The organism is Algoriphagus antarcticus (assembly GCF_002150685.1).
GTDB classification, from domain to species: domain Bacteria; phylum Bacteroidota; class Bacteroidia; order Cytophagales; family Cyclobacteriaceae; genus Algoriphagus; species Algoriphagus antarcticus.
In genome coordinates this window covers 57,254-114,924 of the sequence record NZ_MSSW01000032.1, presented here as the reverse complement: position 1 = coordinate 114,924, position 57,671 = coordinate 57,254, and the positions used below count along the sequence as shown (strand labels likewise).

54 protein-coding genes, 1 tRNA gene and 2 pseudogenes (1 of these 57 cut by a window edge) are annotated in these 57,671 nt (G+C 40.0%); 23 read left to right on the top strand and 34 right to left on the bottom strand.

The annotated features are described in order from the left end of the window. Together BVH04_RS12780 and BVH04_RS12775 are read left to right on the top strand one after the other, a co-directional pair. Positions 1–1,041: the 3' portion of a PSP1 domain-containing protein gene (locus BVH04_RS12780; protein WP_086541861.1), read on the top strand. It extends 366 nt beyond the left edge of the window; only the last 1,041 of its 1,407 coding nucleotides appear in the window; its start codon lies off the left edge, out of view; its stop codon occupies positions 1,039–1,041. Further along, positions 1,034–1,489, top strand: a complete 456-nt coding sequence (locus tag BVH04_RS12775) for a gliding motility lipoprotein GldH (protein ID WP_169714428.1) — start codon at positions 1,034–1,036, stop codon at positions 1,487–1,489. The genes BVH04_RS12780 and BVH04_RS12775 overlap by 8 nt, the downstream gene beginning before the upstream one ends. Positions 1,490–1,715: 226 nt before the next feature. Here BVH04_RS12775 and BVH04_RS12770 read toward each other — a convergent pair whose 3' ends face one another. From BVH04_RS12770 to BVH04_RS12745, 7 genes are all read right to left on the bottom strand, one after another. After that, positions 1,716–2,495, bottom strand: coding sequence for a 2-keto-4-pentenoate hydratase (locus BVH04_RS12770; protein WP_086541859.1), 780 nt, complete (start codon positions 2,493–2,495; stop codon positions 1,716–1,718). A 250-nt stretch (positions 2,496–2,745) separates the two neighbouring features. Further along, on the bottom strand, positions 2,746–3,498 hold the full coding sequence (locus tag BVH04_RS12765; RefSeq protein ID WP_086541858.1) for a CPBP family intramembrane glutamic endopeptidase: 753 nt from the start codon (positions 3,496–3,498) through the stop codon (positions 2,746–2,748). A gap of 123 nt (positions 3,499–3,621) precedes the next feature. After that, the gene (locus BVH04_RS12760; protein ID WP_140160583.1) at positions 3,622–3,927 is read right to left on the bottom strand and encodes a hypothetical protein; all 306 of its coding nucleotides are present in this window, start codon (positions 3,925–3,927) and stop codon (positions 3,622–3,624) included. Positions 3,928–4,185: 258 nt separating this feature from the next. After that, entirely contained in the window at positions 4,186–4,359 is a 174-nt protein-coding gene (locus BVH04_RS25475; protein WP_169714427.1) for a hypothetical protein, read from the bottom strand. Between the two features lie 461 nt (positions 4,360–4,820). Further along, positions 4,821–5,570: a succinate dehydrogenase/fumarate reductase iron-sulfur subunit gene (locus BVH04_RS12755; RefSeq protein WP_086541856.1), complete on the bottom strand. Its 750-nt coding sequence runs from the start codon at positions 5,568–5,570 to the stop codon at positions 4,821–4,823. 158 nt (positions 5,571–5,728) lie between these two features. Continuing rightward, on the bottom strand, positions 5,729–7,663 hold the full coding sequence (locus tag BVH04_RS12750) for a fumarate reductase/succinate dehydrogenase flavoprotein subunit (protein ID WP_086541855.1): 1,935 nt from the start codon (positions 7,661–7,663) through the stop codon (positions 5,729–5,731). Positions 7,664–7,676: 13 nt separating this feature from the next. Next, the gene (locus BVH04_RS12745) at positions 7,677–8,360 is read right to left on the bottom strand and encodes a succinate dehydrogenase cytochrome b subunit (RefSeq protein ID WP_086541854.1); all 684 of its coding nucleotides are present in this window, start codon (positions 8,358–8,360) and stop codon (positions 7,677–7,679) included. A gap of 300 nt (positions 8,361–8,660) precedes the next feature. On the opposite strand from BVH04_RS12745, the gene BVH04_RS12740 reads away from it, so the two are divergent. The 5 genes from BVH04_RS12740 to BVH04_RS12720 all read left to right on the top strand — a co-directional run bounded on the left by BVH04_RS12740 (position 8,661) and on the right by BVH04_RS12720 (position 14,120). Further along, a complete protein-coding gene (locus tag BVH04_RS12740; protein WP_086541888.1) occupies positions 8,661–11,441 on the top strand; it encodes a T9SS type B sorting domain-containing protein in 2,781 nt (926 codons plus the stop codon). After that, complete coding sequence (locus BVH04_RS12735) at positions 11,438–11,881, top strand: thiol-disulfide oxidoreductase DCC family protein (RefSeq protein WP_086541853.1); 444 nt, start codon at positions 11,438–11,440, stop codon at positions 11,879–11,881. Before BVH04_RS12740 ends, BVH04_RS12735 begins: the two co-directional genes overlap by 4 nt. A 66-nt stretch (positions 11,882–11,947) precedes the next feature. Continuing rightward, on the top strand, positions 11,948–12,823 hold the full coding sequence (gene fabD, locus BVH04_RS12730) for an ACP S-malonyltransferase (RefSeq protein WP_086541852.1): 876 nt from the start codon (positions 11,948–11,950) through the stop codon (positions 12,821–12,823). Between the two features lie 532 nt (positions 12,824–13,355). Next, a complete protein-coding gene (locus tag BVH04_RS12725; protein WP_086541851.1) occupies positions 13,356–13,913 on the top strand; it encodes a DUF2975 domain-containing protein in 558 nt (185 codons plus the stop codon). A 3-nt stretch (positions 13,914–13,916) separates the two neighbouring features. Next, positions 13,917–14,120 (top strand): helix-turn-helix domain-containing protein, encoded by a 204-nt coding sequence (locus BVH04_RS12720; RefSeq protein WP_086541850.1) that lies wholly within the window; start codon positions 13,917–13,919, stop codon positions 14,118–14,120. 126 nt (positions 14,121–14,246) lie between these two features. On the opposite strand, the gene folK is transcribed toward BVH04_RS12720, so the two are convergent. Beyond that, positions 14,247–14,768 carry a 2-amino-4-hydroxy-6-hydroxymethyldihydropteridine diphosphokinase gene (gene folK / locus BVH04_RS12715; RefSeq protein ID WP_317045499.1) on the bottom strand — a complete coding sequence of 174 codons (522 nt, stop codon included), beginning with the start codon at positions 14,766–14,768 and terminating at the stop codon, positions 14,247–14,249. 35 nt (positions 14,769–14,803) lie between these two features. On the opposite strand from folK, the gene sppA reads away from it, so the two are divergent. Beyond that, positions 14,804–16,570, top strand: coding sequence for a signal peptide peptidase SppA (sppA, locus tag BVH04_RS12710; protein WP_086541848.1), 1,767 nt, complete (start codon positions 14,804–14,806; stop codon positions 16,568–16,570). Between the two features lie 402 nt (positions 16,571–16,972). Here sppA and BVH04_RS12705 read toward each other — a convergent pair whose 3' ends face one another. Continuing rightward, positions 16,973–17,878: a flavin reductase family protein gene (locus BVH04_RS12705; protein ID WP_086541847.1), complete on the bottom strand. Its 906-nt coding sequence runs from the start codon at positions 17,876–17,878 to the stop codon at positions 16,973–16,975. A 213-nt stretch (positions 17,879–18,091) separates the two neighbouring features. Between BVH04_RS12705 and BVH04_RS12700 the strand changes: the two genes are divergently transcribed. Further along, positions 18,092–18,949: an endonuclease/exonuclease/phosphatase family protein gene (locus BVH04_RS12700; protein ID WP_086541846.1), complete on the top strand. Its 858-nt coding sequence runs from the start codon at positions 18,092–18,094 to the stop codon at positions 18,947–18,949. A 599-nt stretch (positions 18,950–19,548) separates the two neighbouring features. On the opposite strand, the gene BVH04_RS12690 is transcribed toward BVH04_RS12700, so the two are convergent. The 15 genes from BVH04_RS12690 to BVH04_RS12625 all read right to left on the bottom strand — a co-directional run bounded on the left by BVH04_RS12690 (position 19,549) and on the right by BVH04_RS12625 (position 32,212). Next, entirely contained in the window at positions 19,549–19,785 is a 237-nt protein-coding gene (locus BVH04_RS12690; RefSeq protein WP_086541844.1) for a hypothetical protein, read from the bottom strand. Beyond that, positions 19,778–19,939 carry a hypothetical protein gene (locus BVH04_RS25470; protein ID WP_169714426.1) on the bottom strand — a complete coding sequence of 54 codons (162 nt, stop codon included), beginning with the start codon at positions 19,937–19,939 and terminating at the stop codon, positions 19,778–19,780. Before BVH04_RS25470 ends, BVH04_RS12690 begins: the two co-directional genes overlap by 8 nt. Before the next feature lie 521 nt (positions 19,940–20,460). Further along, positions 20,461–21,660, bottom strand: a complete 1,200-nt coding sequence (locus BVH04_RS12685) for a phosphoglycerate kinase (protein ID WP_086541843.1) — start codon at positions 21,658–21,660, stop codon at positions 20,461–20,463. Positions 21,661–21,782: 122 nt separating this feature from the next. Next, the gene (locus BVH04_RS12680; protein WP_086541842.1) at positions 21,783–22,748 is read right to left on the bottom strand and encodes an L-threonylcarbamoyladenylate synthase; all 966 of its coding nucleotides are present in this window, start codon (positions 22,746–22,748) and stop codon (positions 21,783–21,785) included. Between the two features lies 1 nt (position 22,749). Continuing rightward, positions 22,750–23,463 carry a tetratricopeptide repeat protein gene (locus BVH04_RS12675; RefSeq protein ID WP_394335231.1) on the bottom strand — a complete coding sequence of 238 codons (714 nt, stop codon included), beginning with the start codon at positions 23,461–23,463 and terminating at the stop codon, positions 22,750–22,752. 41 nt (positions 23,464–23,504) lie between these two features. Beyond that, positions 23,505–23,942 (bottom strand): acyl-CoA thioesterase, encoded by a 438-nt coding sequence (locus tag BVH04_RS12670; protein ID WP_086541841.1) that lies wholly within the window; start codon positions 23,940–23,942, stop codon positions 23,505–23,507. Then, the gene (locus tag BVH04_RS12665; protein WP_086541840.1) at positions 23,942–24,493 is read right to left on the bottom strand and encodes an NUDIX hydrolase; all 552 of its coding nucleotides are present in this window, start codon (positions 24,491–24,493) and stop codon (positions 23,942–23,944) included. The genes BVH04_RS12670 and BVH04_RS12665 overlap by 1 nt, the downstream gene beginning before the upstream one ends. Then, the gene (locus tag BVH04_RS12660) at positions 24,480–25,088 is read right to left on the bottom strand and encodes a hypothetical protein (RefSeq protein WP_086541839.1); all 609 of its coding nucleotides are present in this window, start codon (positions 25,086–25,088) and stop codon (positions 24,480–24,482) included. The genes BVH04_RS12665 and BVH04_RS12660 overlap by 14 nt, the downstream gene beginning before the upstream one ends. Continuing rightward, entirely contained in the window at positions 25,081–27,003 is a 1,923-nt protein-coding gene (locus BVH04_RS12655; RefSeq protein WP_086541838.1) for a RecQ family ATP-dependent DNA helicase, read from the bottom strand. The genes BVH04_RS12660 and BVH04_RS12655 overlap by 8 nt, the downstream gene beginning before the upstream one ends. After that, on the bottom strand, positions 27,004–27,777 hold the full coding sequence (locus BVH04_RS12650) for an enoyl-CoA hydratase/isomerase family protein (RefSeq protein WP_086541837.1): 774 nt from the start codon (positions 27,775–27,777) through the stop codon (positions 27,004–27,006). A gap of 62 nt (positions 27,778–27,839) precedes the next feature. Beyond that, entirely contained in the window at positions 27,840–29,774 is a 1,935-nt protein-coding gene (locus BVH04_RS12645; RefSeq protein WP_086541836.1) for a ComEC/Rec2 family competence protein, read from the bottom strand. A gap of 89 nt (positions 29,775–29,863) precedes the next feature. Then, entirely contained in the window at positions 29,864–30,103 is a 240-nt protein-coding gene (locus BVH04_RS12640; protein WP_086541835.1) for a hypothetical protein, read from the bottom strand. 105 nt (positions 30,104–30,208) lie between these two features. Beyond that, a complete protein-coding gene (locus BVH04_RS12635; protein ID WP_086541834.1) occupies positions 30,209–30,784 on the bottom strand; it encodes a DUF3575 domain-containing protein in 576 nt (191 codons plus the stop codon). Positions 30,785–30,819: 35 nt separating this feature from the next. After that, positions 30,820–31,254: a GNAT family N-acetyltransferase gene (locus BVH04_RS12630; protein ID WP_086541833.1), complete on the bottom strand. Its 435-nt coding sequence runs from the start codon at positions 31,252–31,254 to the stop codon at positions 30,820–30,822. Further along, on the bottom strand, positions 31,223–32,212 hold the full coding sequence (locus BVH04_RS12625) for a PhoH family protein (RefSeq protein WP_086541832.1): 990 nt from the start codon (positions 32,210–32,212) through the stop codon (positions 31,223–31,225). Before BVH04_RS12625 ends, BVH04_RS12630 begins: the two co-directional genes overlap by 32 nt. A gap of 107 nt (positions 32,213–32,319) precedes the next feature. Between BVH04_RS12625 and BVH04_RS12620 the strand changes: the two genes are divergently transcribed. The 7 genes from BVH04_RS12620 to BVH04_RS12590 all read left to right on the top strand — a co-directional run bounded on the left by BVH04_RS12620 (position 32,320) and on the right by BVH04_RS12590 (position 39,122). Next, on the top strand, positions 32,320–33,090 hold the full coding sequence (locus tag BVH04_RS12620; RefSeq protein WP_086541831.1) for an SAM hydrolase/SAM-dependent halogenase family protein: 771 nt from the start codon (positions 32,320–32,322) through the stop codon (positions 33,088–33,090). Beyond that, on the top strand, positions 33,090–33,377 hold the full coding sequence (locus tag BVH04_RS12615) for a putative quinol monooxygenase (RefSeq protein ID WP_086541830.1): 288 nt from the start codon (positions 33,090–33,092) through the stop codon (positions 33,375–33,377). Before BVH04_RS12620 ends, BVH04_RS12615 begins: the two co-directional genes overlap by 1 nt. A gap of 202 nt (positions 33,378–33,579) precedes the next feature. After that, a tRNA-Leu gene (locus BVH04_RS12610) sits at positions 33,580–33,661 on the top strand. A gap of 614 nt (positions 33,662–34,275) precedes the next feature. Next, complete coding sequence (locus BVH04_RS12605; protein WP_086541829.1) at positions 34,276–34,728, top strand: helix-turn-helix transcriptional regulator; 453 nt, start codon at positions 34,276–34,278, stop codon at positions 34,726–34,728. 102 nt (positions 34,729–34,830) lie between these two features. Beyond that, complete coding sequence (locus BVH04_RS12600; RefSeq protein WP_086541828.1) at positions 34,831–36,648, top strand: hypothetical protein; 1,818 nt, start codon at positions 34,831–34,833, stop codon at positions 36,646–36,648. Continuing rightward, positions 36,645–38,267: a hypothetical protein gene (locus BVH04_RS12595; RefSeq protein WP_086541827.1), complete on the top strand. Its 1,623-nt coding sequence runs from the start codon at positions 36,645–36,647 to the stop codon at positions 38,265–38,267. The genes BVH04_RS12600 and BVH04_RS12595 overlap by 4 nt, the downstream gene beginning before the upstream one ends. A 72-nt stretch (positions 38,268–38,339) precedes the next feature. After that, the gene (locus tag BVH04_RS12590; RefSeq protein WP_086541826.1) at positions 38,340–39,122 is read left to right on the top strand and encodes a hypothetical protein; all 783 of its coding nucleotides are present in this window, start codon (positions 38,340–38,342) and stop codon (positions 39,120–39,122) included. 877 nt (positions 39,123–39,999) lie between these two features. Here BVH04_RS12590 and BVH04_RS12585 read toward each other — a convergent pair. The 3 genes from BVH04_RS12585 to BVH04_RS12575 all read right to left on the bottom strand — a co-directional run bounded on the left by BVH04_RS12585 (position 40,000) and on the right by BVH04_RS12575 (position 44,083). Next, positions 40,000–41,049 (bottom strand): hypothetical protein, encoded by a 1,050-nt coding sequence (locus tag BVH04_RS12585; RefSeq protein ID WP_140160582.1) that lies wholly within the window; start codon positions 41,047–41,049, stop codon positions 40,000–40,002. 266 nt (positions 41,050–41,315) lie between these two features. Next, positions 41,316–43,433, bottom strand: a complete 2,118-nt coding sequence (locus BVH04_RS12580) for a P-loop NTPase family protein (protein ID WP_086541824.1) — start codon at positions 43,431–43,433, stop codon at positions 41,316–41,318. Further along, positions 43,430–44,083: a hypothetical protein gene (locus BVH04_RS12575; RefSeq protein WP_086541823.1), complete on the bottom strand. Its 654-nt coding sequence runs from the start codon at positions 44,081–44,083 to the stop codon at positions 43,430–43,432. The genes BVH04_RS12580 and BVH04_RS12575 overlap by 4 nt, the downstream gene beginning before the upstream one ends. 418 nt (positions 44,084–44,501) lie before the next feature. Between BVH04_RS12575 and BVH04_RS12570 the strand changes: the two genes are divergently transcribed. Beyond that, on the top strand, positions 44,502–45,692 hold the full coding sequence (locus tag BVH04_RS12570; protein ID WP_086541886.1) for an ATP-binding protein: 1,191 nt from the start codon (positions 44,502–44,504) through the stop codon (positions 45,690–45,692). A gap of 221 nt (positions 45,693–45,913) precedes the next feature. On the opposite strand, the gene BVH04_RS12565 is transcribed toward BVH04_RS12570, so the two are convergent. The 3 genes from BVH04_RS12565 to BVH04_RS12560 form a co-directional block, all read right to left on the bottom strand. Further along, positions 45,914–46,276: a helix-turn-helix domain-containing protein gene (locus tag BVH04_RS12565; protein WP_086541822.1), complete on the bottom strand. Its 363-nt coding sequence runs from the start codon at positions 46,274–46,276 to the stop codon at positions 45,914–45,916. Positions 46,277–46,673: 397 nt separating this feature from the next. Further along, a complete protein-coding gene (locus BVH04_RS25465) occupies positions 46,674–46,844 on the bottom strand; it encodes a hypothetical protein (RefSeq protein ID WP_169714425.1) in 171 nt (56 codons plus the stop codon). A gap of 48 nt (positions 46,845–46,892) precedes the next feature. Further along, complete coding sequence (locus BVH04_RS12560; protein WP_086541821.1) at positions 46,893–47,339, bottom strand: hypothetical protein; 447 nt, start codon at positions 47,337–47,339, stop codon at positions 46,893–46,895. A gap of 140 nt (positions 47,340–47,479) precedes the next feature. On the opposite strand from BVH04_RS12560, the gene BVH04_RS12555 reads away from it, so the two are divergent. Next, positions 47,480–47,734: a type II toxin-antitoxin system Phd/YefM family antitoxin gene (locus BVH04_RS12555; RefSeq protein ID WP_086541820.1), complete on the top strand. Its 255-nt coding sequence runs from the start codon at positions 47,480–47,482 to the stop codon at positions 47,732–47,734. Positions 47,735–47,746: 12 nt separating this feature from the next. Further along, positions 47,747–48,001, top strand: coding sequence for a Txe/YoeB family addiction module toxin (locus tag BVH04_RS12550; RefSeq protein WP_086541819.1), 255 nt, complete (start codon positions 47,747–47,749; stop codon positions 47,999–48,001). 9 nt (positions 48,002–48,010) lie between these two features. On the opposite strand, the pseudogene BVH04_RS26645 reads toward BVH04_RS12550, so the two are convergent. Continuing rightward, positions 48,011–48,235, bottom strand: a pseudogene (locus tag BVH04_RS26645) (HepT-like ribonuclease domain-containing protein); the annotation flags it as partial. A gap of 76 nt (positions 48,236–48,311) precedes the next feature. Next, positions 48,312–48,647 (bottom strand): nucleotidyltransferase family protein, encoded by a 336-nt coding sequence (locus BVH04_RS12540; RefSeq protein WP_086541818.1) that lies wholly within the window; start codon positions 48,645–48,647, stop codon positions 48,312–48,314. 50 nt (positions 48,648–48,697) lie between these two features. Here BVH04_RS12540 and BVH04_RS12535 point away from each other — a divergent pair. After that, positions 48,698–48,781, top strand: a pseudogene (locus tag BVH04_RS12535) (type II toxin-antitoxin system YoeB family toxin); the annotation flags it as partial. A gap of 547 nt (positions 48,782–49,328) precedes the next feature. Here the strand turns inward: BVH04_RS12535 and BVH04_RS12530 are convergent. Next, the gene (locus BVH04_RS12530; protein ID WP_086541884.1) at positions 49,329–51,851 is read right to left on the bottom strand and encodes an ABC transporter permease; all 2,523 of its coding nucleotides are present in this window, start codon (positions 51,849–51,851) and stop codon (positions 49,329–49,331) included. Next, on the bottom strand, positions 51,844–52,521 hold the full coding sequence (locus tag BVH04_RS12525) for an ABC transporter ATP-binding protein (RefSeq protein WP_086541817.1): 678 nt from the start codon (positions 52,519–52,521) through the stop codon (positions 51,844–51,846). Before BVH04_RS12525 ends, BVH04_RS12530 begins: the two co-directional genes overlap by 8 nt. Before the next feature lie 277 nt (positions 52,522–52,798). On the opposite strand from BVH04_RS12525, the gene BVH04_RS12520 reads away from it, so the two are divergent. The 3 genes from BVH04_RS12520 (at position 52,799) to BVH04_RS12505 (ending at position 57,598) form a co-directional block, all read left to right on the top strand. Then, on the top strand, positions 52,799–55,243 hold the full coding sequence (locus BVH04_RS12520) for a TonB-dependent receptor (RefSeq protein ID WP_086541816.1): 2,445 nt from the start codon (positions 52,799–52,801) through the stop codon (positions 55,241–55,243). Positions 55,244–55,252: 9 nt separating this feature from the next. Then, positions 55,253–56,578: a PepSY-associated TM helix domain-containing protein gene (locus BVH04_RS12515; protein ID WP_086541815.1), complete on the top strand. Its 1,326-nt coding sequence runs from the start codon at positions 55,253–55,255 to the stop codon at positions 56,576–56,578. Between the two features lie 330 nt (positions 56,579–56,908). Further along, a complete protein-coding gene (locus BVH04_RS12505) occupies positions 56,909–57,598 on the top strand; it encodes an arylesterase (RefSeq protein ID WP_086541813.1) in 690 nt (229 codons plus the stop codon). Positions 57,599–57,671 lie beyond the last annotated feature (73 nt).

The window sequence follows — 57,671 nt, the reverse complement described above, 5'->3', positions numbered from 1 at the left end:
AAAATGTCCGATATAGAATATCAGGCAGACAACTCCAAAGCTACCTTCTATTACTCAGCAGATGACCGAGTAGATTTCCGTGAATTGATCAAAGCGCTCGCGGGAGAATTCAGAATCCGAGTAGAAATGCACCAAATCAGTCTTCGACAGGAAGCTGGAAGACTTGGCGGAATTGGAGTTTGTGGGAGAGAGCTTTGCTGTTCGACCTGGTTGGTTGACTTCAAAAATGTAAGTACCTCTGCGGCGAGGTATCAGAATCTTTCCCTCAATCCCGGGAAACTGAGTGGTCAATGTGGTAGGCTGAAATGCTGCCTAAATTATGAACTGGACACCTACATGGATGCGATCAAAGACATTCCTTCCGTTGAACGTCCACTACTGACAGAATCCGGCCCAGCCAAATTACAGAAGACGGATATATTCCGTAAGCTGATGTGGTTTAGCTACAATAACGACAACGACTGGCACAGCATCACCTGTGAGCGCGTGAAAGAAATCCAGGCGATCAATGAAAAAGGCACCAAAGTCTTTACACTTAAGTACAACGAAGCTTCAGAAATTGAAGATTTAGCAGCTAAGTCAACGAGAGAATTGGAGCTATTGGATAAGAAGTTTGCTAATTCAAGCCCAAAGCGTAAGAAAAAACCACGTCCTCAAAACAAAAATATCGAGGGAAACAGACCCCAGCAAGCATCTAATAACCCTGCTCCAAAACAAAATCCACCGGAGGCGCAGCAAAATGCTCCTCAAAATCAAAGACCCGCAGGTGAGCAGCCGAAAAAGCGCAGAAATAACAAAAACAGAAATAAGCCTAGAAATCCAGAAGGAAATGCTGGACAAGCGCCCGCTCCACAGCAGCCTAACCCACAGAATACGGGGCCAAAAAGGCAAAATGTGCAAAAACCAAAAGGCAACACGGGCAACACAGGCAACTCCGAGAATGCAAATTCAGAAGATCCAAAACCTAAAGGGGAAGGAAAGAAGAAATTTCCACCAAGAAAAAACCAAGGGCCTAATCCTAATAAACCTGGGAATGAATAAGGTAAAACTCTGCCTTTTTGTATTGTTGATTCTCGTAGTTGGAGCCTGTACTGAAGGGCGCATCTACGAGAAATTTCACCCTTTGCCAAATCAAAATTGGGGCGTTACTGATAGTCTTATTTTTGATCTTCAGAATGTGGAGCTTGTAGATTCACCTGACTTGGTAGCTGTGAAGTTCAATGAGGAATACGCCTTTTCCAACTGCTATCTGAGAGTAATTAGCAAAGATTCCTCAGGTACAGTTTTGGACAATAAGCTGGTGAACATCACGCTATTTGACCCGAAATCAGGCGAACCTCTTGGCGAGGGATTTGGGAACTCTTATACACGCTATGACACGCTTCCTTTCTTATTTGATAAGCAGACCAAAAGCATCACGCTCTTGCAGTACATGCGGCAAGATCAATTGCCGGGTATAGAAGCAGTGGGAATCAAGATTCTGAAGTAAAATTATGATTGCCCTCATTCTTGGCATTAGCAAAAGTAAATTTAGAATATAGCGTTGAAGAGGTGGAGCCGAAGTGTTTCGGGGGGGATTATTTATTTCTGAGGTACAACGTCTGCCTAAAAAGCGCTGCCATCCCGTAGGGTGGTTATGAATATTTAGGTGTTTTTATGCAGCGTTTTCTGTTTATGCCAAAAAACATCATAATTATATTTGCAAATTAATTCGGTTATTTTCTTTCAAATTTAACTGTAATACTTCCAACATTATCGATTACAACTTCCAATTCAGTATCCTGATTAATATTCACAAGTTCAACAGGAGAGCCAGGGATTACTAAGCTCCCTTTTTCTAATAACAATCCTTTATCTGTTAGTAAATTCACCAACCATCGTAATGAGTGAAACGGACCACCCATTATCTCTGAACTAGGTGCAGAAGTTATGAGAGATTTGTTTTTGTATACAGTAAATACTTCATCTTTGAATTGTAAATCTACAGGCGAAATCCTTTGGTCTCCTATAATAAGACCTGTATGAATACCACCAGAACAAATTAATTCTTGGATTGTCGGCGGGTTAACCCAAAAATTGTACTCATGAATTTCAACTCCCGGGCTGACGTAGTCTATTGCATCGATAAACTCTTCATCAGAAAGGTTTTTGCCTTCAAGATTTTTTCCAATTTTTATGACCAATTCTGGTTCGATTGCGCAATTAATGTAATCACTCCAGTTAACATTTACTTGGTTATTTCCAACATGGGGATAGAATAATCTTCCATAAATAGGTTCACTTAGACCAAATTGCTTCCGAATTGAATTGCTTGTACAACCTACTTTGAATCCTACAACATGCTCTCCGGACTCGATTCTTCTTTTAGTTACTAAGTCTTGTACTTCATAAGCTTCTTGAATCGAAAGTTTTCTTACTGAATCTTCTTCTCCAATCCATTCTTTTTTATAAAAAGAGTGATAAAAGTCAGTTGCTATTGATTCTAGTGTCTTCATATAATTTGGTTGAGCTACGATTATCGTCAATAGTTTTTAACTTTTATGCTGCATAACGTTTAGTATATGGCAAGTAAGGCAGTAGAAAGCGATAAACGTTCAGGTTTGCTCTTTGCCAAATCTTTTACATTTTGTTTTTACCTTTTCTCTATAAAATCCCAAGCAAAAGATTTGGCGACTATGTAAACACGCTCAAGCCTTTGTTTAAGCACCATTCCGCTATATTTTTTTTACATTGTTAATGGCAATTTTAATACTCGCCGAATGGATAAAATATACAATAAGTCATTCCCAAATTGAAAGCTGAATGACATATTACTGCTCCTAAAATCGAGCCTGAACGTTTTCTGCAAACGTAAAATAAAATACTTAGAATAAACATACTCAATACCCATATTAGAGTTGGTACGAAAAGGAATTTCCATTGTTGATTGTGGAATACGAAGCCAAAATGTGAAATATGAACAATAGCAAATGACGAACTATCAATTAAAGATGCTTTTCTGTTACCTAGGGAATTCGCAAAACTTGAATGGACTATTCCTCTAAAAAAAAGTTCTTCTCCAATCGGGCTAAATGTCATTCCAATCAAAGCTGAAATACCGAACAAAATAAGCTTACTTTGCTCGTCGATTTCTTTCGGAATATTATAAGATTTTCCAATATAGTTGTACCAATTTTCATAAGAGTTACCATAAAACGTTTCTCCTAGGAAGTAAAGCAAAATGCTAAAAACGATGCCAATAATCAACGCAATAATCAGCCAACGATTATTTGTAGGTTTTTTAATTCCAATTTTTTTTCTGCCATACTTACTTAAAAAAACGAACGGTACAGTAGCCATAATTAGCATAATTATTCCTACATATTGCATATTGGCTATTGCATTGCCGTGCAAGACCAAAACAAAACGAGGAATACATATTAGAAGAATTAAAAAAAGTCCAAACTTCCAGTTAAAATTGAAAATCTTACTCCATAAGGGTTTTAATTCATTCTCCATATTTTATTCTAAATTTCCGGTTTTCTCTATTGTTTTTGTCAAAGTGACGCACAACGACCCCGCTATGAAACATGTCCCGAAGGGCATGTTTTTATAGCGATTGTTGGGACACGTTTTTGTTTTTTATTGTCCAAATTTCTTCATTCCAAAATGTTCTTCCATTGTCGGTTCTTTCTCTGGTAATCGTACATACTTTCCTTTTCTCCAATTGTTAAGTATTTTATCAGTCGAAACCATTATGTAGTCCCAGAACATCATTTGCGATCTGTATTTATTCCAAGGGTTGCTATAGGTCGCTTGGCTAAACATTATTGCAACTGAATCCCCATAAATTTCTTTGAATTGGTCTGGGAAGCTATCAGTTTCTATCGCTAAGTCGTAATTGGAATATGGGTTAAACATAAGACGATTGTAAATAGTCCTAGTCATAGTTTCTTTGTCCTTGAGTGCAGCTGCATAAACACCCGTGCCGCAACCATGTCCGCCAAAGGGAATAGTGTCGGCATTTCCGTTTTTATAAATAATGAGGTCTTGTCGAAAACGAGTAAATGGTGCTCCCCAACTCGTGTAGTAGAATTTCTCTCCTGATAAGTTTGTCAGGCTAAGTAAAACTGTATCGAGTTTTTCAAATTGTTTATGGTCGAGCTGCCACTCGCTTGGTCTTTTTTGGTCTACGGATACAATGTCCTAAGGAGAACTGTCGTCTTGGTCGAAAAATGTCTCTGCGATAAATAAATCAAATGAAGGTGGCTGGTCTATCAGACGTTGCTGGTAAACTTGATACCAAACTGTCAATGTCAATATTGGAATCAAAATAATACTTGCAAGTATCCCTATTGATATTTTCGTCCTTTTAGTCATTTTTTAATGTGTGCCTACGTTTGATATCCGCAATTGCGGTTATTTTTCTTATATCAAGATGACCCAGGAATTAATAACTTCTTGAACCCACCTGTCATTGCGATTCCCTAAATATGTAAAAATTTTTCCTGAAAACTCTTTTCAGATCTTCAATAACTAATTCCACTACTTATCTGATAGGATTTCACCTGGATTACACTCCCTTCTATGCGAAATTCCCTCACGGGTTAGATTCGCCAACACAAACTTAACAGTTGCGGTTATATCTGCATAGGGAGGATATGTGCAACAAAAAGTATGATCCGGTTTTTCCCTAAACCCAAAAAAAGCCGACTCAAGCCGGCTTTCATTTATTTAATGTATATCTAACAGGTTACGCTTAAAGCTCGAATCAAAGCCACTTTCGTCATCGGTCTTCGGGCAGGGGAACAAAGCTACGTATCGTTTCAGACGATCATTCCTTACACATTCTCGCTTTTCAATGAAGCTGAGTAGTATTCTCTGTTCATCCGAGCAATATTTGTCAAGCTGATTCCTTTTGGACACTCTGCTTCGCAGGCACCCGTGTTGGTACAAGCTCCGAAACCTTCCTCATCCATCTGAGCTACCATTTTCTCTGCTCTGGACATTCGCTCCACTTGACCTTGTGGAAGCATTGCCAGCTGAGAGATTTTCGCAGAGGTGAAAAGCATCGCAGAAGCATTCTTGCACGCCGCTACACAGGCTCCACATCCGATACAAGTAGCCGAATCAAATGCTTCATCAGCGACTCTTTTTGGGATAGGAATCTCATTGGCATCAGGTACACCACCAGTATTCACCGATACATAACCACCTGCTTGGATAATCCTATCAAATGCGCTACGATTCACCACCAAATCCTTCACTACTGGAAAAGCCTTCGCTCTCCAAGGCTCGATAGTGATCGTATCTCCATCAGAGAACGAACGCATATGAAGTTGGCAAGTGGTAGTTTGCTTGGGACCGTGTGGATGCCCATTAATATAAAGTGAGCAGCTTCCACAGATACCTTCGCGGCAATCGTGGTCAAAGTGCACAGGGTCTTCTCCTTTGATAGTAAGTTCCTCATTCAAGACATCCATCATCTCTAGGAATGACATGTCAGAGGAAATTCCATCTATTGGATAGGTGACAAAACCGCCTTTATCGCTGGCGTTTTTCTGTCTCCATATTTTTAATGTCAGTTTCATATGATTATAATTTGTCTTTTAAAGGCCATATAGCCTGTCCCGAACTGAATTCGGGAGAATCTCGCTTGACATCCCGATAGCTATCGGGACATCCCAATGTGCGTTGCTTGCGTCATGCTCGATTTCATACTATATGGTTATGAATTAAAGTCTTGAAATTATTTGTAAGATCTCTGAGTCAGCTTCACGTTCTCGAAAACCAACGGCTCTTTGTGCAATTCCTCTGGGGAATTCTCAGCCATAAACTTCCAGGCTGCCACGTAAGCAAAGTTCTCATCATCTCTGAGCGCTTCTCCTTCTGGAGTTTGAGATTCTAGTCTAAAGTGTCCACCGCATGACTCAGTTCTGTCCAGCGCGTCGTCCACCATCAATTCTCCAAGCTCCAAGAAATCAGCAACTCTGCTTGCTTTCTCCAGCGTCTGATTCAGTTCTTCGTTTGCACCAAGTACTTTCACATCTCTCCAAAACTCTTTTCTAAGCTCCTGAATCATGCCCTTAGCCTTAGTCAAACCCTCAGCATCTCTGGCCATTCCACAGTAGTTCCACATGATATGTCCAAGTGCTTTATGGAAGTGATCTACTGTTTTGGTTCCGTTGATGCTCAACAACTTTTGAATACCATCCTTCACTCCTTTTTCTGCTTTCGCAAATTCCGGGTGATTGGCATCTATTGGACTCGGACCTATTTGTGCCAAATAATCTCCAATAGTATAAGGCGCCACAAAGTATCCATCTGCCAAACCTTGCATCAAAGCGGAAGCTCCCAGTCTGTTAGCTCCGTGATCTGAGAAGTTTGCCTCTCCCAGAGAATAAAGACCAGGAACAGTGGTAGATAAGTTGTAATCAACCCAAAGGCCACCCATGGTATAGTGAACGGCTGGATAAATCATCATAGGAGTCTGGTAAGGATTCTCACCAGTGATCTGCTGATACATGTCAAACAGGTTGCCGTACCTCGCGCGGATAGCATCTTCGCTATCACGATTGATGGCATCACGGAAATCAAGGAAAACAGCTTCTCCCGTTTCGTTTACACCGCGACCTTCGTCACAAACTTCTTTCGCATTTCTAGAAGCCACATCACGAGGAACTAGGTTGCCAAATGAAGGGTACTTTCTCTCCAAGAAATAATCTCTTTCCCCCTCCTTAATATCTTTGGCCTTGATTTCTCCTTTGCGAAGTTTTTCCGCCATTTCTTTAGTTCCTGGAACCCAAACTCTACCGTCGTTTCTCAAAGACTCAGACATCAACGTCAACTTAGACTGATGATCTCCTGACACTGGGATACATGTCGGGTGAATCTGCGTGAAGCAAGGATTAGCGAAATAAGCACCTTTCTTATGTGCTCTCCAAGCTGCAGTCACATTCGATCCCATTGCATTGGTAGAGAGGAAAAACACGTTGCCGTAACCGCCAGAACAAAGCAAAACCGCATGAGCAGCGTGAGTTTCGATGGCGCCTGTAATCAGGTTTCTAGTCACAATTCCTCTTGCATGACCGTCGATAGTTACTACATCCATCATTTCGGTACGAGGATAAAGTTTCACTTTCCCATTTGCCACCTGACGACTCAATGCAGAATATGCTCCCAAAAGCAACTGCTGTCCAGTTTGGCCTCTGGCGTAGAAAGTCCTGGATACCTGCGCCCCTCCAAAGGAACGGTTGGCAAGCAATCCACCATATTCTCTGGCAAAAGGAACACCTTGCGCCACGCACTGATCGATGATATTTACAGAAACTTCAGCAAGACGGTAAACATTGGACTCACGGGAACGGTAATCACCACCTTTGATGGTATCGTAGAAAAGTCTGTAAACCGAGTCACCGTCATTTTGGTAATTTTTGGCAGCATTGATCCCGCCTTGAGCTGCAATAGAATGTGCACGGCGAGGACTATCCTGAAAGCAAAACGCTTTTACTTTATAACCCAATTCTGCAAGTGAAGCAGCAGCAGAAGCACCGGCAAGACCAGTACCCACTACGATCACTTCGTATTTTCTTTTGTTCGCCGGGTTCACCAGCTTACTGTTAAACTTATGTTTAGTCCACTTTTCGGCTAAAGGGCCTATTGGGGATTTTGAATCTAGTATCATAGGGGACTATTGATTAGCTCTGTGATGTGAAATAGATGTAAACTGGCATACTGGCGAATAGAATCGGAACCAGGATGCAATAGATTTTCCCGATCAACAAAATGGCTGGAGAGTATTTCTGGTGATTCAATCCCAACGTCTGGAATGCACTGGCAAATCCATGAGAAAGGTGAAATGCCAATAAAACCATAGCTACTACGTACCCAATGACCATCAGTTCATTTTGGAAAGTAAAGCTCACGATGCTAAACAAATCTTTGTATTGCTCGCCCTCATAAGTGACTACAGGAAGATCTCCCCAGTGCATTTGAGCCCAAAAGGTCTGCATGTGTACTACAATGAAAATCAGAATAAAGGTTCCTAATATCCCCATGTTACGGGAAGAGAAAGTAGTCGATGGCGGAGTAGATACGCCATACCCAACAGGACGTGCAGTTTTATTTCTTTTGGTAAGCCAAATAGAAAAGATTACGTGACCGATGATGGAGATATACGTCACGTAAGAAAGCAATTTTACTGCTGGATTGGTGGTCATGAATTTGGCATAAATATTAAATGCCTCACCACCGTCTCCCTTAAACAACAATAAATTACCCGATACGTGACCTGTCAAAAACAGGATCAGGAAAAGCCCGGTCAAAGCCATGATCAATTTCCTGCCTATTGTGCTACTCAAGGTTTTTGTAACCCAGCTCATACAATTTTTGCGATTAGATTAAAACGAAATCTTTGATTAATAGTGCCAAATTTACATGTGGAACAACTAGCAAACAATCCATTCAAAAACACTTCTGTTATTTCAATCAGTTCTAAATAGATATCAACGCTTTAAGATTTCACTATTCTTTTAACCTAATGAACAGATTTAATGTTTGATTTTACGGGGATTTTCTCCTTTCTTCCCTTTATTTCGTACTAAGAAAAGAATGTAAGCTAAAACCTTAAAAGAGGATAAATTCGTACATTCTATTTCTCCTTATAAATGAACCTGATCACTATGAAGCTGAAAATCACCCTCGGACTTTTTCTAATATTCCTAATTGCGGGAATTTCTGAAACTTGGGCAACACACATTAGAGCTGGTGAAATCATCGCTGAACGAGTTTCCGTTCAAAATCTGACTTACAAAATCACAGTCGTAGGTTATACCGATACGCGATCAAATGTGATTTTCGGACCTGGGGAAATCAATTTTGGGGATGGCAGGATCGTAGATGGTCTAAATACAGAAAGTGATTTCAGCCTGGTAGAAGATCTAGGAAATCAAATCGAGAAAAACACTTTTGTAATTACTCATACTTTTCAAGGTCCTGGCACCTACACCATTCGGTTTAGAGAATTCAACCGAAATGACCGAACACTTAATATGGACAATTCGGTTGATACGCCATTTTATGTAGAGACAAAGATTACCATTGATCCATTTATAGGAGTAAATAATTCTCCTGTACTCACAATTCCGCCAGTTGACAATGGTGCAGTGAACGTAAGATACATTCATAACCCAGGCGCTTATGATCCTGATGGTGATAGCTTAGCCTACAAATTGGATGTACCAAAGCAATTTTTTCAAAGACCAGTCAATAACTATAGAAGTCCTGCGTCTCCAGAATTCAGTTTCAGCCAAGAAGATGGAACGACTCCAGCATTCCTGACTATAGATGAACAGAATGGAGATTTGATATGGGATGCTCCCGGCACTGCGGGTCAGTTCAACGTGGCCTTTAAAATTCGAGAATTTCGGAAATTAAATGGAGAATGGGTTGAGATAGGATATGTGATTCGGGATATGCAGATTATAATCGAGAACTCAAACAATCGAAGGCCTGAGTTAATATTGCCTCCGGATCTCTGCGTGGTAGCTGGAACCAAAATAGAAGAAATCATTCAAGGCCAAGATCCTGATGGTGATCCTATCAAAATAGAAGTCTTTGGAGAACCGATAGAAATCACTACCTCTCCAGCTTCTTATTCTCCAGAGAATGTCTATCAAGCAAGTCCAGGTATAATCAACTTTGACTGGCAAACAGTCTGCAATCATGTGAGAGCTAGAGAATATGAGGTGCGGGTGAGGATCACGGATGACCCAAGTGCCGGCCCTGCACTGGTCGACATCAAAACTTGGCGTATAAAGGTAGTCGGACCGCCACCGGTTTTTGATGAAATAGAACAAATGCCTGGCAGATCTGTGGAGCTCAATTGGGATCCTTATGTCTGTGCCAACTCCGCAAACGAAATGCAAATCTGGAGAAGAATCAATTCTGATCCCTATCTGCCAGACAGCTGCGAGACTGGAATCCGAGCTGGCTATGAATTGATAGGAACTACCAATATGCAAACGCTGGATTTCCTCGATGAAAATAGTGGAGAGGGCCTAGCACCAGGCAACACCTATTGCTACAGATTAGTGGCAGCCTATCCTGAGCCTAGAGTTGGTGAAAGCATAGTTTCCGATGAGATATGCATCACTATAGACGTAGATGTGCCTATTATCACCAATGTCAGCGTGGAAGCCACAGACCCAACTGCGGGAGAAATCTTTGTAAAATGGACACCTCCGTATGATATTGACAAGGTGCAATTCCCTGGCCCATACAGCTATGAATTGCTCAGAAGCACTGGGTTTTCTGGTGATGCTGGACAGGTATCCCTTGGAATTACATCAGATACACTTTTCACAGATACTGGTTTGAACACAGTAAATGTCGTCTACAATTATGATGTGGTTTTACTTGACAGAAATACAAAAATTGACACCTCTTCAAAAGCTTCTTCAGTGAGGACAGATCTCACTATTATCAACCAAGCAATTGAGGTGAATTGGCAGTTTACCGTTCCTTGGAATAATTCTGTCAGCCAATACAAACATGAAGTGTATAGAAATAAAACAGACGCTGCCGCAGCGGATGAGGACACTTTCGTAAAAATAGCCGAAGTCGATGTGACCACAGAAGGATTCAGCTATTTGGACGATGGCAGCTTCAATGGCATACCGCTTGAAAAAGAAATAGAATACTGCTATTACGTGATCACTAAAGGCTCCTACAATGTCGCTGGACTCGTTTATCCTTTGGAAAACAAATCTCAGATAGTGTGTGCTAAGCCTGACGACAATCGATTACCATGTCCGCCGGTATTAACTTTCGAAGGCCCTGAATGTGCTGCATATCTTGCTGAGCTCCCTTGTGGCAACAATACCTATGAGCATGATCTAAGCTGGGTTCCCGATGTATCTGGAGAATGCGATGATGAGTTGAGTAGCTATAAATTATACTACACTTCCAATGGTGAAGACAGCCAGTTTGAATTGATTGCAACCCTTTCCTCTCTGAATCTTTCCACCACTATACGTAACCTAGCCACTTACCGAGGATGCTATTATATCACTGCTGTCGATAGATCTGGAAATGAATCTGAGCCTAGCAACATCGTATGTGTGGAAAATTGTCCTAGCTACAATCTTCCTAATGCATTTACTCCAAATGGCGATGGATTGAATGAGACCTTTATGGCCTTTGACAATCCTTTCGCACAGTGTCCACGATTCGTTGTTGGAGTTGATATCTTTATCGTAAATCGCTGGGGAGTGGAAGTATACTCCTACAATAGCCTTGAATCTCCTGAAAATGATGTATTTATTCGATGGGATGGAAAAGATAAAAACGGCAACATATTACCTGCTGGTACTTATTATTATTCTGGCACCGTAGTATTCGATGTACTTGATCCCGCTTTAAAAAACCAAAGCCTGAAAGGAACCATTCAACTCCTCAAATGATCCTAGCCAAATCCATCATATTCTTTGATGGGGTTTGCAACCTCTGTAATGCTTCCATTGATTTTGTCATCCAGCGAGACAACGATGACCACTTCCTAGTGGGAGCATTACAAGAGGATTTTAGTAGAAAAATACTCTCCAATTTTCAAGTGCGAGAAGATTACTTAGACTCACTAGTCCTTTTGGAAAAGGGTGAAATCTATTATAAAAGCACAGCTGCCCTAAAAATAGCCCGGAATCTATCTGGGCTTTGGCCAGCTTTTTACCCACTTATTTTTCTTCCAAAATTCCTTAGAGACTCCATTTACAATTGGATTGGCAGTAACCGCTACCGTTGGTTTGGTAAAAAAAACACATGCAGACTTCCTACTCCAGCCGAAAAAGCAAAGTTTCTTTCTGCAGAGACAATCTCTCAAACGGGGATCAGGCTCCAGTCCTGACCTTACAAGTGAATGCTGACTTTGGGAAAAGAGGTATATTTGCCCCGAACAAAAAAACACTAGTTAATGAAGGCATTTGTTTTTCCGGGCCAAGGCGCCCAATTCCCAGGAATGGGAAAAGCACTTTATGAAGAGAATCCTCAGGCAAAGGAATTATTTGAGCAAGCAAATAAAATCTTGGGTTTCCGTATCACCGACATCATGTTTGAAGGGACGGCCGAGGAATTGAAGCAAACGAATGTCACCCAACCTGCTGTCTTTCTTCATTCCGTGATTTTGGCTAAAACAACTCCTGATTTCGCGCCGGATATGGTTGCAGGCCATTCCTTGGGAGAGCTTTCCGCTTTGGTTGCCAATGGTACGCTTGCATTCGAAGACGGCCTAAGGCTAGTCCATCAAAGAGCCCTTGCGATGCAGGAAGCCTGCGAAATAAACCCATCTACCATGGCCGCAATCCTAGGGCTTGCAGATGAGAAAGTAGAAGAAATCTGCGCATCATTCACTGAAGAAGTGGTTGTTCCGGCAAACTATAACTGCCCAGGTCAATTGGTTATTTCCGGTTCAAATAAAGGAATCGAACTTGCCTGTGAAAAAATGAAAGAAGCTGGTGCCAAGCGCGCTTTGCCACTTCCTGTGGGTGGCGCTTTCCACTCGCCACTCATGGAACCTGCCCGTGAGAAATTGCAGACAGCTATCGAAGCCACTACGTTTCATACTCCTAGCTGCCCTATTTATCAAAATGTAAGTACCACAGCGGTTAATGATCTGACAGAAATCAAAGCTAATTTGATCGCTCAGCTTACCGCGCCTGTGAAATGGACACAATCGGTTCAAAATATGGTGGCTGACGGTGCCACAGAATTTGTAGAATGCGGCCCTGGAAAAGTCCTCCAAGGTTTAGTAAAGAAAATTCATCCTGAAGCAGAAGTTTCAGGTGTTTAACCGCAAAGTTTACTGAGGTTTTGCGGAAGAACGCGGAGAGAATAAAGGAAAAGCTTGGTTCAAAGTCTTCTGACTTAGGCCAAGCTTTTTTTGATTATAGTTTATCGACTTCTTCTCTCTATTACCTCAGGGTTACCATGAGAACTAAGAATCGCTGATATTTTAACGTCCTGATTCTACTTGACACTTTTCACGTTTTACTTCTTACCATTTACAAACCTTACAACTTCCGCACTTCACTTTTATCCTCACAATCTTGGAGCATCTGCTGACTACTTCTCCCAAAACTTGATGGATAAAATATCTACTGCCTTCAGGTCTGAAGAACCTTTGTTTTATTGATTACAGTTTATCGGCATCTTCTCTTTGATTTACCTCAGGATTACGATGAGAATTTTAAATCGTTGAGATTATCACCAATTTTTGATTAGTAGAACAAAAAAATAATTTTTACTTTTATCAACATAAATTTATTGTTTCGCAATAAATTTTTAATGATATTTAAATCATCATTTTAAACTGGAAGCTAATTATGGAAATCAAAATCACGACTAACCATATTTTGAAAGTATTGGAGATACTTTCTTGGATAATTTTTATTGGCTTATGTATTGAAGCTGGTGGTACTGTTGCCAATACTATTATCACACTTTTCATAAACCCACTTGGCGTTGGGAATTTTTGGGAAGGGGCAGATTATTTGTCAAGCCTTTTTGAGTCTGACCAGGGATATTTTTTTATCATCACGCTGACCATGATTATTGTAGCGGTATTGAAAGCAATAATGTTTTATCTTATTGTAAAACTGTTTGTTGACAAAAAGCTGAACATTTCACAACCTTTCAGTATGGAATTGAGGCAGTTCATTTTAAACTTGGCCTATCTGGCTTTAGGCATAGGTTTGTTCTCTCATTCTGGATTTGAATATTCCTTGTGGCTGACTATACAAGGACACGCTAAAGCCGACCTGCAATCCTTGCACATTGCCGGAGCTGATGTGTGGCTTTTTATGGCGGTTATACTTTTTGTAATCGTACAGATTGTAAAAAGAGGAATAGAAATTCAAAACGAAAACGATTTAACAGTATAACTCATGCCCATAATAGTAAACTTAGATGTAATGATGGCAAAGCGAAAAATGTCACTTAATGAGCTTTCCGAAAAAGTAGGTTTAACGCTGTCTAATCTTTCCATTCTAAAAACAGGGAAAGCAAAAGCGATCCGATTTAGTACATTGGAATCAATATGTGAAGTATTGAATTGCCAGCCAGGAGACATTCTAGAATATGTAGACTAAAAAAAATAAAACTAGCGATAGACATCCTTAGAAAGGGCAAGTTTAAATTTGATATCAAGCAGTTTTACACGTTGACACAAACGCTAGCCCCAACCACAAACTCGTTGTGGCGGGTCTTCCGACCTTTCAACTTTTCAACTTCCTCACTTCACTTTTATCCTCACAATCTTCCAGCATCTGCTGACTACTTTTTCCAAAAACTGGATGAATAAAATCTGGCAGAATCTCAGCCAAAGGCGCCAGCACAAATTTCCTCTCCGTCAAAAAAGGATGAGGAATCCGAAGTCCTGGGGTATCAATTACTCTCTTCCCAAAATAAATAATATCAATATCCATCGTTCGATCGCCCCAATGTTCTTCTCTTTTTCTTCCCAGATCCGTTTCGGTTTTTTGGGCAAAAGCTAGAAGTTCGGAAGGAGAGTAAGATGTTTTGATCTCAACCACTTGATTCAAAAAAAGCCCTTTAGCCACTCCGCCCCACGCTTCTGTTTCATAAATCTTTGATATCAGGGTCAGTTCACCCAATTCCGAAACAGCCTCTACCGCTGACCTCAACAGTGCTTTTCTGTCACCTTTATTTCCGCCTAAAATCAAAACTACTTTTTCAAACATTCTCAGCTTATAATTGCTTTTGTAAACATGCTCCAAATTAGGTTATTTTGGGGCTTCAAATAATTTAGCTTATGAAATTCTTAGGAAACGTACTGGCGGTGATCGTTGGTCTTTTTGTTTTCAGCATACTTAGTGTGCTTATTATGTTTGGCTTGATCGGCATCGTAGCCTCCAGTGGAAATGATGAAGTGACGGTAAGTGAAAATTCGGTTTTGCACCTCGATCTCAACGGCAGAATAATCGTAGAGCGAACATCCGACGATGATTTGGATCTTTCCATTTTTGGAAATCCATTCGGACAGGAATTCAATGCCGGCCTTATCAATCTCAAAAAAGCCATTGGCGAAGCAAAGACCAATGACAATATCAAAGGAATTTATCTAAACACTGGCCTGGTAATAGCTGGACAGGCAAGCTTGCTTGAGCTTCGCGAAGCCTTAGTAGATTTCAAGACTTCAGGTAAATTCATCGTGGCTTACGATGAAGCATATACCGAAGGGGGTTATTACATTGCCTCGGTTGCAGATGAAATCTATCTGAATCCATTGGGAGGAATTGACTTCAACGGATTTTCTTCTGAAGGAATTTTCTTCAAGGGCCTTTTCGAAAAAGTCGGTGTAAAGCCTGAAATCTTCCGTGTTGGAGAATTCAAGTCTGCCGTGGAGCCTTTTATACTAGAGGAAAATAGTCCAGAAGCTAGATTGCAGACGCAGTCATTTTTGGACGACATGAATCAATTTGCACTGCATGGCGTCTCTGAGTCAAGAGGAATTGGGTATGACAGCCTAAAGAAAATCAATAACTTGATGTTGGTACGCAAGCCTCAAGATGCAGTGACGTACGGCTTGGCAACAGACTTACTTTATTTTGATCAGGTACTTTCCAAACTAAAAGAAAAACTTGGTGTAGATGAGGACGATGACATTGAAACAATCAACGTCACGGACTTAAACAAAACAGTAAAATCCAAGAACGTTACTTCCTCAAATAGAATAGCAGTAATCATCGCAGAAGGTGAGATCGTAGGAGGAAAAGCAGATGGAGTGATTAGCTCTGAGAAATTCGCCAAAGAAATCCGCAAGGCTCGCAAAGACGAAAACATTAAAGCAATCGTTCTTCGCGTGAATTCCCCTGGAGGATCAGTAGTAGCTTCAGAAGTGATTTGGAGAGAAATGGCAGAGGCCAAAAAGGTTAAACCTCTTTACGTTTCTATGGGCGAAGTGGCAGCGTCTGGTGGTTATTACATTTCCGCTCCAGCTGACACTATTGTTGCACAGCCAAACACCATCACCGGGTCAATCGGGATTTTCGGAATGACGTTCAACGTAAAGGAATTACTTAATGAACACCTGGGAATCACTGTAGATGTGGTAAAAACTGGCGAATTATCGGACTTCATGAATCCAACCAGACCGTTGACTGAAGTTGAGCGAACCATCATCCAAGGAACTGTGGAAGACGGCTATGAAACCTTTATATCCAGAGTGGCTGAAGGAAGAGGAATGACTGCTGAGGCGGTGAAGGAAGTAGCGTCGGGAAGAGTTTGGACAGGAAATCAAGCTAAGGAAAGAGGCTTGGTAGATGTCTTAGGTGGATTGAATACGACTATCGAAATCGCTGCTGCTAGAATAGGTGCAGGTGATGATTATCGAGTAGTCTATTATCCTACTAAAAAGCCATGGTTTGAAACCATCATGGAAGACCTAGGAAACAATGTTCAAATCAAAATACTCCAAAGTCAATTAGGATCAAACTACACGATCTTCAAGCAAGTGGAAAAAATAAAATCCTATGAAGGTGTGCAAGTTCGGATGCCTCAGGAAATCATCATAAAATAAGGAAAGCGGCTCAGGCCGCTTTTTTTATTCCTGTTTTTTCAACCGCGGTGAACAAGGAGTTTTTCGCAGAGAAATCGGAGAATTGAATCACTTTTGTCCTTCTTTTCCAGAAGCTGGACTTGCTTGAATATTCTTGACTCCCGCCAAGGCACTAGGGCGCAGATTTCTTTTTCTCTCCTCTTAATCGTGCTTTCAAGTGTACTAAGAATTCTACAAGAGTAAAGTCTTTGTCATTGGGTATTAAAAATCCAAGGAAACAGGTTCGAGATTACAAATCTCGAACAGCAGGATTGTCAGACTGAGCGAAGTCGAAGTCTCCATTTCTTTTCGTTTTACCTTCTTCTCGCACAACTGAAAACTGATCATTGCGACTGAAATCTGGCTACTGCAACTGAATACTGCTCACTGATCACCAAATCCTTTCTGAAGCAATATCAACCAAGCCCGCTCCACATCATTCTCATCAAGTGCTTCTTTGGCTAGCAAATGCAAATGGTCAATCATCGAGTCTTGATCATACTGAAAGCGAATTCTCATTTCTTGGATCTCCGGGCTTTGCCCAAATTTCATAATCTCTGCTTCACTTGGAAAAGCCTCCACATTGCCCAATCTCCCCAGATTATTCCCACTCAAAATAGTGCTGTTTCTAATTTCTGCAGGCATTTGATCTATCCCAATGCCAAGTGTCCGCAATGGCTTCGGGATCTGAAAAAGTGATGCTCCACTAGCTCTGCTATACCAATTACCTCCCAATCTAGCCACTGCATCCAGTTTCCTAGGATCTATCACACCTTCCTCATCCAATATGGCTTCGTTCACATGCGCCACCAGCACCTCACATATCACCAAATTCCCTGCTCCCCCACCATCTCCCAGTGACTTCACCTCATTCACTTTGCACTCGAAAGCAACATGAGCTTCCTTGATTCTCGGAGGCTTTACTTCATTCGATTTCACTTCTGTAAACCCAGCTTTTTCAAATTCATTTACGCCTTTGTCATACTCTGTGCTGGCTAGCGACATCTGCTCCACCATCCCAAAATGTACAACGTGGATCACCACTTCCGGCACTTCCAGCACATTTTGAAGGGTATGCTTTGTCGTATTATCCCGTACTCTTCGGGAAGGAGAGAAAATCAAAATCGCAGGATTGGTACTGAACAAATTGAAAAAGCTAAAGGGACTCAGGTTTACATTTCCAGCAGTATCGATTGTACTTGCAAAAGCTATGGGACGTGGAGCTACGGCGCCTTGCAGCAGTCCGTGGAATTCCTGAGTTGAAAGGTCTCTGGGATAAAAGGTTTTCATTTGATGTGGGTTGTTGGCTGTCTGATGACCTATGCCGCATGTTCGATGACGTATGGCCGGTGTCGGGTGTCATTTTTGATATTAATATCTTAATTCTTAAGTCTTAATTCCAATATCTTAATTCTGAGGTCTAAATACTTCACCTTGATAATCCTAAAATTAAACCTCAAATTGAATTACTAAAACCATTTTTCAAGAATAAGTTCTGAAATCATGAAATCAAAATTTCTCCAAATCTTAAAATCCAGCGTATTCCTACTCATTTTCATAGTAGGAATAACTTCACTCTCTACAGCGCAAACACACAATTTCGCCACATTCAACATCCGATATGCCAATCAAAATGATGTCGGAAACCTTTGGTCTGACCGATTACCACACGTAGCCAGTCTGATCCAGTTTCATCAGATAGAGTTGTTTGGAGTTCAAGAAGCCTTACACAATCAATTAACTGACCTGACTACAGAACTTGGATACAAATATATTGGAGTGGGTCGTGATGACGGAACCGAAAAAGGCGAATACGCTGCAATTCTGTACGATCCTAATAAGTTCGAGATTCTGGATCAAGGGACTTTCTGGCTCTCACCTACTCCTGAGAAACCAAGTAAGGGCTGGGACGCCGCGCTGAACAGGGTCTGTACATGGGGGAAGTTCAAGGATAAAGGCGATAATACCTTCTATATCTTCAATATCCACTATGATCACATCGGCCAGCAAGCGCGCGAGGAAAGCAGCAAATTGGTAATGGCTCAGGTATCACTAATCAACAAAGAGAATGCGCCAGCGCTTCTGATGGGGGATTTCAACGTGAAGCCTGATAATGCCGCTTACGCTACCATTACTTCTAATCCAGATTGGCAAGATGCCAGAATGATCTCAGAGATTCCCTCTTATGGTCCAGCTGGCTCCTTCACGGGTTTTGACTGGGAGAAAATGCCTGATGGCATCATCGATCATGTCTTTGTAAAAGGGGAGATCACAGTGATCCGCCACGGAATTCTCACTGACAACTATGGTAAAAAATATCCTTCCGATCACTTTCCAGTATTGGTAGAAGTTGAGTTTTAACTTGGAGCATACTTCATTATTTAAACTTCAACATTCGAAATTCATTGTTAACCTTTGAGAATTATTGTGAACTCCAATGGAGCGAAAAATCTTCTCGAAGGTTTTAATCAAAGATCAAAAAAGACCTTAGAGGTTTTACTTATTAAGCATTCAAATTTGGTTCTATTCGGATTAAAAATCCTAGAATAGTGATTCAGTATTGCAAATCCTGAATAGCGGATTTCGAAAAAAGAGAATTAAGTCATATGAACAATATTTGGGATCAATTCGCATAAAAATTCTGGCAGGCAGCTAATCTCTATAATTTGCCCCTTCCTAATACTTAAGATATGCTTTGGCTCTTGATTGTAGTAACTAGAGTTGAGCAAGTGAACGTTATCAAAATATATAAAATGCTTATCCAGATTGAGATAGCCCAAGTAATAACGATCTATTATTTCATTTTCAGGAACAAAATGGCCTCCATTTTCCACTCGGATTTGCACTCTCCTTTTTGCTTCTTTGATAGAATCTAAACAAAAGAAAATCAGATTCAACTAATAACCCACTTCTTTAAACTTATCGGGCCAAAAAAGAGGAGTCGAATTAAAATTGGTTTCTTAACAGAAACTCTTTCTGTTTTCAATAGAGCTAAAAACCGCATTTTCTAATTCAGTTTTAACGATATTATGAGCCATCACATCTCTAAAATCAGAGTCAATTAACCCGTCATAAGTTCGCAAAAAGTGTTTATCGTAATCGAATGGAATGACTCCTTCAGAAACAATCGCATTGGAAAAAGATGATTTACCTGAACCATTACAACCAGCAACCACTATCAGAGTGGGCTTATCCACCGAATTGTGGCGAAGGAATAGGAGTCATAGTTAATTTCCCTTCTCTTGATTTTTCTTCATAAACTTTGATTTCTCTTCGGATTCTCGGCATCTCTTGTTTGAGCTTTCCATCTAATTCTTTGAGAAAATCTGTAATGTCGTCGTCGGTTCCCATAGCTAAAAGATATTAAATACTTTATTACTTCTTTATCGTCAATCAGTTAAAGACCTCACTGAATATATGGATCCGAAAACTATCCCACTAAGAATCTACCATTATAATCTAGCTACAGCAGCAGCATATTTATTTTTATGATTATCCACGATCTTGCACATACCCAAATTAAGTACGTTTTTCACACGAAAAAATCCCCCTTGCCCCCTTAGTCCCGAAGGCTATCGGAAGGGAGATTAGCCGAAATTGAACCTCTACCATTGATTCGAAGACAGTATGTGCAACATTGCGAACAGTCAAATTTATTTTTCTTCCCTTATACAAATAGCTGCAAGGCGCGTGGTGTTCAAATTAAAAATCCTAGGATAGAGATTCAAGATTGAAAATAATGAATCACTGCTGAATAATAAGTTGCGTTCTCCGCGCCACCCTTTGTGCATTTTGCGGCAAAAAATATATTTCAAAAAAAGACCTTCGAGGTTTTGGAAACCTCAAAGGTCTGTACAGGATATTATATCATATTACGGTTCCAACGCAGCAACACCCGGAAGCACTTTACCTTCCATATGTTCTAGCAAGGCTCCTCCCCCTGTGGAAACGAAGGAAACATCCTCTCCAAATCCAAATTTATTAACCGCAGCAGCAGAGTCGCCTCCACCGATAAGTGAATATGCACCAGCTTTAGTCGCCGCCACTACCGCTTCGGCTACAGCCTTAGTCCCTTTGTCAAACGAATCCATTTCGAATACACCCATAGGGCCATTCCAAAGGATAGTCTTTGATTTAGCTATTACTTCAGCGAACAATTCGCGCGTTTTTGGCCCGATATCCAAGCCCATCCAGCCATCAGGTATTTCGCCTTTATCAGCCATTCCTTGCTCCGCATCATTTGCAAAAGCTTTGGAAATCACTGTATCTACAGGAAGAACCAAGTTTACACCCTTTGCTTTAGCTGTTTCCATCAATTCCAAAACGAAGTCAAGTTTGTCAGCTTCCAAAAGGGAATCACCAATTGAACCTCCTTGTGCTTTGGCAAATGTATAGGACATGCCTCCACCTATTATCAGGTTATCTACTTTATTGAGCAATTGCTCAATGATCATAATTTTATCGGCGATTTTGGCACCGCCCATGATAGCCGTGTATGGCCTCTCAGGATTATCTAATACTTTATCAGCATTTTTCAACTCAGAAAGCATCAAGTATCCACAAACCTTATCATTGAAAAACTGGGCAATCACTGCTGTAGAAGCATGGGCTCTATGTGCAGTGCCGAAGGCATCATTCACATATACATCTCCAAGTTTGGAAAGCTTTTCGGCAAAGTCCTTATCGCCTTTTTCTTCTTCCTTGTGGAATCTAAGGTTTTCAAGAAGCAATACTTCGCCCGGTTTCAGGCCTTTTGCCAGCATCTGTGCTTCTCGACCGATACAGTCCTGAGCAAACTTCACTGGTCTTTCCAGCGCTTTCTCCAATTCTACTACAATATTATTTAGAGAAAATTTATCTTCAAACCCAGATTTCGGTCTGCCCAAGTGAGACATCAAAATCACAGATCCGCCATCCTTCAATATTTTATTGATCGTAGGTAGCGCAGCCTGGATTCTATTATCGTCAGTTACATTCAATTTGTCGTCCAAAGGAACATTGAAATCCACTCTCACGAGCGCCTTCTTGCCTGCAAAACTAAGGTTATCTACATTTTTGATTCTAGAGTTCATAGTATGGTTAATAGCTTTTGATTAATTAAATAGATAAAAATCAGTTGTGAATTTATCAAAGATTACGGCAAAAATCGACTTTCCGCCAGGATCAATTTGTTAAGAAATACAGGAAATAGGATTTACGCCTTGGTAGAAGCCCTCTTCAAGCGATCATTAATGGCTCTTCCAAGGCCAGTTTCAGGCATCAGCTCTGCCAAAATCACTGCGGTATTTGACTCATCCAGCATTCTCATAGCGGCAAAAAGATGGGTAGCCGCCTCTTTCAAATTTGACCTTGCACTTAATGCAATTTGATTTTCCGAAGGAATAAATGAGAATGTTTTAGCAAGAGAGAGCACAGCAAAATCAATTCCTTGACTTTGGTACTTTGAAATCAATTCATCCAGGTTGCCTATCAAAAATGGCTTGGAAGGCGCATAATGGCTTTCCAGCAAACCAGGTGCTTGGGGATTTGAAGTACTATGACTTTTCACTTTTACTTGCCCGACTATTCTCTCGATCTCTGAGATCTCCAACCCGCCAAGTCGGTAAACGACGATATCATTTCCTTCCATTCCCACTATCGTACTTTCCAAGCCTACTTTGCATTTTCCGCCATCCAGAATGTAGGAGATCCTCGTGCCTAGCTGTGCATCTACATGTTGTGGTGACGTAGGGCTGATGTATCCAAAGGGATTTGCACTCGGCGCAGCCAAAGGATAGTCTAACTGAGCGAGCAATTCTAAAGTGAGCGGATGATCAGGAACACGAACAGCCACACGATCCAAACCTGAGGTTACGATATCCGGAATGCTAGTCGCCCTTGGAAGTAAAAGCGTAAGGGGTCCTGGCCAAAAGTGTTCGGCAAGCTTGCGAAGTGGCTCTGGAATTTCAATAACATAGTTTTGCGCTACCAAAAGAGAAGGCACATGAATAATCAAGGGATCAAAGCTAGGGCGATTTTTAGTATCAAAAATGGAAGCTACCGCCGTAGCATTCAGTGCATTTCCAGCCAAACCATACACGGTTTCCGTGGGAATAGCGACTAAGTCACCTGCCTCCAGAACTCTTCTTGCCTGCGATATGTCCTGCCCTATCACTGCCATTTTACTCGCAGAAATCGTCTATCCAAGTTTTGGCTTCTGTGTAGCCAAGTTGTAGCGCCATTTTGAGATCAGCACAGCCTTCTTCTTTTTCAGCTTCTCCCAAAGCAGACATTCTCGTGACTCCCATAAGGTAATATGCCGCGGCATTTTTTCCGTCTAGGTTAATCGCCTCGGTCAAAGACTGCATCGCTCCTCCAGGATCATTATTTCCGAGTTGTGCTTTGCCACGATTGAAGTGAACCAGCGCTTGATTTGGCTCTACTCGCAGTGCAGCGTCAAAATCCAGCATAGCATCTTCGTACTCCTCCATCCCCAGCAATGCCAGGCCTCGGTTATAATAAATATCGGTTTGTGCTGGATCTAGTAACGTTGCCATATTGTAGTCAGAAACTGCATTTTTGAAATTCTCCAGCTTCAGGTTGGCATTTCCACGGTTAAACCAAGCTTTGTAACTGGCTGAATCCGCATCAATTGCTGCTGTAAAAACCGGGATTGCATCCTCATATTTTTCCTCTTGAAAAAGCGCAGCACCTTTTGCGTTCAATGCTGTTCCATTTGCAGGGTTTATTTCCAGCACTCGGTCAAATAAAATGATCGCTTCACCCCAATTCTGGGTATCCATCTGTTGAATACCTGCTTTCAATAATTCTTCTTCACTTGGGCTACAACCCATCAATCCCGCTATAAGCAAGGTTACTATATATAGTTTTTTCACAGCTTAAATTTTGCGCAAAGATAAGGAACGAGTCCTTTTTATCAGGACTCAGGCTGAAGTTTTGCCCGATAGTTATTTGGAAGCGGCATAGGCTTCATCGTTTTCATATCTACAGAGACGAGAATGGATTTGCTTTTTGCAAAAGTATATGGTTCTCCGCCTTTAGTTTCTCCTACTAAATATTGCTCTAAATCAAAGGAAGAGTTTCCTACTCTACTGCATTTCACGAGAGCCTTCACCGTATCATCGATATGAATTGGTCGGTAATAATCCATTTCGATTCTACCGACCACAGTACCTACTTCCATCACATTCCAATCACAGACTTGAAAAAGAAAGACGGCCCTGGCATGCTCGAAATAATTGAAATACACGCCATTATTGACATGCATATAGCCGTCAATATCTGAGAATCTAATCTGAATAGGCAAGGAAAATTCAATCTCACGCTGTAGCTGAGCGGGGTCAGGCTTCATCATCAAAGGAGAATTTCAGATTTACTGGTTTTTTCTAGCATTCGAAGGATGGAAGGATTGTACCCAATCACATCCTGTACAGAGTCAAATGCTACCCAAGCCAAAGAAATGCTTTCGTCACTTTTAGTCAAAGGTTCATAGAGATCCGCCTCCAGAATATATCGCACATCGAAATGAAAATGCTCAGGTACGTGCGGACGCTCGGGGATAATGTGTTTATCCAAGTCAAAAATTGTCTTATCCACAAACTCCAAACTCTTCAAACCGCTTTCTTCATTCGCCTCTTTCATGGATACTTCCAGCAAATCTTCGTTGCCATCCGCATGCCCACCGAGCTGAAGCCACCTGCCAAGTTTGCGATGAAGCGTGAGCAAGGTATGCGTGCGCTTACGATTTACGATCCAAGCTGAAGCCGTGAAATGACCATCCAACCGCTCCCTCCCGTATGCAAGTGGATCTTCTGTCAAATCCAAAAAATCCTGAATAAAACCAGCTTCCTCCTCGTATGGCGTCCGATATCTTCCTAGTTGCTCTTTTAAGTTAATTCTGTCCATCATGGGTTGCTTCAAATAAGTGATCAAGAAATTGATCGAAAGGTTTGGGGTCTTGGTATTGCCTGTCCGAATAAAACGTCGCTAATACCTTGAGGTAATTGGGCTGGTTGTTTACGCTTATTTTCTCAATAGCAATATTGCCATAGAGCTGAGAAATCAACTGATTCTCTACAATGTCCTTCAGGGGTGGTTTGAAATAATACTTGTCTGTGACTTTCACCTGTTCGTTTATTTCTTCCATTTTCCTATCCAAACTAACTTTTCTGTATCCCAAAGCTAAAACTCTATGGGCTAAAGCCAAGAAAAGCAGTGAAAATGTTTGCTCATCCAATGGAGCTTCATAGGTAATCGCAAAACCTCTGGCATACTTCGATTCCAAAATATGAATTTGTGGACGCTCCTGGATTTGTATGGTTTTGAAATGGTAGGCCTTGGAGATTTGAGCAAAAAGCTCATCGCCCTCCTTCGAGTTCATCCATTTTTTGGCATGTACTATTTCCTCTTCTTTATACAGAATATTCTCCTTGTGTGTCATCGGAGTTTTTGCCGATGAATTGAAAACCTTGTTGAATAAATCGTCGAGAAAATTACTCATGAGTTGTTAGTGCGTAGCTGCCAGAAGCGAGAAGTGTAATATATCCCTGATCTTGTAAAATGCGCAAAACTCGAAGGTTTTTTTCAGCCGAGGGCAGGCGAATACTTTGGAATAGTTGCTTTTCTGATAACTCACCAGCGCTGCTTAAAGTTTCGAGAATCCTATTTCTAAGCTTGGTTTCTGTCATTTCTGGATTACTAGACTTACGCTGCATTAGGCATATATCACACACTCCGCACTGCTGATCTGTATTTTCTCCGAAATATTCCTGAATAAACTGTGTGCGACAAAGCTGCGTTTGTTGACCATACTTTACCATACTTTGAGCCTTTTCTAGGGTCAACCCTCTCCGGAGTTCTATTCGTTTAAAATTGAGTGGCATTTTCCCAGCATCATATCGTGGGGTCAAAAAAGTAATCTGTGGCTTATCCTTCCGCTGATCATAGACCATCACTTCCAGTTGCTCCAGCTGCTTGAGTGATTTGATCACCTCATTTTCATAGATATTAAGAGACTTGGCAAGCTTAGCTTCCTGGATTTTTATGTATTCCGAAAAGACATTTCCTCCATAAGTCCTCATGATGATTTTCACCACCGGATCCAGCTTTGCGTAAGCGATCTGAATCTCATACAATCTCGAGGGATCTACGGTAAAATGGATTTTGGAAGGCGAATAATAGCTTTCGCTCAGCCCGATAAAACCCTCCTCTTCCAATAATTTCAGCGCATAAAACGTCTCCAAAACACCCAACTCGTACGTGTTTGCAAATTCATTCCACTCAAAATCAAAACTGCTCAGCATGTTGCTACCTACTGCAATACGGTAGTAATTCGCCAGACATTGATATACTCGCCTCACAAAATCTAAGGGGGGATAAACTAATTCTGCGCGTTTTAAAACGGTTTCGAAATCTTGGTTATTAGCTAGCAGAACCCCATATGCTTTCCCTTCATCACGTCCCGCACGCCCTGCCTCCTGATAGTAATTCTCCACATTTTCGGGCAAATCACTGTGAATAACTACTCGCACATCTGGCTTGTCGATCCCCATCCCAAAGGCATTGGTACTCACCATCACACGAACTTCATTTTTCATCCAAGCCTCTTGCCGCTTGGCTCGGTCTTGCATAGACAAGCCTGCGTGATAGGCAGAAGCCGAAATCCCCAACTGCCCCAAAGCTTTGGCAATTTGATGAGTCCCCTGCCGATTCCTCACATACCAGATCGCTGTCCCACCGATTCTACTGAGTATTTCCAGTCCTTTTTCAAGTTTGTTTTCCACGAGTCGAACACTGTAGCTGAGATTTTTTCGTGCGAAACTCTGATGAAATTCCGCTGGCTTTTTCATCTCCAGTCGCTCCATAATATCCGCACAAACTTGCGGGGTAGCGGAGGCGGTCAGGGCTAAAACAGGGACTTTTGGGTGATAGGGACGAATCAACGCAATCTCCAAATAAGGCGGACGAAAATCATACCCCCACTGGGAAATACAATGCGCCTCATCCACCGCGATCAGATTAACCTTCATCTGCCGAAAACGCTCGACAAAAAGCTCGGCTTTCAACCGCTCTGGCGAAACGTATAAAAACTTGTAATCACCATAAATGCAATTGTCCAGCGTACGGTCGATCTCCCGATAACTCATTCCAGAGTAAATCGCAGCGGCCTTTATCCCTTTGGATTTCAACGCATCCACCTGATCCTTCATCAAGGCAATCAGCGGACTTATGACCAGACAGATCCCATCCATCGCCAAACCTGGAATCTGATAGCAAAGCGATTTTCCTCCGCCTGTCGGCAAAAGCGCAAGCGTATCCGCCCCACTCAGAACCGACTGGATAATTTCTTTTTGGACAGGCCGAAAGTCAGCGTGCCCAAAAACTTGATGAAGGATTTCAGTGGCGCGATTTAGCATTTACCAATCTGGCGAAGTTTTATTTAAGAAAGCGGCAATTCCTTTCTTGCAGTCATCGTGAGCTCTAGCCGTGGCATTGACTTCTGCAGCTAGCTGCAGTGATTTATTTCTCTCTATCTCATTCAGCTGACGCAAAAGTGTTTTGGTTTTCCCCATGGAGAAAGCAGAATTCTGAGTGATAAGTTTTAATGCAAATTCTTGCACGGATTTCCCTAGAAATTCAGAAGGCTCCACGCCTGTGATTAGGCCTAATTCAGCGGCTTTTGTAGAAGAAATAAACTCTCCCGAAAGCAACAATTCCTGAGTTTTGGCAGCACCAATTTGCTCCTGCAAAAAAACAGAGACCAGCGCTGGAACAAAACCAATTCTCACCTCAGTATAGCCAAACAGCGCATCCGGAACTGAAAAAGCGAAATCACAGACGGTCGCCAGGCCGCATCCTCCAGCCAAAGCATGTCCCTGAATCTCTGCAATCACGACTTTCGGCAGACAATAAATCAAATTGAACAAAGCCATCAATCTGCGACTATCCTCTAGGTTCTCCTCGTATGAAAAACCCTGAAGCTGCTGCAAATACGCCAAATCTGCTCCTGCACAAAAAGCCTTGCCGGTAGATCTAAGCACAATGACTTTGACCTCATCGTTGGAATTCATTTCCTCAAAAGCGCGATGCAACCCAGCAATTAACTCAGGACTAAGCGCATTGCGCTTTTCTGGTCTATTCAGCGTGATAATTCCTATTCTATCGGTGATCTCTGTGAGTACAGCGCTCATTTGATTTACAATTTGGGTTTGGGATCAAGTTAGTTTCTATAGCAGGCTTTGCAAAATCAAACTCAGAAAAGTATTCTATAAGCCAAAGAATCCACAGCAAGTGAATCAGTGGCCGGTAAGTCAAACCACTTCCCGTCAGACCAGTAATGAATTGATTTTGGGGAGGATAAAAAATGGAGTTGTTTTTCTTTAGGGTGAAAAATGAATTCAGCTCCCTTAAACTCTATTATTCCTGAGTCATCCTGAAAAGACACCAATGATTTTGGGATTTGTGACCAATGCTTTCGAACACGATTCGGATCTACTGAATAGCTGATTTCACCTTCTTCAAAGCCTTGATTCCAAGAATACAATTTGCCAAAATGAGAGAAATCAAATAACTGTGATTTCTTTCCCTGATAAACGATCAGCTCTTGGGAAGGAATTTTCATTTCGGAATAGAGCCGAACTCCCACCCAAAGAAACACGAGGCTCAAAGCCAGCCAAGTCAGTTTCCTTTTGGAACCAAATTCCCAGAAAGTAAGAATCAGGAGTATACCCCACACGAAAATCATCCCTGAGAAATCCATCGTGAGTCGATCCAATTTTCCACCAGGAATCAATCGGATACTATCAGCTATCCAATTTTGAACCCAAATCAACCAACTCAAAATCCAGCCTAAGACATCTCCCAAAACTGGAATCCAGCCAAAAATCATCAAGGGTACTCCAACTTGCATAATGACAAAAGCCAAAGGCAAAATCAGCAAGTTGCCTAACAAAAAGTATGTGGGAAATACATGGAAGTAAAAGGTGGAAAGTGGAAAAGTAACCAGTTGTGCGGCGAGACTTACCGAAGTCAGTTGCCAGATATATTCTAAAATCTTATGTCTCGGCAACCACAAATTCAGTATCAAAGGCTGAATCATCACAATTCCCAATACTGCCAAATAAGACAATTGAAACCCGACTTCATAGATCACATCGGGGTTTATCGTAATCATCAGAATGGCTGAGAATGCTAAAACATTATAAATCGATGGTGGGCGCTCACGCATTTGGCCAAGTGTCAGCAAGGAAAACATCGTGGCAGCCCGAACCACAGATGGTGAAAGTCCAGTTAGAAACGCATAAAGCCAGATAACTAGAATCACGAATAATAGGTATAGCCTAGCCTTTTCCTTTTTTAGTTTCAGAGGCTTTAGAATCAGGATAAAGAGTGCATAGATTATCCCGACATGAAGCCCCGAAACTGCCAAAATATGCATCACTCCAGCTTGAGTATAGGCTTCTCGTATAGTAGGATCCAGCTCCTTTTTCTGTCCCAAAAGTAAGGCTAAAGCGATTTGAGCAGAATTCTCATCGGGAATCTTAGACTTGAGCATCTCGCCAATATCATGTCTCAAGTGCACCAAAAAATAATCAAAACCACTCTTAGGAATGGAATCAATTACTCGAAAGTCCTTTCCCAGAAACTGTCTGTAATTAATCCCCTGCCTGGACAGATACTCCTTGTAGTTAAATTCATGAGGATTGACAGCGCCTGCGATGGTTTCAGGCATTTTCCTCACCAAAAGTATTTGCCCTGGTTGTAGCGGTTTCTCACTTTGGTGGTAAACCAGGACTTTTGCTTGCGCATCATTCCATGTTCCTCCGAAAAGCACTGATTTCACTTCCAATAAGTTTTCGAAGGAATTAGGCTTTTGCTGATCATACATCGTCACTTCCGCCAGGTAGGAATCGGCTTCAGTTAGATTGGAGTTGAGCTCAATTTGATTCTGTTTATGCTGGATCAGAAGTGCCCCGAAAGCGATTAAAGCAAGATATGCTAAAGGACTCGGCTGAAAGGTAGTTTTACGTTTGGCCAGAGTTGACACCAAAATCGAATAGGCAAGCCAAACTGGTAAAAGGAGTGTTGCAAGTGAGAGAAGGTCCGGAGACCATCGCGATTGTCCCCAGAAAATCCCGAGCAAGATAAAAGGGAGATACCTTAAAAATGGAAAGTCAGCAAATCTCATATTCGAAAAAATTAAAAAATTAATTTACAAGATTTTTTGAAAAAATACGCAGTTGCCACTCCTACTTACAAACAAAAAAAAGAGCCAACTCAGGGCTCTTCATATTCTTTGTTGTAATTATACGGAATCTTGCCAGTATAAAATTTGTAGGATCGAAGGTCCAAAGACACATTGAATTCTGGTTTACTCCGGTCTTTGGTCTTCGGTCTTCCAACCCGCTGACCAAAGAGAATCCGCTTACTGGCAGAAAAGCGTACATCTAGATTCTTTATGTGATTATACGGAATCTTGGCGGTAGAAAACTTATAGGATCGAAGGTCCAAAGACACCTTAAATTCTGGTTTACTTCGGTTTTCGGTCTTCCAACCCGTTGACCAAAGAGAGTTCGCTTACTGGCAGAAAAGCGTACATACAGATTCTTTATTAATCAGATCTTAGAATCTATAGCCCAAATTAAATCCAGCATTAAATTCTATTGCAGTAAATCTATCTGATACAGGATCACTGAAATTCCGTGAAACACTGGCGTATGGACCAAAGGCGAAGTTATTCGACACTTCCCATTTATACCCAACTCCAGCTCCTAAAATGAAAGCATTCATATCTGTCGTTTGTACTCCCCCCGCATCGGTAGGCTCCTCAAAATCACCGAACCTGAATTTTGCTAACGGGAAAAGGAAGAATCTACCGTTGGTATTATCTCCAAAATAAAAATTCATCGAAGCCTGTAGAGAGCTAGTCTTATACCTTTTCCCATTGTTTTCATTATTAAACCCAAAGCGATCGTTGATAAACCCTTTAAATTCCAGTGAAGAGTCATCGGTCAAGTAACGTTCGTATCCTACCTCAACTGAGCCAAACCAGATCAGCGTTACGAAATTGACATGAATTTCATTTGTAAATCCTCCAGAATATGGGTTAGTACCACCACTGCTAGAAATAACTTCCTGAGCAAAACTCGCCCCTGTCATTAAAAGAATCAGAGATAAAGTAAAAATCGATTTTTTCATATTTCAATATTTTTTAGATCAATTAACCTCAATACTTAAGCCAATTGCATTTTGTAGTGCATAATGCCACACTCTTCAAACAGATCTCCCACTTTCTCAAAACCAAACTTTAAATAAAGGGGAACTGCCGTAAGCTGCGCGTGTAGGTATTTTGTCTTCCCATGAGTCGTAGGATTTTCTTTGATATCCGCCAAAACCGCCGAGACCAAAGCTTGACCTACTCCTTTCCCCCGAGCTTCTTCCAGTACTGCAAATCGCTCCAACTTTACCCCATTTGGAGTAATTCTCCATCGGGCAGTACCTACCGGTTTTTCACCTACAGAAGCAAGGAAATGATTCGAGATGCTTTCAAACTGATCGTATTCGGCATTGGGATCTACTTTCTGCTCAAGGACAAAAACCTGTTCTCTGATCCAATACGCTGATTTCAGCTGATCGTCACGGGTTATTTTTTCTACTTGCAGACTCATCTCTTTCTTGTTCTTTTTGATAGTGATCTTTTTCGTAAGCTTCGATGATAGACTTCACCAGCCTATGCCTGATCACATCTTTTCCACTCAGATTGACGACTCCAATTCCCTTCACATCTTTCAGAATTTTAAGCGCTTCAGACAAACCACTCTTTTGCCTTACCGGCAAGTCCACCTGCGTCTGATCACCCGTAATGATTACTTTGGAATTTGGCCCCATTCGGGTTAAGAACATCTTGATCTGCTCATTTGTTGTGTTTTGCGCTTCATCAAGCAAAACAAACGCATCGTGGAGGGTTCTTCCACGCATATAGGCCAAAGGGGCTATTTCAATTACACGGGTTTCCTGATAGTATTTGAGTTTTTCCGGTGGCACCATATCCTGAAGAGCATCGTAAATTGGCCTTAAGTATGGATCCAGCTTTTCCTGAAGATCGCCAGGTAAAAACCCAAGATTTTCCCCAGCTTCTACCGCTGGTCTGGTAATTATGATTCGCTTGACTTCTCTGTTTTTCAATGCCCGAACAGCCAAAGCGACTGCTATGTAGGTTTTGCCCGTACCTGCAGGACCTAAAGCAAAAACCAGATCATTCTGCATGGCCGATTCGACCAATTTCCTCTGATTGGCAGATTTAGGCTTGATGACTAATCCCTTGTTGCCAAAGACAATAACCTGATCCCGATTGGCTTCTTCGAAAGGAACTCCTTCGACATCCAGGTAGTCTTTTACGTTCTCCGGAGTGATGTGACCAAAGCGATCCACATGCTCAAGCAAAAGATTGAGAACGTCGTTGATCCGCAGAATCTCAGGAGCACCGCCTTGAATTCTGATCTCATTGCCACGGGAAATTATCTTACTTTGGGGAAATGCAGCGGCAATAAGCCGGATATTCTCATTGGCTTCGCCTAAAAATTCTGCCAAGGGAACATTTTCTAATGTGATTACTTTTTCGACCAAACTATTTCTATTGATTAGATTTTCATTGAAGGTAGAAGAATAAAATTTCTATTTTTGTTCGCAGCCCTCCTAAACAAAAGTACATAAATTTTAATTGACTTGCTTCTATGGCATTGGTGACATTCCTCTCAGACTTTGGGGACAAAGATTACTACGTACCGGCAGTAAAAGCTAAAATGCTCGCCGTAAATCCACAATTGAACATCATCGATATTTCACACAATATCGATACGTTTGACATTGCCCACGCTGCATTTGTGTTGCGAGCCACTTTCAGGGATTTCCCCAAAGGAACCGTACACTTGGTATCTTTAAACACAACGGGAAGTATCACGCATGGATATATCGGCGTGAAGCTGGAAGAACACATTTTTATCGGCCCAAATAATGGAATTCTAAGTTTGCTAGCTGATCATGATCCTGGTATTATGGTTCAGTTTGCCGACATGCATTTGAAGGACTCTACTTTTCCTACGAAAGACATTTTAGCCCCAATCGCCGCAAAAGTAGCAAGTGGTGCTGCTATTCACGATTTCGGCGGCCCTTTGAAAAACTTCCGAAAACTCATGTCCCGTCAGCCAAAGGCCACGCGAGAAAATATAACCGGCCATGTGCTCCGGGTGGATCGCTATGGCAATCTGATTACGAATATCAACAAAGAGGTTTTTGAGAAGTTGAACCCCGGCAGATTCAAAATAGAGTTTGGGAGAGAATCTGTCAACAAACTGCACAAAGGCTATGATCAGGTAGAACCCGGAGATTGCTTTGCATTCTTCAACAGCTTGGACTTACTGGAAATCGGAATCAATCATGGTCATGGAGGAGAATTGCTTGGTTTGAAATATGACAGCGTAGTTTATGTGACCTTCCATCCCTGATGCTGATCCGAATCGTACGAATGACTTTCAAACCTGAGGCAGTTGAGGATTTCTTGGAAAATTTCCATGTGAACAAGAAATCAATTCGAAATTTCCCCGGTTGTCAGCATTTGGAGCTTTGGCAGGATGAAAATGAGAAAAATATTTTTCTGACACACAGCCATTGGGAAAGCGAAGAACATCTCAATCAATACCGTGACTCTGAGCTTTTTAAATCCATTTGGGCATTTACCAAAGCCCTTTTCTCTGAAAAGCCTCAGGCTTTCAGTTCAAGAAAATTGGAATAAGTAGAAAATTGAGTTTGTAGAAAAAAGATTCTTTGCTCATATTTGCAACCCGTTACGCAAGTGACGGAGCCAAGTCAGATGTAAAGTCAGACTTACCGAATGCCCAGGTGGCAGTCCCGATAGCTTTCGGGACGGTAGACTGATCATCGGAAATAATACAAGTTGGATACCGTACAACTGTATAGAAACAAAACAATAGAATGCCCAGGTGGCGGAATCGGTAGACGCGTCGGTCTCAAACACCGATGCCGCAAGGCGTGCCGGTTCGACTCCGGCTCTGGGTACATTCCAAAAGCTCTTTCTGAAAAGAAAGGGCTTTTTTTTGCTTTATAAGCTGGAGGAGAAGTTTATCCCAATGAAGCGAAGTGGATATCGGGAACTCCGGCTGCCGGCAGGCAGGCACGTTGGTCTCAAATACCAATGCAGCAATGCGTGCCGGCCTGCATGCCTAAGGTATGTCTGGGTATAAAAACTCCTTTGAAAAAGGGAGCTTTTTCTTTTTAAATTGTGCCCTATTGGAGTACAATTAACAATGGCAAATTTTTTCGTTTATGCTAACCAAAAACCCCTACCCCTCAAAACTTCCATCAGACCACTGCAACGGAAAACTTTCTAAACGCCCACACCGGAAAATCCCAAAATCCTACCAAGTTCTCGCCTGTTTAACCAAATTCTAATTCTCTAAAGATTCTCCACATTAATTTTCAATATTCAAAAAATACTTTTTAGCTTTAGTACACTTGCTGTCAGAGTTTTACTCAATTGATAGTCTGAACATCAAGTAATTTTAGGATATTTTTCCCGGGACGAAATTCCGGTAGTTTTTATGATCAGTAAAATCCCTCAAATACCTGCCTATTAGCAAACACATTGATTTTTAACTTTTAACTTTTTTTCTATGAGAACATTATTAGCCAAACCTGACGTATTATTCAGGTTTCAAAAATTCCTCCTTCCCTTATCAGGAGTATTATTTATCAGTACTATCTACATCGTCCATGTAGATTTTGGGAAAATCCTTCCGGAGTCCGCGTTCACTCTTACAGGATTTGAGATCGCGACGTTCCTACTCTCCTACTTCTGGACTTGGATCGAATATGCCAAAGTCCAACGAATGAAAGAAGCCATCAATCTGCAGGAATCCACAAGAGAATCAAGCATGCAAAAAAGACTCCTTCAACTATCCCGTAAGGAAAACGCAGTAATACAACTTATCATCGAAGGAAAAAGCAATAAGGAAATCTGTTCCGAATCCTTTATCGAACACAGCACCCTCAAGTCCCATATCAACCATATCTACAAAAAGCTGGATGTAAAGTCTAGAAAAGAGATGGTTTTGGCGCTGAAATAGGTTTTTGGACCAGATAAAGGAAAAATCAACCTTTTTTCAACCTTACAACATGCTGGCGTTTCTAATTACTAAGTTAAATTTCAAGCAGAAAACACGCAGAATATGTTAGATGGGGTCATAGCTTTGACGGTAATTTTATTCATTTTAAGTATTGTTTCTGAAAAATTTATTCAGCTTATAAGGTCATATCCACAAAATTTTCCAGTAATATTAATTATTATCGCTGTATTTTTAATTCCTAGAGGCTTTTATAATATTATTCAAAACTTTAGTGGAGCGAATTTATCTATCTTTGATAGCTACTGTGCTAAAACTTTACAAGTTTTTTCAATAATTTCCAATATTCTGTTTCTTATATCATTCTTTTTTTTTCTAAGTATAAAAGGAGAGAAAATATTTTTCAAAAATTATAAATCATATAACTCTCTATTTTTTCTGGCACTATCATTTTTATTTTTTGCTTTATCAATTAGCCTAACTAAATATACATGGCATATTCTTTTTGGTGGTATTTTTCTTTTTTCTTCTTTAGTCAGTCTTGGAATAATGTATTTCGACAAATTGTATATAGGTTCGAAAAAATACAGTTTAAAATTTTTTGAGAGGATCAATAAAGACTTCCTTATGCCTAAAAATAGCGAAGAAAAAGAAAAGAAAGAAAATGAAATTACTCTTTTGAGCATGTTCATTGGCGTTCTAATTGCATTCGCTTTTAAAGCAAATTTTTTCTCCCTGATAAAGGATCTAAGGAAAATAGATAATAAAATAAGTATTGGGTGGAATGAAAATGAATTTCCTTTTCAATATCAAATAGAGTCACATCTTTTTAATTTGGAAATTTGGAATTTTGAGGTGAGCTTTTTTATCGGCATCCTATTGACAGGCTTCTTTCTTTCATTTGGTTCAAAATTTTTTCATGACTTACTAGATAGATTATACTATGCAAAAAAGGCTAGCCAAGCCCTCAATGATCCAGAAATTATGGATCAAACTAGCGCTGAGAAAGTAGCAGAATTTGTTGATAAATATAATATTTCAAAAATCTATCATCGATATAAATCAATACTATTAAACGAGCCTGAAATCACAAGTATTTCTATTCAAAATCAATTTAAGAACCAAAAAGCAAATGATTATTTGATGATTTCGTTAGAAGGTAAGACACCAGCTGGGTTTGAAGATAAAATAAGAAAGCTTATCAATGACGATGAAATTCTCATTCAATTTGAAAACAACATTAATGATTTTAAATTGACACTAGGAAACAGTTTCGCTGATAGTATTTCGAATGCCAAAACTACAACGATTCAAGGATCCGTTGCCTTAGAAGTTCAAGATGAAAATGATCCACATTCAAATTATATTTTGACATGCTTTCATGTAGTCAAACACTCAAATCATACTTGGCAAGGGCAATTAGCGAGTGATGAAAGTGAAAATAGGATAATTTTTGGTTCTGGGCGTCAGCCTAATGGAACTATAGTAAAAGCTTACAGATCTAATATATGGGAATGTGCGCTAATTAAACTCGACACAGAACTTGAACTTGCGACTCTTGAAAGCCTAATCAAAGTTAGGATTAAAGGTTACAAGATTTTGGACGACTCAAGCATCATAAATAAAAATGCTTACATGTACAGTAGAGTAAAGAGTTCAAATCAGAAAGCAGAAATCCTGAGTCATGCATCTACGATTGAAATTGATTTTGAAGATGGACCATTTCAAATGTATGATCTGATTAAAGTGTGGAATACAAAAAGTCAATTACCGATTCAGGAATATGGAGATTCGGGAAATCTGCTTTACGATCAAAACGGCTATGCTTTAGGAATTGTATTTGCCAAATCCAACCAATTCACCTACGCAATGGACATTAATTTCCCATTAAAATATTTCCACATTAAAATAAAAACATCATGAAAGAATTTAAATTTTTTGCTATCAATCTTTACCTTATAATAGGATTGGTTGAATTTTCATTTTCTCAAAAGTTAGTTTTGAAAATTTCCGGTGATAGCTCATCTATTGAAATTGACGAAGAACTTACAATGATGAATGATTATTCAGGTGATGCTCCACATATGTTTGATAGATTTGGCAACTTAGTTACGCTAAAGAAAACTATCATTACAGTTCCTGAAAATTGGAGTGAACTCGATTTAACTTTTAAAATTAAGGAAAATTATGAAAAAGATGAGAAAGAAAAAACACCTGTCATAAATGACAAAAATGAAATTTCCTTTTCACAATTAGCAGATAATGTTAGCTCAGTATCTTTACTTATTTCAAATACTATGGGGACTATTAGTAATGGTGATTTCAAATTTAAATTGAAATCTGAAGAAGTCACATTAAATTTTGAATCCAAGGAATTCTCTCCTTTTCCATTTCCAATTTTCTCTTATACGTTTGAAAAAACAGATATCAATAAAAATCATAGAATATTATTAATAGATGGAACTCCAAGACCATATTCAAATAGAGGATTTAGTCTGAAGAAATTTGAGACTTTCGACAATGACTCTATAAATTTGAAACACTCAAAAGCACTAGTCTCTGGCAGAAGCCTAAGTGTATTTACCAAAAACATAAGCTTACTGAATTTGGAATACATAAGGATTGCTGTAAACGGCATCAATTACACCTATAATGCCGGGATTACTTATCTTTTTGATGGCACCTTTGCGCTAGATTCTGAGGAAGAAATAAAAAAGACCGCGAAGACTACTGCATTATCTAAAACTGAACAAGAAACAAAAAATAAAATTAACCAAGATTATTTTGCCTTGGTCTTAGAAGATCTAAAAAAAATAAATGAACTAACAATAGAGGATTATCAGACATTGCAACAATACCAATCTATTCTGCTTGATTCTGCCAAAAGAAAACGTTTGGATGTAATATCACTCAATATGGTTAGCCAAATTGTCTCTTTTACTCCTAACTACTTAAATATAACCAGTTTCCCTCTAACAATCCCAAATAGTGATGAAGTTGAAATTTCCACTGAGGTAAAATACAAAGGTGGCCTACCTAACTCCGTGTCATCAGGAACATTTAAAACCACAGGTGCACTCTCAGTTAATGTCGGGTCTGCAATATATTTTACAGGATTGAAAAACAACGATATTTATACTGAGCCACTTAAAGTTGATAATCAGCCTGATGAATTAAGGGCAGTGATTGATGAAGATGATCAATTATCGGTTGGCGTTGGCATTAATTCTGAAATTACATATCGAACAGGTTCAATATTTAGACCATCGGTCAGCATAGGTTTTTTTATTCCTTTTGAGGAGCAGATTACTCCATTTTTTGCCATCGGTCCGGGAATTTCAATTATTGATAGCAAAGTAAGTTTAAGCCTTTCTTATGGATTTGCTTTTGGTAAAATCAATAGTATAAAAGAAAAGTATAGAGATATTGATCTTACTAATCTAGGCAGTAGCTTGTCTAATACCGATCTTATTCAGGGAGTTTGGTCTAGAAGCTGGTATTTAGGGATTGGTGTTGGATTTAATATGAACTCTGAAAAATAAGATGATGAATTCGACGAATATTCTCTGCCTAATCCTAAGGAAACATAACCTAGAACAACTTCTGAAATTATCATGTCTGAAAACGACTTAGAGTTTAAAAAATTTGAGCTTGATCAAAAAATTAAGTTCGAGGAGATTGAGATTCGGAAAAAAGAACTGGATTTAAAGCTGAAAGAACAAAGGAAAATTTCGGCAGCCACAATTCCATTGATTTTAGGCATTTTAACTATTGGATATAGCGCCTTTTCGCTGTTTCATCAAAATAAATCTAATATTGAATTAGAGGATAAGAAATTCATTTCTTCTTTGATTGCAAAAGCAATTGAAGAAAAAACCTACTTAGAATTTTCTGAAAAAATTGAAGCTTTAAATTATTTGGGCATAATTTCAATTGATTCGAACAAATTAGCAAAACTTAAAAAAGCTCGCTTTGTAAGCGAAGAAATTTCGATTGGGGAAGTTGATTCTTCTCTTTTCAACATGACCAAAGACTTTGGTGGTGAAGAAGGAATGGTAAAAATATTCCCTAACTATGGAAGTAAAATAAATCTTCCCTTCAAAGAAAGTAGCGAACCAATCAAATGGATGATTGTAGCAGGAGGTGATAAAAATTTGGACGGGGCCCAGTTTGAATTTGGGAAAGCGAAGAAAACAGGATTTAATAAAGTTGACATTTGGCTTAAGGAAAATTCATATAGAACGGTTATTGGCTCCTACAATTCCTACCAATCAGCAGTTGAAGATCTTTTTATTGTCAGAGAAAGTATAAACAAAACGGCATACATTGTCCGTTCAAACTCTTGGTGCAAAGATTTTGAAGTTGATTCTGTTAGAAAAATTAAGATTTGTACATGAAGTCCACAATTCTCCCTTTCAATAATCTTAATACTTTTGTTCCTATTCCTACCGCACCTGTGAAGGTGATAGGGGTTCCGATGCTAATATCGAGTTTTTGCGAGATTTTTGATCCCTCTCTGAGATTTGTTAGCATTGTTAATGACTTGATGTAATTTGTCAGCCCCGAAACTCGGTCAAGGCTAATCTGAACATGATGGAGTTTTTTTTAACGTCTTGAAGTATCGCCTATTTGAACGTATGCATCCGACCACCCCATATTGATGGAGAAATCCTGAATAGGTAACGTTGCAGGATGAAAAAGATACCCAACAAAGAATATTATTCTCTGTATTGTAAATGGCAGCAATCCGGCAAAAACAAGGGAGTCTCTTCTGACTGACTCCGACTCTAATTAGAAAAGCACGCTGAATAACTGATATTTCTTTTTAAACTGTATATAGTTTAGGCGCAATCAACAAAAAAAGCACGAAATATTAAGTATATACCTATCACACAAGAATTTTGGCTATTTCGAAAAAAGGTTAACAACTATATGATGCATATTTACTTCAACAGAATTTCGTTTATGAGCAATTTTAAACCTTTTTAATTCTGAGTATGGTATATGGGTATTTTCTGTTAAGCTCTTGAGAGGATATTTAAAAGTGTGGGATCTTACAAAATCTCGATATCTATTGTAAAATGAATCAAAATTTGGAGCATTGGCATACACGATTATATAATTGTTTTTGAGACCGTGGGCATCATAGGTGAATATTTTATCTAAATGTAATATGATATAGCCCCTATCGACTGAAGTAAGATTTAACGCTTCAATAATAGAAATGGGATTATGGTTTATATCCTCAATAAAAATATCAATTTCACCTGCTGACTAACCTGTTTGTGTTTTGCTTCTTCTGGTTTGATCTTTAAGGAGATAACCAGCGGTTTCTAATAAATTGGCAATAAGGGTATTTCTGTCATCCTCAGAATAGTTTCCATAATATGCTCGCATGCTTTGTAGCATTAGGCAGCATCTTATAATCACGTCATCCATTTGAACCGCTGACGGTTTTGATAGTATTTCGAAAACCTTGAAGAGCTTTGCCTGCTCATCTAAGTCAGTAAACTGCAAAAGGAGACTATCAACTGTATCTTCGCTTACTGGTGAGAATAATTTAACCAATTCGCTTTTTAAGGATTGATCATCTGCTTTTTTTTTTACGTCTTCCGAAGATAGTGTTAACAATTTTTTAAGAAAGTCGGCTTCAGGGCTAAGTTGATTGAGTTCGATTAAACGTGCAGAAATCCTTGATTTATCTGCCGAAAAATTCAAGGTGAAAAACGGATCAAAAAAAGCATTATTGAGTTTTGTAAGAAAGTCGCCAGAAAGTCTGCTAACCTGTAATCTGTTTTTTATTTCTTGATTTTGAACTAAAGAAAATTGATAAAATAGGTTTGATAATTCGACCCTATAGTCAAGCCAGGTCTTAGGATTTTGTCCTGATATGTTCACCAATCCCTGAAGTACTCTATAAAACCCAACATAGAAAGGCCCATCTTTAAAATTGAATGAAAATGCTTCCATCTTGAAAAATAGAACGCCAATCTCTTTCAATCCATTGGCCAATGAATCTGTGACATTCTTTAGAATATCTATCGTGAGTGATATTATTTTACTGAATATGCTGGCATCCACCCGGTTTTCTATCATCTTGCTGGCAGACATAAAATTTGTGTTGCTTTTTTCAAGAGAGTAGATAGACGATGCCTGATCTAAAGAGAGTAATCCTTTTTGCATGTTCATCAAACCTAAATGGAAAGATGCCTCCGCTGTTAACTCTGCTTCATCATTTGAAAGATAGTTTGTAAAGATATCCTCAATTTCTTTTCCACTGTGTTCGCATAGGAAGTAGAGTGATTTAATTCTTTTTACATTCAAAAACAAGTTGTCATCAGACCAATTGTCAATTAGCATATTGAGCGCCTGTCTAGAATTAATGGTATCTAGAAATACCAAATCCATGAGACGATCAAGTGCAAGCCCCTTAACGTATGTGTTCTCTGTTTGATCTGAAATAATCCCTGCAAGAAATCCATTCAACTGCTGTGTTGGTATCCCTTGAATTTCTGGAAAGAAATTTCCAGAGAAAAACTCTATTCTTTCAGGGACAGACTTTGAAATATATTTTTGCAGACTATCCGCCATTAGAATATAAAAGTTTGGGCAGGGAATACGTTTTGGCGAGTTACCGTATTTTCAAGACTACGCTCTGCGGTACCGATTAAGATCTGTAATTTATCGCCGAAACGACTTTCAATTTCTTTTATTAGTGTGGACAAGCCTTCTAGGTAATTTTTATCACCTTCTTCCTTGCCCGGGCTATCAATTATCAAGAGGCGGGAATGCCGTCCATAATTGTGTTCTATGTCTAATTGTATCAGGCTAAGGTAAAAAGCAAGTTTGGCGCGTAGCTGCTCGCCTTCGGCTATTTCAGAAAAGGAAAGAAAATCTCCATCCTGTTTGTATTTAATATCAAAGCGGTCATTAATTCTGATTTCTGATATTTTTAATCCAAGCGCCTGCACTTCGTTGGTCATTAGGTCTGCTAATTTTTTAAGCACCGACTGTCCATCTTCGTAGCGTATTCTGTTCAATTCAGAAATTGCTTTTATCAGAAGCTTGATTTTTTGTTCAACTTTAGGATCGCCAATTTTTTCCGGTGATTCATTCAACTGCTTAATTCTAAAAGTGACTACTGCTTTTTTCTCGATGAGATCATTTCTTTCTGAATCTCTCGGCCTGATTTTCTTTCGTTCTTCTGCAATAGTCTTCTGCAATTCTTCCAATCGCTCATTCATTACAACGCTATCTTGTAATCCGCCATGCTCTTGTTCCAATTTTATGATATCGCCATATAGAGCATTAGATTTTTCTCTCAGTTCTTCGAATTCTTTTTCAAATTCTTTGATACCTCTTTTGAAATTTTCTTGTACGATGACAAGCCCTTCCAGCTTAGCAGTTAAGTTTGCGGTGTCAACCTCGTGTTCATCATTGGAGATGTCATCCCTACATAGCGCACATTGGTGTGTGTGTGCTGCATTTTGTTTTTTTTCTTTGGTTACTGTATGGCTACAGCTTGGACAGGTCTTTACATCAAGGTTGGAGAAAAACACTCCAATTTCCAGATATTCCTTTATGTCTGTGCGCTGTTTTTCAACCCTTAAGAACTCCTTTCGTAATCTTTTAACTTCTTCATCCACAAATTGTTTACGGCCCTCGACCCGGATTTTTTCATTTCTGGCAGTTTGGATCGAGCTGTTCAAAGTCATTATTCTAGTGCTTTCAGTAGCTACTGTCTTAACTAGAGAATCATATTCCAATAACAATGGAGCAGTATTCAAGCTTTGGTTCTCAGCAATAACTAATTTAGAATACTTCTCATTCAATCCAGCCAGTTCAGTCCCTAGTTCACTTTTTTTGGTGTCAATATCAACAGTTTCTCTCGATGCATAAGATTGTTGTTTGCCTTTAAGGTGCTGCATCTTGTCTCTGGCAACGGAAAGTTTATTAATTGGTGAGGTCAGGTGTAAGCCTAGCAACATTTGAAAAACCTTGGTGCCCTGGGCACCATACATGAGATCCCCAGAATCCTTTGATTCCAAAAAGATGGATTTAAAATAGGTTTGCCAACTGGCCCCGGCTTCGAGCAGATCGTCATTGTCCTTAACTGATGACTTTTGTGTCCAGCGAAGTGAGTAATAGTCGAACTGGTGAAAGAAAAAATCTTGAAGCTGCGATTGAAAGTCCTCTTTTGATGTTGAAGAGAATAATTTTTCCTGTTCGTGCTCACTCTCATTCGGGTAAGTCCTAAATTCTTTGTTAAAAAGAGCAGCTTGGATGCTCTTTTTTTCTCTGTTGATGTAAACAGTGTATTTCTTCTCATTGATGCTGAATACCAGCAAAATATGTTTGATCCATTTTGATATATTGGATTTTAAGCTATCCTGTCCGGTCAGGGCAAATTTAATGATCTTGAAAATGCTCGATTTTCCTTTCAGGTTGTCGGCAACCCACATATTTACCCCTGAATAAATTTCCTGAGTGTAGTCTATTTCCTGATTAGAATATTCCTGTTGTTCATCAGTAATCTTTCTTCCAGAAAAAGCTACGTAATTGATCTCCAGCCTTTTTCCAGTTGACAATGGCGTGTCCATGGTCAATTCAGTATCTAAATCCAATATCTCCTTTATCTCTGCCGCAGTAAAAACATCATCAAATTCTTTTTGAAGACTTTTTATAAAGTTGTCGTAATCAAATTTCATAATCGCTCATTAAACATTTTGTTGTACTCATTTTCTACAGTCTCGGAAATTTCACCTATGAAGTTCTTAAAGGAAGCATTCTTATATTCTTCAATTTTATACTGTGATACTTTGAGCTGCGAACCAGAAAGGTTGCCGAAGTATTTCTTAATTAGTTGGCATCTTTTGACATACCAGTCAAGTGCTGGCAGACTACTCATCGCAGAGGTAACTTTATTGATTGCAAGTTTGGTGACGTAGTACTGTTTTTCGATGGTTTTGAGATCCATCCTTTTTTTGCTGGTGAAATCAATAAAATTGATGCTCTTTAGAAATCCAATAACATCATCAATATCTTCATAGGCTCCAAAAAAGAAACGTTCCATTTCCATTCTCCTTAACTGTGGTTCTGAAGTATTGAATATCAATTTTACTATGACTTTAATTTCCTGTTGTTTAGATGGCTCCCTGACTGCCAGTGCCAATAACTCGTAGGCCAGATAATCTGGATTTCTTATTAAGAAATCTATTTTTTGGACTCTAACTTCGCTTTTGAATACTTTTCTGTAGTCGGGATGTTCAGGAGAAGAGTAATCATCACTGAAATAATAAAGAATTAAAAAAATTCTTAGTCTGTCTTTATAACTGCGTATCTGTTCTTCCAAATTCATTTAGTGTTCGGGTTAAAAATTATTTTTCAAACAGCAACATGAAAAATTTTTGCACAAGGGTGCCAATTTAAATGTATTACAGGTCTAGTTTGATAAATTGACAATAAATCAAACTTAATCAAAATAAAATACTTTTGGTTGATCTTTATTTGCAGAACCCAATTGGGATAAATCTTTAAATCGATTACAAACTAATTCGATGTTTTGACAGCTTTGGGTACAAAAGCTCACTAAAAAGGTAGCTTTTTCATTTTTACGAAACTTTTCCAAAGTTCAAACTTTTCCAAAGTTCTTCAGTTCGATTTGACTATCAATTATCACCACCAAAACCCAAAAATCTATGTAATCTGAAAGTTAAACTTTCAGATTACATGAATTTATAGTATACTTCATGCAAATTGAAAGTCAATCCATTAGCATGATCCAAAGAATCCTCGAAGAAAAACTCATCCAAAGCTTGCAAACCATGCCTGTGGTGGTTATTCTTGGGCCAAGGCAAGTAGGGAAAACCACGTTGGCTTTGGAGCTGGCAAAATCTGCTGTGGAGAAACCTATCCACTACTTGGATTTGGAGTTAAATTCTGACTTGGCCAAGCTGGATGATGCAGAGAGCTACCTGAGACGCTTCGAAAACCAGCTTTTAGTAATTGACGAAGTCCAACGGAAACCTGAGCTCTTCCCTGTATTACGCGCTTTGGTGGATTTGCGAAAGCGAAACGGAGAACGAGCCGGGCATTTTCTGCTTTTAGGTTCTGCCTCCCGAGATCTGTTGCAACAGTCATCAGAAACTCTTGCCGGAAGGATAAGGTATTTGGAACTGAGCCCATTTTCAGTTCCAGAACTTTCTCAAAACGATCCCTTAGGCTTCAATTTGGAGAAATTATGGTTTCGGGGAGGATTTCCAGACAGCTACTTGGCAGAGTCCGAATCTGAAAGTCAAAATTGGAGGCGGGACTTTATTTCCACTTATGTCGAAAAGGACATTCCGCTGTTTGGGCCGTCGGTTCCAGCCACTCGAATGAAGCGTTTTTGGTCTATGCTGGCACATTATCACGGACAACAAGTCGTACTGACCGAAATAGGCAAAAGTCTGGAAGTCAGTCATACGACTGCCCGGACGTATCTGGATATTTTGCAGGATTTCTTTATGGTCAGACAGGTGCATCCTTGGTCTGGCAATACAAAAAAAAGACTGGTCAAAACTCCAAAAGTGTACATTCGAGATACCGGCTTATTACATAGCCTCTTGAATATCTCTTCTTTCGATCAGCTGCTGGGACATCCTGCCGTGGGAGCGAGTTGGGAAGGCTTTGTGATGGAAAATATCCTAAACCAATTGTCCCCAAACTGGACGGCGAGCTACTATCGTTCAAGCAATCAAGCAGAGATCAACCTAGTCCTAGAACATGGATCTAAGGAAGTCTGGGGAGTAGAAATCAAAAAATCCAGTGCCCCGACGATCAGTTCAGGATTTCACCGTGCCTGTGAGGACATTGGTGCTACTAAAAAATATGTAGTCTATTCCGGATCCGATCGGTTTCCAATGCGGGGAGATATAGAAGTGGTCGGACTGATTGAGTTTTTGGGGATGATTTCTGGAGTGGTATAAAAGAAATTGCATGGCTCAAATACTAAGTCTTGAAGTTCTATTTTCAACTCTTCCAAAGTTTAAAACTTTGGAAGAGTTTTAAGTTCGGCTCGACTATCAATTATCACTAAACATCTTCCATAAACCCTAAAAACCATGTAATCTGAAAGTTTGACTTTCAAATTACATGGTTTTGCTACTTTGGAACATCTAGCCGCTTAGGATTTTGGCTCTTTTTTGACTTAATATTCAGCAGCGGGAGATTCATTGAGTGCATTCGTTTCTTGAGAGAAAACCACTTCCTGATCTGAAGTCAAGATCGTGATCAATTCGACTCCCAATACATTCTCCAATTTGCAGATGGTCTCCAACTTAAAATTCTCCTCTCCCCTCACATATTTACTTACCTGCTGAGGAGACACTCCCAACTCCTTGGCCAATCGGGCTTTGTTCCAACCCAAATTGTCCAGTGCATCCAAGATACTGAATGCAATATCAGATGATTTTCCCAACCAATCTTTGTTGGCTTTTCTCCAGACCACTTTCTCCATCCAGTTTTCTGGGGATTGGATACTAAATGATTTAATAGATTTCTTTGGCATCATTATATTTCAACTATCTAAATAGACTATTTTGCCTTCCATATTTTTTTGCTTCAAAAAATCCACAACAGCTTCAATCTTATGCTTTTCTAATTTCGTGTGAGGTCTGTTATCCATAGAGTTAGTGAGCTTAATTGCACCTCCTGAGATGACGAATTCATCACCATATCTTACCGCATATATCCTTAAATAGATTTTTCACTCCTCACCTTTGGCCTTGAGCTTTTGAAAATCATACTCATTCCCAAATTCAGAATTATTCAAAGGCTTAAACAAATGACCTAATTCTTCTGATAGGGCAGCAGTCATTAGCACTTAAAATAGGTGATCTGCTAGGGATATTGTCTCCCGAACCAACTTCCCTACACTTTTGGAGCTGTAAAATCGGTAGTAATCTTTTTTAAAATGCAACGAAGAAAGACCTTAACCATTCTGGATCATTCCACTCAGATCGAAGTTTTGAAAATGCATTCTGAGAAAACTCACTCTCATTTTTCGCTTCGCCTTCAAATTGAGTTGCAAATAATTTCCCATTTGGGCCTCGCAATTCAAAAATACAGATTACATCCATATTAACCTACAGGTTTACTTTCTTCATCATTCTTGACTTTGGGAAAATTTAAACAATCTTCAAACACGGGCAATACTCGCCTAATTCACAGCCTTCAGGATTGCCGGTACAATAGTCAAAGCCAAAAAAACCGTACTGTGAGATCATCACAGGCTTTAGTAAAATATCCAACAATAACTCATATCGCATTGGCTGTGGGAGATCATCTGGAAAATCAACAAAAAGACTCCAAGAACTCATCATCTTGATAAAGGCTACGGTGACCTGAGTTAATTGGTCCTCGCTGAGTCGATCCTTAGGAGGAAAATTTTCCCGCTTCAATCCGCAATAGACTTCAAATATAGGTTCACGATCGCAGTTCAAAAACCTTTCAGATTCTTCAAGTTCTTGCTCTAAGTCCAATTCAGGCCTAGTATTGCCTGATTTTTTGAAATAATCCTCCGGACAGTACGCAGAGGCAATATCCTCCAGCAAAAAGTTAATATAAGCCTGCATATCTAGTTCAGTTTAGATGGTTGAAAAATAATTGACTACCTCAAATTAATCAAATACGCGCAAAAATTCCATCATCACAAAAAACATACTTGTACAACATTTCGTACAACTTATTAACTTTGTGAAAAACCTACATATTTATGGATGTTACTACTTACTCTAATTTTCGTCAGAATCTGAAGGCTCATTTGGATGATGTCGTCAATGATCAAAAGCCACTCTACGTCACCCGAGCTAACGGAGAAGACGTCGTAGTCTTATCTAAGTCTGACTACGAAGGCTTGCAGGAAACATATTACCTGATGAGTAGCCCGAAAAATGCAGAGAGATTGCTCGAAGTCCTTGAGCAAGCCAATAAAGGACTAGGAGTAAAAAGGGATTTAATTGAACCATAAACCTCTACTTTGATGGATGTTATTTTTTATCCAAATGGTTGGAGTGATTATCAATACTGGCTCGAGGCAGATCTTAAGCTGCTAAAAAAAATCAATACATTGATAAAGGAATGTCAGAGAACTCCTTTCACAGGAATAGGCAAGCCTGAGCCACTCAAAAATGAATTGTCAGGCTGGTGGTCCCGAAGAATTGACCGGGAACATCGACTGGTCTATAGAGTAAAGGACGAAGCATTAGAAATCGCGCAGTGTAGGCATCATTATTAAAAATCATCCTTATGCCATTTTTTTCTCCACTTCCACTTTAAGTGGTTTTAGATGTCTAGTGATAATTGACCAAATTATTGAGTCGTCAATATTGTCATAGGAATGTATTAACCTATTTCTCAAACTGATTATTCTTGATGCATTTTCGAACTGATTCGTTGCTGATTCTTTTAGGAATTTATTGACTGCGTCACCAATAATACCCAAATGTCTTTCAAGTGCACCTTTTGTCTTTAAGTCCTTTTGATATTAAATAAATGACTTTATTTCCGACATAAAGTCCTCAATCAGATTAATCGAGCTGGATATGTCAGACAAAAACTTTTTCTCTTTCTCCGTCATAAATCAATTTTTTTGTCCGATTTATAGTTGATTTAAGATAGGGATTACGAATTGAGTCATCTGTCAATAAGTCCACCTTTCTATTAAAAAGTTCTTCAAGTTTATCCCATAGCGAAAGTAAAGCTTCGCCACGATCAGCGGGATTTTCAATGTTTAATTTTACAATAATATCAATGTCACTAGAAATAGGATCAAAATGATCAGTAATAGATGAGCCAAAGCCATAGATTTTATCAACATTATGCGAACGACATAAGTCAACAAAATCGGTGTGTCTTTCTTTTATTAAGGAAAATAAGTCCATTTTCAAATATACTCAATTTCAGTCTCTTATTTTCTTAAGGTTGGTGGTCCCGAAGAATTGACCGTAAACATAGACTGGTCTATCGAGAAAAGGACAAAGCATTAGAAATAGCGCAGTGTAGGCATCATTATTAAAGAAAAATGAGCTCCTTGTGGAGCTTATTAATTCACTGAAATTTCTAAAACAAATATTATTAAAGATTATCGATAAGTTTAGAATTTTGAGTTTCAATCTTTTCAAAATGAGCTTTTAGAAGTTCATTCTCTGCTTCATAAAACTTAACTTTTTCTACTATTTCGTAATTTACAGGCGCACCATTTATCCTTAAAATATGTGAACTAGAAGTATTGTACATTTCTAGTAGGCCCACCTTTGCAACGCTAATTAACGTCCATTTATAATCCCTTAGATCTTCTCTTCTGGGATATTAAGGAATACGTTCTAGATTTGCGCCCTTAACTATTTCTGGGGCATTGTCAATTATATGCTTCTTTAATTTTAAAAGTTGCTCTTCAGTCAACGACATAACAAATCTTCTATTAGATGTGAAATCAATTTTACCTTAAACTTAATTAATAATACTTAAATATCTTATCTAATTTCAGATAATTGGGGTAAAAAAACAAAATGGAGTCCTTTTGAGACCCCATTTTATATTTTCAATTCTAAATTCCTCCCCCTTTAATCTCCCCTCAAAATCTCCATCGGTGGCTGATTGATAATCTTACGGCCATTGAGCCAGCCCAACACTATCGTCAAAACAGTGATCGACAGATATAGCATAGCTGCTTCAAACCAAGCTCCTCTGAATGGGATATTAAACACAAACTCACTCAGCAGCCAAGTTGCCCCAAAGGATAAAATGATCCCTGAAAGCGAAGCTAAACTTCCTAAGAAGAAGTATTCCAGCGTATTAATCTTACTTACGATAGCCGAGCTTGCTCCTAAGGTTCGTAGCAAAATACTCTCTCGCATCCGCTGATATTTGCTAATAATTAACGAACTGATCAATACCAAAATCCCTGTTGCAATGCTGAAAAAGGCCATAAACTGAATCACGAAGCTGATTTTGCCTAGTATCTCTTCCAGCGTCTCCACGATAGTTCCCAGATTGATAATGGAGATATTCGGGAACTCCCTTACTATCTCAGCCTGTACATCGGCAGCTTCACGGTCATTCTTTGTTTTAGTGATCAGCACATGGAATTTCGGTGCCTGATCCAATACTCCTTCCGGAAAGAGCACCAAGAAATTGGTAGAAACCTGATTGAACTTCACGTCCCGAAAACTTCCAATGAAAGCTTTGATCGGCCTTCCCTGCACATTAAACTCAATCTCATCCCCTATTGCCAAGCCATTTCCTGTGGCAAACCCTTTTTCGAAAGAGACAAAAATAGTGTCACCTCTGGTGCCCATCGGAATCAATTCACCATCTGCCAGTGTCTCTGAGGAAATGAGCGTGTCCCGATATGTCACACGGAACTCACGATTGTACAGGAAGCGAGAGTAATTTTCTTCGTCCGAAAGCTCCTCATTTTCCTTTTTATCCACTCCATTGATTTCATTCAGCAGCAAAGTTACTATAGGCACTTCCTGCATGATTGGAAGGTTTCTTGATTCAATTTTCGCTTTCACATCTTGGAGTTGAGCCGTTTGAATATCAAATAGCAGCATATTTGGCTGATCTTCTTTGTCTGCAAACTTGGCTTCTTCAAGCAATTGATTTTGGAGAAAAAAGAGTGTAGAAATCATAGCGGTTCCCAAACCGATGGTCGCGATCAAAGAAACTGTCTGGTTATTTGGCCGGTATAAATTCGCCAAGGATTGACGTAAGGTATAAGTGAAAGAAATAGGTAAAAATCGCCTGACTGCCCAGATAATCGCCTGAGCTACACCCCATAAAATTCCGAACGCAAAAACCACAAATCCTGTAAAGCCAAAAGCGAAATCAACTCGATCCAATAGATAGAAACTAAATCCCCAGATAAAAGCCAGAATCCCTAAAATTACCAACCAGCGTAATGGATCCTTGAGCAAAGTGGAATCGCCAGTTTCTGGTCTCAATGTCGCCATTGGTGACACATTTCTCACTTTCAACAGAGGCAAAAGCGCAAACAATACTGACACAAATAAGCCTGTGACAACACCAAAACCTACCGACAGCCAAGAGATAGAAAAGGAAACTTCAACCGGAAGAAAATCTGCGAAAACAGCAGGCAGCACAAATTGAAGTAGTGTTCCTAGAAAAGCGCCAAGTATCGCTCCGACAAAGCCCATAATGATGATCTCCGTAAGATAAATCAGCAAGACATCTCTGGAAGAAACACCCAGACAACGTAAGACAGCTACTGAAGACAACTTTTCCTTCACAAAAACATTCACTGCACTCGCCACTCCCACACAGCCAAGAAGCAATGCGATAAAAGCAACCAAGCTCAGGAAGTTAGAAAGATTGGCAAATGAGCGACCAGTGGATCGCTTTCTGTCCTCCACAGTATCCGCGTCCACACGCTCTTCTTCCCATTGATCCTCGTATGGCTTAATTAACGCCTCTACATCAGTTCCCGGCTCAAACTGAAAATATCGGCTATACTCCACACGACTACCATACTGTATCAAACCAGTTTCCTCCAAATAAGCCTTTGGTATATAAACTGCAGGAGCTACGGATGCTGTAATCCCTGTTTGCCCAGGCACTTTTTGCAATTCTCCCACTACTTCGAAAAGCACCTCACCCACTTTGATCTGGTCTCCAACTTCCGCATTGAACTGAGCCATCAGCGTCTTTTCTACCAAGGCCTTTTTTCCTCCTGAGCGAAAATCCGCATCTCCCGAAGCAGGAATTGTTTCAAAAAAACCATAGAATGGAAATGCTCCTTCGAGCGCTCGAACCTGAGTAAGCCGACTGGCTCCAGTCTTAGGATAAGCAACCATACTCGCAAAATTCACTTCGGAAGCCATTTGCGTAGCCGCGCTATCTATCGTCTGATCGCCTACTGGCTTGTTGTTTTCAAGTACCAAATCAGCTCCTAAAAGCTCTTTGGCCTGATTGTCAATGTCTGCTGTGAGATTTTCTCCAAATGAACTAATTGCTACCAAAGCTGCAATTCCGACCACTATGGAAGAAACGAAAAGCAACAGTCGAGAGATGTTTTTTCGGAAATCCCGAAAAGCCATCTTAAAAATCCATCCGTAATCAGGCATTTGCATCCTCCTGTATTTTTCCACCCTTAATATGAATGATGCGTTGAGTTTTGGCTGCCAGTTCCAAATCATGCGTAACCAAAACCAGTGTAGTTCCCTCTTCTTTATTGAGGTCAAAAATCAATTTCTCTATCATTTCCCCAGTTTCTGTATCCAGATTTCCCGTTGGTTCGTCAGCGAAAAGAATTTTTGGCTCATTGGCAAAAGCTCTGGCTATCGAAACCCGCTGCTGCTCTCCACCGGAAAGTTGTGTAGGATAATGAGTGCCTCTGTCTCCAAGTCCTACTTTATTGAGAAGTTCCTGCGCTTTTTGACGTGCATCTTTTCTCTTTTTCAGCTCCAGCGGAACCATTACATTTTCTAAAGCGGTCAGTGTAGGCAGAAGTTGAAAATTCTGAAAAATAAAGCCTACGCTCTGATTTCTAACCGCAGCTCGCTGATCTTCCGAAAGCTTCTCCAGCGACTTACCGTCCAACACAACGCTACCTGTAGAGCCGGAATCTAATCCGGCACAAAGTCCGAGAAGAGTCGTCTTACCACTGCCTGATGGGCCAACTATGGAGATGGTTTCGCCTGATTTAATATCAAATGTAACTTCGTCTAAGACAGTCAGTTTTCTGCTGCCACTAGTATAAACCTTGCTTAGGTTTGAAACTGATAAAATATTCATGTATTGTACTTGGGTGGGAGATGGATTTGATAAATGCTTAACGGCAAACCCTTATTATTGTTGATGGAAGATAGCAATCCCGCTACAAACCAGCAAATCACTTTGTGTCGGTTGTAAAAACATCCTTCTTCAAGATGTTCAACCTCTTTTTTCTCCATTCAAAATTTTCACAAAACAGATGGACGTTAATTTTATTTAAAATTAATCTAAATAAAATGAGGTGATTTCAGATCCGCTCCCTATTTTTGCCTTATCAATAATCAATCTTAATAAAATTATGAAGGGAGTTTTTACCTGTTTTGCACTATACTTCATCAGTATTTTGAGTGCTTATAGCCAATCCAATTATGAACTTCGTGGCTCAATTTCTACTAGTGGAGGAGAACCTTTGATCGGAGCAAGCATCCAAGTTGCTGGAACTTCATTTGGCGCTGTCACAGATATCGAAGGCAGCTATTCATTGGTTTTTGACAAGCCGGGAGAGCATCAGTTGAAATTATCATTCATTGGATTCATTCCTGTCAATGAAAAAATAAACATCAATAAGCCTGTATTCACAAGAAATTTCCAATTGGAAGAGGAGACTTCGAGCTTGCAGGAAGTGGAGATTGTAGGTAGAAAAGAAGAAGGCTATAAAAACACCTCAACTTTCATCGGCAGCAAAACACAAACGAACATCAAAGATCTGCCCCAGTCAGTTTCGTATGTGACCAAAGAATTGATTTTGGATCAGGGACTAATGCGCGTAGGCGAAACGGTGAAGAACTTCTCCGGGGTAAGTCAATTTACCTTCTATGATGACATCACCATCCGTGGCTTCCGCATCAACGGAGGTAGCAATACGCAATTGGTAAACGGAATGCGCTCTACTTCAGGCTTCTGGAAACAGCCTTTGATCAATTATTTGGAGCGAGTAGAAGTACTGAAAGGCCCATCTTCCGCACTTTTTGGCAATGCCAGTCCTGGTGGCGTAGTGAATAGAGTAACTAAAAAGCCACTTGACATCAATAGAAACAGTATGAGTTTCTCTGTTGGAAGTTTTAATAATTTCAGAGGATTGGCCGATTTCACAGGCCCTGCAAACAAGTCAAAAACCTTGCTTTATAGATTAAATCTTGGATACGAGGACGCGCAGAATTTCAGAGATCTTCAATTTGACAAAAACATCGTGGTAGCTCCATCATTATCATTCATCGCATCCGAAAAGACTCGCGTGAATTTAGATTTGGTATTTAATAATTCAAGCAGCCGACTGGACAGAGGCCAATCTACTTTTGAGAATGATCTCTATTCCACACCTACCTCCAGATCACTGAATACCGCGAATGACTATTTGAAAGAGCAGACTTACACGATCACCACTTCGCTGAATCATCAGATCAACAAGGATATAAGCTTCAACGCCTCCTACATGAAGACAGGATATAATGAAGATCTCACTGAGCATAGATCTTCAAATAGCTATGCTTTAGATGGCGATGGAAATACAATTGGCACCATGGTAGGGCGACAAGTATTCATCAGAAAAAGAACCCGATTTGTGGACAACCTTTCTGCTTATTTTAATATTCAGAAAACTACAGGAAAACTAACCCATAAACTGGTTCTTGGCTATGATTATGCCCAAGAAACGTTACCAGCCGGTGGCTCACAATTGACTGCCAATGGCTATAAAAATGCACCAAACACAGGTTCCATTTCCAGATTCAATCCAGCAAATAAGGGTGCCTACCTTCTAGACAAAAATGGAAATCCGGTACCAAATGTTTCTCATTTTGACCTTGAGAATCCGATCAATTCTCAGACCATGCAGGATATGTCTAAATATTTCTATGCCCAGAGAAGTTTCGACCCCACACTTTATCACTTGAATGGGTTTTATGCTCAGGATCAGATCACATTAGGAAAACTCGAAGCAATGATTGGTATTAGGTATGAAGTATATACAGACTTTGAAAATTATAAAAAGGAGAATGAGGAAAAAGTGAAGCAGAACGTATTGCTTCCAAGGTTAGGTTTGGTGTTCAAAGCTAATGAGAACATGAATTTCTACGGCACTTACGTGGAAGGATACAATCCTCAAACTGCTTCCACTATATCGAATCCAAATGCAGGTGGCCCGTTTGACCCACTGATCAGCTCTATGGTAGAATTTGGAATGAAGTCTGACTGGTTCAACAAACGTCTGGAATTGACTACCGGGATTTATAAAATTGATCAAAAGAACACCTTATATCAGGTCCCGGGAGAAAATGACTTGCTAGAGCAAATTGGAAAAGAAACTGCTAAAGGGGTGGAATTTGATGTAACTGGGAGAATCCTGATGAATTGGAGTATAATGGCTTCCTATGCCTATAATGTGGCCGAAATCACAGAAAGTCCTAATGAGGAAGACCTAGGCAGACAAAAGCCAAATGCACCAAAACACCAAGGTAATCTTTGGACCAAATATGAGTTTGATCAAGGAGCCCTGACAGGTTTGGGAGTTGGGTTTGGAGCAAATTTCGTAACGGAAAGAAATCTTTCTCTCAGTGAAGCTCAAACCATTCCTGGATACAATGTCATGAACGCAGCGCTTTTTTACACCACAGGAAACGTTCGCCTTCAGCTCAACGTCAATAATCTAGCTGACAAAACCTACTGGGTAGGTGGATACGACTACTTGAGACTTTTCCCAGGTGCACCTAGAAATATTTTGGGAACAATCACTTTCTCATTCTAATCCAGAAAAGTGGCGGCGAAAAAATCTAAAAACTTACTTTGGAAGATCCACCAATGGATCGGTCTTTACGTGGGAATCGTCATTGCAGCGCTCAGTTTAACTGGCGCTGTGGCCGTTTTCATCCCTGAGATCGATGCCTTTCTAGAGCGCAAGTATGAAGTGACAGAAATCGGAGACACCTACACGCCGATGAATAAGGTGATCTCCCAAGTTCAATTGGATAATCCGGATTTTAGAATTCTTGGCGCTATGCCGCCAGCAAAAGCCAGTGATCCCCTTATATTGGACATTTTCTTCGAAGCTGATGCAAAAGACTCCGAGCGAATTCAAGTGTTCATCAATCCATACACAGGAGCAATCCTCGGACAGAAATCTCACACAAACAGCCTCTCCAATTATCTCCGCCAAATTCATGTTCGCCTGATGGATGGCTGGTGGGGCAGACAGATCGTGGGGTTGGCAGGTGTTGGGCTATTTATTCTGTGCATTACGGGATTGCTTATCTATGGGCAATTCATGAAAAACCAGCTCTTCGGCGCAATCAGACAAAAGAATCTCAGAATCCTGATGGCCGATTGGCACAAAATGGTGGGAATGGCGGCCCTGCTTTTCAATCTAATGATCGCAGGAACTGGGGCTTGGCTTGGCCTTCAACCAATTTTGATCAAAGCTTTTGATATTAAAGCTCCCAATACTTTCCTGAGAGCAGCGAAAATCTCAAGTCCTGAAACCGACATTAATCAAGAATATGATTACTGGATGGCCATAGAAGTGGCCAAATCGCAAATCCCTCAGTTCACTCCTACTCAAGTCATTCCCTCAAAAAATGGCACAAATACCATTGAGATAAAAGGTGATGTAAGTCATTTACCTTTCGAGCCGCATATTTCCAAAGTAGTATTGGATAAAACCTCCTTAGAAGTTCTGGACGTCTATGACATACGCCAACAAGAATTTTCTGATAAGTTCTATTATATGCAGGAGGGATTGCACTTTGGTAGATTTGGCGGGATATTCCTGAAAATCGCCTATGCTTTACTCGCCATTACGTCTGGTGTACTTTCGATCACTGGATTTTTCATCTATTTGATCCGGAAGAAAAAAACGGCAGAAGAAAAAGATCAAGTTAAAAAGACAATCTTCATTTATTCCATCTCTACAATTGCTCTTATTATTGGTTTGGCCCTGATCTCGGTATTTATAGGATATGCTTATGCCACCATGTTGGTGACTCCGGCAGTTTATATTTTCTTACTTGCATTTATCAGCTATCAGTTATTTCGCTTTTGGAAAAAGGAAAAATCCACAAAGGAAACGATTCATGAAAAAGCATAAACAGCTTACGGAACATTATCTATTACCCTTGAATCTCTGCTTCCTTTCATTCTTTGGGTTATTTCTGATTTATGAATTAGACAAGTTGCTCATGGTAGGATCACAGCAATCCACGGCTTCTTTCACCTTGGCAACCTGTGCCGGGACCGCGATTTTTCTTATTGGATCGGTGAAATTTAGAAATGCATATTTTCAAGGATTATGTGTTATGCTTTCTGTCATTGCTTTGGTGATTTTAAGCTATCCTTTGTAAAACTGTATTATTACCGAACCTTTTACCCAGAAAATCCTTTTGGGTATATAGTTTTACCTTTCACCCTTGCGATCACTATGCACTTCAACCCAAACCGTTTTTTCTCTTCAGTATTCGTACTCTTTTTTGGGTTGGCATTGGTTTCATGCTCAGAGAAAAAAGTCGAAACTACCCAGGCTGAAGCCATTTCAGCAAAAACTCCTGAATCGAAATCTGATGAGAAAATCATTCTTTTTTATGGAAATAGTTTGACGGCAGCATACGGAATCGATCCAGAAGATGGTTTTGCAGGCTTGACTCAACAACGAATTGACAGCCTTGGAATGAATTACAAAGTGATCAATGGCGGGCTATCAGGCGAAACTACTGCAGGTGGACTAAGCCGATTGGATTGGTTTCTGGAAGATAAGCCAGACGTATTTGTGCTGGAACTTGGAGGAAATGACGGCTTGCGTGGAATCAACCTTACTGAGACTAAAAGCAACTTGATCAAAATCATAGAAAAGGTCAGATCAAAATACCCGGACACCAAAATTATTTTGGCAGGAATGCAGATTCCTCCTAATATGGGACAGGAATATGCAAGTGAATTTACTGCCATGTATCCTGCTGTCGCAGAAGAGAAAGACGTGACTCTGATTCCTTTTCTCCTGGAAAATGTAGGCGGAATTCCTGAGCTAAATCTCCCTGACGGCATTCACCCTACCGAAGAAGGGCATCAGATTGTATTTGAGACGATATGGCCTTATATCGAGAATAAGATGTAATTGGAATTTTCTACATTATGTATGGCCGCAATTACACCAGTTGCCTAATTTTCTAAGTATATCTAGCCGCATG

Coding starts and splice junctions, on each gene's coding strand:
- BVH04_RS12705 (WP_086541847.1), bottom strand. CDS start 17,878: ATGAAAACCTTTTATCCCAGAGACCTTTCAACTCAGGAATTCCACGGA.
- BVH04_RS12560 (WP_086541821.1), bottom strand. CDS start 47,339: ATGCAGGCTTATATTAACTTTTTGCTGGAGGATATTGCCTCTGCGTAC.
- BVH04_RS12530 (WP_086541884.1), bottom strand. CDS start 51,851: ATGCCTGATTACGGATGGATTTTTAAGATGGCTTTTCGGGATTTCCGA.
- BVH04_RS12605 (WP_086541829.1), top strand. CDS start 34,276: ATGAGAACATTATTAGCCAAACCTGACGTATTATTCAGGTTTCAAAAA.
- BVH04_RS12755 (WP_086541856.1), bottom strand. CDS start 5,570: ATGAAACTGACATTAAAAATATGGAGACAGAAAAACGCCAGCGATAAA.
- BVH04_RS12570 (WP_086541886.1), top strand. CDS start 44,502: ATGATCCAAAGAATCCTCGAAGAAAAACTCATCCAAAGCTTGCAAACC.
- BVH04_RS12700 (WP_086541846.1), top strand. CDS start 18,092: ATGAAATCAAAATTTCTCCAAATCTTAAAATCCAGCGTATTCCTACTC.
- BVH04_RS25465 (WP_169714425.1), bottom strand. CDS start 46,844: ATGGATGTAATCTGTATTTTTGAATTGCGAGGCCCAAATGGGAAATTA.
- BVH04_RS12735 (WP_086541853.1), top strand. CDS start 11,438: ATGATCCTAGCCAAATCCATCATATTCTTTGATGGGGTTTGCAACCTC.
- BVH04_RS12615 (WP_086541830.1), top strand. CDS start 33,090: ATGCTGATCCGAATCGTACGAATGACTTTCAAACCTGAGGCAGTTGAG.
- BVH04_RS12720 (WP_086541850.1), top strand. CDS start 13,917: ATGCCCATAATAGTAAACTTAGATGTAATGATGGCAAAGCGAAAAATG.
- BVH04_RS12650 (WP_086541837.1), bottom strand. CDS start 27,777: ATGAGCGCTGTACTCACAGAGATCACCGATAGAATAGGAATTATCACG.
- BVH04_RS12590 (WP_086541826.1), top strand. CDS start 38,340: ATGTCTGAAAACGACTTAGAGTTTAAAAAATTTGAGCTTGATCAAAAA.
- BVH04_RS12565 (WP_086541822.1), bottom strand. CDS start 46,276: ATGATGCCAAAGAAATCTATTAAATCATTTAGTATCCAATCCCCAGAA.
- BVH04_RS12660 (WP_086541839.1), bottom strand. CDS start 25,088: ATGAGTAATTTTCTCGACGATTTATTCAACAAGGTTTTCAATTCATCG.
- BVH04_RS12580 (WP_086541824.1), bottom strand. CDS start 43,433: ATGAAATTTGATTACGACAACTTTATAAAAAGTCTTCAAAAAGAATTT.
- BVH04_RS12645 (WP_086541836.1), bottom strand. CDS start 29,774: ATGAGATTTGCTGACTTTCCATTTTTAAGGTATCTCCCTTTTATCTTG.
- BVH04_RS12685 (WP_086541843.1), bottom strand. CDS start 21,660: ATGAACTCTAGAATCAAAAATGTAGATAACCTTAGTTTTGCAGGCAAG.
- BVH04_RS12630 (WP_086541833.1), bottom strand. CDS start 31,254: ATGAGTCTGCAAGTAGAAAAAATAACCCGTGACGATCAGCTGAAATCA.
- BVH04_RS12595 (WP_086541827.1), top strand. CDS start 36,645: ATGAAAGAATTTAAATTTTTTGCTATCAATCTTTACCTTATAATAGGA.
- BVH04_RS12770 (WP_086541859.1), bottom strand. CDS start 2,495: ATGAAGACACTAGAATCAATAGCAACTGACTTTTATCACTCTTTTTAT.
- BVH04_RS12635 (WP_086541834.1), bottom strand. CDS start 30,784: ATGAAAAAATCGATTTTTACTTTATCTCTGATTCTTTTAATGACAGGG.
- BVH04_RS12555 (WP_086541820.1), top strand. CDS start 47,480: ATGGATGTTACTACTTACTCTAATTTTCGTCAGAATCTGAAGGCTCAT.
- BVH04_RS12550 (WP_086541819.1), top strand. CDS start 47,747: ATGGATGTTATTTTTTATCCAAATGGTTGGAGTGATTATCAATACTGG.
- BVH04_RS12670 (WP_086541841.1), bottom strand. CDS start 23,942: ATGATGAAGCCTGACCCCGCTCAGCTACAGCGTGAGATTGAATTTTCC.
- BVH04_RS12600 (WP_086541828.1), top strand. CDS start 34,831: ATGTTAGATGGGGTCATAGCTTTGACGGTAATTTTATTCATTTTAAGT.
- BVH04_RS25470 (WP_169714426.1), bottom strand. CDS start 19,939: ATGGGAACCGACGACGACATTACAGATTTTCTCAAAGAATTAGATGGA.
- BVH04_RS12725 (WP_086541851.1), top strand. CDS start 13,356: ATGGAAATCAAAATCACGACTAACCATATTTTGAAAGTATTGGAGATA.
- BVH04_RS12665 (WP_086541840.1), bottom strand. CDS start 24,493: ATGGACAGAATTAACTTAAAAGAGCAACTAGGAAGATATCGGACGCCA.
- BVH04_RS12740 (WP_086541888.1), top strand. CDS start 8,661: ATGAAGCTGAAAATCACCCTCGGACTTTTTCTAATATTCCTAATTGCG.
- BVH04_RS25475 (WP_169714427.1), bottom strand. CDS start 4,359: ATGACTAAAAGGACGAAAATATCAATAGGGATACTTGCAAGTATTATT.
- sppA (WP_086541848.1), top strand. CDS start 14,804: ATGAAATTCTTAGGAAACGTACTGGCGGTGATCGTTGGTCTTTTTGTT.
- BVH04_RS12750 (WP_086541855.1), bottom strand. CDS start 7,663: ATGATACTAGATTCAAAATCCCCAATAGGCCCTTTAGCCGAAAAGTGG.
- BVH04_RS12575 (WP_086541823.1), bottom strand. CDS start 44,083: ATGAATTTGGAAGAACAGATACGCAGTTATAAAGACAGACTAAGAATT.
- BVH04_RS12775 (WP_169714428.1), top strand. CDS start 1,034: ATGAATAAGGTAAAACTCTGCCTTTTTGTATTGTTGATTCTCGTAGTT.
- BVH04_RS12520 (WP_086541816.1), top strand. CDS start 52,799: ATGAAGGGAGTTTTTACCTGTTTTGCACTATACTTCATCAGTATTTTG.
- BVH04_RS12620 (WP_086541831.1), top strand. CDS start 32,320: ATGGCATTGGTGACATTCCTCTCAGACTTTGGGGACAAAGATTACTAC.
- BVH04_RS12655 (WP_086541838.1), bottom strand. CDS start 27,003: ATGCTAAATCGCGCCACTGAAATCCTTCATCAAGTTTTTGGGCACGCT.
- BVH04_RS12760 (WP_140160583.1), bottom strand. CDS start 3,927: ATGACTAGGACTATTTACAATCGTCTTATGTTTAACCCATATTCCAAT.
- BVH04_RS12540 (WP_086541818.1), bottom strand. CDS start 48,647: ATGGACTTATTTTCCTTAATAAAAGAAAGACACACCGATTTTGTTGAC.
- BVH04_RS12745 (WP_086541854.1), bottom strand. CDS start 8,360: ATGAGCTGGGTTACAAAAACCTTGAGTAGCACAATAGGCAGGAAATTG.
- BVH04_RS12680 (WP_086541842.1), bottom strand. CDS start 22,748: ATGGCAGTGATAGGGCAGGACATATCGCAGGCAAGAAGAGTTCTGGAG.
- BVH04_RS12525 (WP_086541817.1), bottom strand. CDS start 52,521: ATGAATATTTTATCAGTTTCAAACCTAAGCAAGGTTTATACTAGTGGC.
- BVH04_RS12765 (WP_086541858.1), bottom strand. CDS start 3,498: ATGGAGAATGAATTAAAACCCTTATGGAGTAAGATTTTCAATTTTAAC.
- BVH04_RS12505 (WP_086541813.1), top strand. CDS start 56,909: ATGCACTTCAACCCAAACCGTTTTTTCTCTTCAGTATTCGTACTCTTT.
- fabD (WP_086541852.1), top strand. CDS start 11,948: ATGAAGGCATTTGTTTTTCCGGGCCAAGGCGCCCAATTCCCAGGAATG.